Below are 56,961 nucleotides of genomic sequence, written 5' to 3' on the forward strand. Positions count from 1 at the left end.
GGCTTCGGCCCGCTGCCGCCGGAGCTGCGGGGCGGGCCCCGCGGGACCGCGCTGCGGGTGTTGGGCGCGCTCTTGCGGCCGGCCGGGCGGCGGCCCGCGACCCCCGGCGGCTCGCTGGGCCTGCTGCCCGGCGCGCCACTGCCGGACGACCTGGCCTGGGCGGGCGGCGTCCCGCGGCTCGGCGAGGCGTTCGCCAGGGCCGCGGCGGCGATCGAGGAGGGCGGCGCGCGGCGGCTGCCCGTCCCGGTCCGCGAGCTGGTCGCCGAGCGGGTGTCCGGCTGGGACGGCGTCCCGCCCGGCCCCGGCAGCGGCTGGGCCGGTCAGGCCGCCGCCGCGCTGCCGCCCGCGCAACGTCCGGCCGCCCGGCTGGCGCTGCTGACCGCGCTGGCCTCCCACCAGGTGGACGCCCGGACCGTCGGCGAGTTCCGGGCCGCGACGACCGGCTCGGCCGCGCTCGCCGACGTCGCGCTCACCGACGCCGCGCTCGTCGAGGCGGCCTCCTGGGCGGCCATGACCGCCGCCCGCCGGACCGGCGTCTGGTCCGGGCTGCCCGCCACCCCGCTTCCGACCGCATCGACAGCCGACTGAAAGGAACGAGGACGTGACCGAGCTAGAGGTAGTGCTCGACGACCTGGCGGCCGACGGCGACCAGCTCGACGCGCTGGTGTCCGGCCTGGACGCCCAGCAGTGGAAGCTGCCCACCCCCGCGCCGGGCTGGACGATCGCCGACCAGATCGCCCACCTGGCCTTCATCTTCCGCCTGGCCACCGCCGCCGCCACCGACGCGGAGGCGTTCGCGGCCATGACGGCCGGCGCGGAGAAGAACTTCGACGGCGCGGTGAACGCCGCGCTCAAGGCGTTCGAGAACGACTCGCCGGACACGCTGCTGGCCAAGTGGCGGGCTGGACGGTCGGAGGTGCACGCAGGTCTGGCCGCCGTGCCCGCCGGCGAGGTCGTGCCGTGGCTGGTCAACCCGCTGCCGCCGATCGTGCTGGCGTGCGCGGGCATCATGGAGACCTTCGCCCACGGGCAGGACGTCGCCGACGCGCTGGGCGTACGGCTGGAGCGCACCGACCGGCTGCGGCACCTGGTCGTCTTCGCGGTGCTCACCCGGGACTTCGGCTACCTGTCGCGCGGGCTGACCCCGCCGGCGGAGGAGTTCCGTTTCGAGATCACCGGCCCCTCCGGCGAGGTGTGGGCCTACGGCCCCGAGGACGCGACCCAGCGGGTCTCGGGCCCGGCCGAGGACTTCTGCCTGCTGGTGACCAGGCGGCGGCACCGCGCCGACGTGGCGGTCACGGCGACCGGCGCCGAGGCCGACCGCTGGCTGGACATCGCGCAGGCCTACCGCGGGCCGGCGGGCGCCGGCCGGCGTCCCGGCCAGTTCGCCCGCGCCGGCGTCTGAGAAGCGGCCTCTGACAGGCGACGTCCACAGGCGGCGTCTGAGGCAGCCCCTGGCAGGCGGCGTCTGAGAAGCGGCGTCTGAGAAGACTTCCCGAACCGCGGGCGCGCCCGTCCGGAACTCCCCCAGTCCCGGGCGCGCCCGCTTCTCACGTCCCGACCTCCAGCGCGCGGCGGTCCACCTTGCCCGAGGCCGTCTGCGGCAGGCGTTCCACGAACGTGATCCGCCGGGGGAACTTCTGGGCCGCCAGCCGGGCCCGGACGAACGCCTTCAGCTCGGCCGCCTCGACCGCCGCCGAGGTCACCACGTACGCGTGCGGCCGGGTCAGCCCGCGCAGCTGATACCCGACCACCGCGCACTCGACCACGGCCGGGTGCTCGCGCAGGCAGTTCTCGATCTCGGCCGGCGCCACCCAGGACCCGCCGACCTTCAGCAGGTCGTCGGCCCGTCCCCGGTAGCGGAAGTAGCCGTCGGCGTCCCTGGTCACCAGGTCGCCCGAGCGCACGGTCCGCCCGCCCACGAACGTGCTCGCGGTCCGCTCCGGGTCCTGCCAGTACTCCAGCGCGACGGCGTCGCCGGTGACCTCCAGCCGCCCGGTCTCGCCGTCGGGCACCTCCCGTCCCTCGGGGTCCACGACGCGGGCGCGGTAGCCGGGGACGACCTGGCCGAGTGTGCCGGGCCGGACCCGTCCCGGGCGGTTGGACAGGAAGATGTGGTACGCCTCGGAGGAGCCGAGCCCGTCCACCACCTCCACGCCGAAGGTGTCGCTCCAGCGGCGGTGCAGCTCCGGCGGCAGCGCCTCGCCTGCCGACGTGCACAGCCGCAGGCAGCTCAGGTCCTGCCGGCCGGCGTCGGGGTGGGCGAGCATGGCGCTCATCATCGTGGGCACGTTCACCAGGACCGTGGGCCGGTGCTCGGCGATCAGCTCGAAGATCGTCTCGACCCGGCTGCGCTCGGGGAAGATCACGCCGGCCGCGCCGACGCCGAAGGGGAACAGGGCGGTCAGGTCGCGGGCGTAGCCGAAGAACAGCTTGGGCACGGGCAGCACCACGTCGTCCTGGCGCAGGTCCAGCACGCCGCGGGCGTAGGAGTCGAAGCTGACGTGCGGGCTCCTGGCGGGCAGCACGCAGGCGCGCGGCGCGCCGGTGCTGCCGGTGGTGAACTTCCACAGCGCCACGTCCCCGGCGGCGACCGGCACCGGGTCCAGCCGCGCGTCCTGCGCGGCGACCAGGGTGTCGAAGTGGTGCTCGCCGGGGCGCAGCAGGTGGCGCGGCACGCCGGTGACGAGCAGGCCGGTCAGCCCCGCCGCGCGCAGGCTCTCCAGCGCCGACGGCCCCGCCACCACCAGGCGCGGACGGGCGTACCCGGCGAAGTAGCGGTAGTCCTTGGGCCGCAGGAACGTGTACACCTCGGCGGTGACCGCGCCGATCTTCTGGGCGCCGTACCAGGTGGCGACCGACTCCACGCTGTCGTCGGCGGCGATGAGCACCCGGTCGCCGCGGCGTACGCCGAGCTCGCGCAGCGCGTTGCCGGCGCGGTCGGCCAGGGCGCGCAGCGTCGCGTAGTCGACGCGGCCCTGGCGGGTGACGAGCGCGGTCCTGGCGCCGTCGGCGCGGTCGAGGAATCGTGCGGCGATGTTGAAAGAGTCCATGACATGCCTTCTCGCTGCTCTGCTCGCGGGCTGGTTCCGCCTTCCACGGTGCCGGGCGCGGGCCGTCCGCAGGGGGTTGGGAGGCGTCAGCAAGCTGGCGGTCGTGGCAGCTTGCTGACGGGTTTCTCCCGGATTGCGGGATGGCCGCCGCGGCGTTGACGGGCCCGTCGGGCCGCGCGTGTACTGGGGATGCGGCGGCCGCGACGGCCGTCGCGCTGCGGAGGAGAAGCGATGGCATCCACGCCCGCGGGCTCGTGGCCGGTGACGGAGACGACCGGTGAGGCGCCCGGTGACATGACCGGTGAGACGGCGATCGGGACGGCCGCGCCGATGGCCGCGCCGATGGCCGCGCCGATGGCCGACTGCCTCGGCGGCGCCGTCCATCTGGCCTGCGCCGAATCCCCGCAGGACGAGCTCGCCGTCATCGTCGCCGGGTTCGCCGGCTACGAGGCCCAGAGCCGGGCGCGGGCCCAGGCCCGGCTCGCCGCCCTGCGTCGCCTGCGCCGCCTGCCCGGCGACGGCCCCCGGCCCGCGTGGACGGGTACGGAGCTGCGCCTGTCGGACTTCGTCGCCGACCCGCCCGCGAGCCTGCGGCGGCACGTGCCCGGCACCGGCCTGCTCAGCGGGCGGCGCTACCGGCTGCCCGTCGAGGTGGTGTGGACGAGCGGGCACGAATGCCTGGTCGAGCCGGCCACGAGCGGCGTGGTGGACAGCGGCGTGCCGGAGGCGATCGCCGAGGTGGTCGCCCACGACGTGGTGGCGCGCTGGTGGGCCGAGCCGCGCGAGCCGCTGCTGCGGGTCTCCGGCGCGCTGGACCGTCTGCTGCCGCCCGGCGTGACGGCCGCGGCCTCGGGGCTGGGGCTGCGGATGTCGGCGTTCGTGTTGTCGGTGCCCGATCTCCGGGTCGCCCTGGTGACCGTCGGCGGCGAGGGCGCGACGCTGGCCGCGGCGGCCGGCCGTACCGTGAAGTCGGCCGTGTGCGAGGCGTTCCTGCGCGCGATGGCGGCCAGGGCGCAGCCGTGGAGCACGCTGGAGCTGCCCGACTGCCTGCGCCGGTTCGCCGTGTGGCAGCGGGAGGGCGACTACGCCGCCCATCTGGAGCGCCTGGCCGTCGACGCCGATCCGCGGCTGGTGGACGAGGTGAGCGGGCTGCGTCCGTCCGGCTGGCCGGAGATCGCCGCGCGCCGGTTCGGGCACGAGCCGGTCGCCGTGCGGGCCGGCGGCGAGGTCGTCAAGGTGTTGTGCCCGGGGGCCCTGTGCTACCGGGCCGCGTCCGGGGCCACCGTGCTGCCCTGTCCCGTGCCCTGACCTCAGCGGACACCGCAACCTGCGAGGAGCGCCGGCCGTCCGGATTCCGATAATGGAAGTGCAAGCTCCGGCCGCCGAACCCCCGGGAGGTGGGGCGTGGATCTGTCCGTCATTGGAGTCACCCCCGAAGCGGAGGCGGTCTACCGCTATTTCCTGCGCCATCGGGGCGAGAGCGTGGGCTCGGTGCCCGAGGCCCTGGACCTCGATCCCGAGACGGTGGAGTCGGCGGTGGAGACGCTCGACCGGCTCGCCATGCTCGACCTGAACGACCGTCACCGGGTCACCGCGACCGAGCCGCGGATCGCCATCGAGCGCCTGGTCGAGCAGCGCCTGGAGGAGCTGAACGCGGAGATCCGCCGGGTGTTCGGCGCCCGCGACGCCATCTCCAGCTTCCTGGAGGACAAGCGGGAGGGCGACCGCTCCGACGCGGTGCTGGACATCGAGCGGGTGGAGAGCGGCGCGCGGGTCCGCCAGCGCCTGGACGACCTGGCCTTCTTCTCCTACAAGGAGACGCTCTGCCTGCACCCGGGCGGGCCGTTCAACGAGATGATGATCGAGTCGGCGCTGCCGCTCGACACGCGCTCGCTGCGGCGCGGCCTGGCCCTGCGCGAGATCTTCCACCCCAAGGCGCTGGAGGACCAGCGCATGGTGTCGTACCTGCGCGAGCTGGCGCACCTGGGCGCCGAGATCCGCGTCACCGACCAGCCGATGGACCGCATGCTCATGTACGACCGCAGCGTGGCCGTCGTCCCGATCGATCCCAAGGCGCACTCCACGGGCGCGCTGCTGGTCCGTGAGCCGGGCCTGATCTCCCAGCTCGTCATCTACTTCGAGGGCCTCTGGAAGGCGGCCGTGCCGCTGGCCGATCACCTCGACCCGCCCGGCGAGGAGCCGACGCTGTCGAAGATGGAGCAGCGGGTGCTGGCGGTCATGGCCACGGCCGACAAGGACGAGATCGCCGCCCGGGAGCTGGACATCTCGGTGCGCACCTACCGCCGTTACGTCGCCGACCTGATGGCCAGGCTCGGCGCGGTCAACCGTTTCCAGGCCGCGCTGCGCGCTAAGGAGGAGAACTGGATCTGACGCGTTTCTTCCGCTGTTTCTCGCGGACGACATGACGAACCCCCGCGACCCGGTCGCGGGGGTTCTCTCGTGTTCGGCCTTCGTCTATGGGCAGACCTCCTCGGGGAAATTCACGGTCAATTCCTTTCCGGTGTCGGGGCTTTTTACGGCCAGGTGTTGCCCTGCGGGGAGGGCAGCGGGGTGGGCAGCGGCCAGGTGTTGCCGTCAGGGCCGGCCGGCGCGGGCCAGGTGTTGCCGTCCGCCTGCAGCACCACCGTGTCGGCGGCAGCGGCGGCGGCCTGCGCGGCGGTGGCGCCGACGGCCCAGACGAGCATTCCGGAGACAATCGCGATAATCCACTGGGAAATCCGCTTGGCAACAATGCTGTTAGTCATTTCACTGCCTCTTTCTCGGTGGTACGTGTCGCTGTTCCCTTGCACTTCCAACTTTGCGCCGCGGCGCGGGCGCGAACCAGGCTTCGGCGAGGCAGCAAGCTGCAGGGCGTTTCCGTTTCCTGCCACGTCCGGCGCGGTCAAGCACTGGAGGAGGTGACAGGAAACGGCCATCGATCCTTAACTGGACATACCGGGAAGAGTCCGAGGAGGAAACGATGACCATCTCCCCCGAGGTCCTCCAGGAAGCCCCGTCGTCGGCCATGGACCGCCTGCGCGAGGAGCTCGCCGGCGCGCGCGAGGACATCGCGCGCGGCCGCCCGCAGGCCGTGGAGCGGCAGCACGCGCTGGGCAAGCGCACCGCGCGCGAACGGCTCGACCTGCTGCTGGACGAGGGCTCGTTCCTGGAGATCGAGATGTTCCGGCGGCACCGGGCCCAGGGGCTCGGCATGGAGGCCCAGCGGCCGCACACCGACGGGGTCGTGGCCGGATCGGGAACCATCGACGGCCGCCGCGTCTTCGTCTACGCGCAGGACTTCACCGTCTTCGGCGGCTCGCTCGGCGAGGCGCACGCCCAGAAGATCCACAAGGTGATGGACCTGGCGCTGTCCAGCGGGTCGCCGTTCATCGGGCTCAACGACAGCGGCGGGGCCCGCATCCAGGAGGGCGTGCTGTCGCTCAACGGCTACGGCGGCATCTTCCAGCGCAACGTGCAGGCGTCGGGGGTGATCCCGCAGATCGCCGTCGTGCTCGGCCCGTGCGCGGGCGGGGCGGCGTACTCGACGGCGCTGGCCGACTTCACGTTCATGGTGCGCGACACCGCCCAGCTCTACCTGACCGGCCCGGACGTGGTGGAGGCGGTCACCGGCGAGCGCGTCACGCACGCCGAGCTGGGCGGCGCGCAGGTGCACGCCAGCCGGTCCGGGCTGGCCACGTTCGTGCACGACGACGAGGAGAGCTGCCTGGCCGCCGTGCGCGACCTGGTCTCGATGTTGCCGAGCAACAACATGAGCCGCCCGCCGGCGCTGCCCGCGCGGGCCGCGGCCGGCGACGTCCGTCCCCGGCTGGCCGAGATCGTGCCGGTGGAGCCGAACAAGCCGTACGACATGCGCCTGGTCGTCGCCGAGGTGGTGGACGACGGCGACTTCCTCGAACTGCACCAGAGCTGGGCGCCCAACGTGATCTGCGCGCTGGCCCGGATCGACGGCCAGGTGGTCGGCGTGGTGGGCAACCAGCCGACCGTGCTGGCCGGCGTGCTGGACGTGTCGGCCGCGGAGAAGGCGGCCAGGTTCGTCAGGTTCTGCGACGCCTTCTCCATCCCCCTGGTCACGCTCGTGGACGTGCCCGGCTTCCTGCCCGGCAAGGAGCAGGAGCACTCGGGCGTCATCCGGCACGGCGCCAAGCTGCTGTACGCCTACTGCGAGGCGACCGTGCCGCGCGTCCAGGTCATCGTCAGGAAGGCCTACGGCGGGGCGTACATCGTGATGGACTCCCGGTCGATCGGCACCGACCTGTCGTTGGCCTGGCCGACCAACGAGATCGCGGTGATGGGCGCCGAGGGGGCGGTCAACATCATTCACCGCAAGGAGCTGGCCGCCGCGGCCGACCCCGCCGCCCGGCGGGCGGAGCTGCTGGAGCAGTACACCCGCGAGCTGGTCCATCCGGCGTACACGGCCGAGCGCGGCCTGGTCGACGCCGTGATCGACCCGGTGGAGACGAGGTCGGCGGTGGCGCGCGGGCTGGCCATGCTGCGCGACAAGCGCAAGCACGTGGCGCCGCGCAAACACGGCAACCTTCCCCTGTAGGGCTTCCCGTCAGTTCCCCTGGTCGGCGCAGGGGACGGCCGCGGCCGTCCGGACGCGCCGGCCGGGCAGCCTGAGCGCGGCCAGGACGCCCGTCAGCATGACGGCGCCCAGGACGAGGACCGCCGCGCGCATCCCCTGGGCGGAGGCGTCGCGCAACGCCTGCCCGGCCAGCCCTTCGATGCCCTGGTTGGCGACGGCCACCAGGACCGCCAAACCCGCCGCGGTGCCCACCTGCAGCGCGGTGGAGGCCACTCCGGAGGCCAGGCCCTGTTCGTCCGCCGGGACGCCGGTGCCGGCCGCGATCCACATGGCCTCGTACGTGATGCCCATGCCCAGGCCGATGACGACCACTCCCGGCAGGACGGTGAGGAGGGACCCGTCCCCCTGCATGCCGGGGGCAAGGAGCACGGCGCCGGCGGCGTTGACGAGGATGCCGGCGATCAGCGTGCCGCGGGTGCCGAGCCGGTGGACCAGCCGCTCGCTGAGGAAGTTGCCGGCCGTGATCGACAGGGTCGGGGCGAGGAACGCCAGGCCGGTCTCCAGGGCGTTGAAGCCGAGGACGTCCTGGAGGTACAGGGTCAGGAAGTACGGCACGGCCTGCATCGTCAGGCCGAACAGGAGGATGACCACGACCGCGCCGCTGAGCGCGCGGTTGCCGAACAGCCGCAGCGGCATCAGCGGCGTCCGGCCGCGGGCCTGGAGCCGCAGGAACACCGCCACCAGCACCACCGCGAGCACGGCCGCCGCGACCACCTCGGCCCGCGCCCAGCCCGCCTCCGAGCCGTGCGCGACCGCGAAGATCAGCAGCGTGATGCCGGCGGTGCCGGTCAGCGTCCCGGGCACGTCCATGCTGCCCCGGGTGGCGCGGCCGTCGGGCGGCAGCAGGGCGAAGGCGGCGGCCACGCCCACGGCGGTCAGCGGCACGTTGACGTAGAACACCGCCTGCCAGCCCAGGGCCTGGGTGAGCACCCCGCCGGCCAGCGCGCCCGCCGTGAGCCCGCCGGCGCCCGCCATGGCCCAGACGGTCAGCGCGCGGTTGCGCTCCCTGCCCTCGGCGAAGGCGGTGTTGACCAGGGCCAGCACCGCCGGGAACAGCACCGCGCCGGCCAGGCCCTGCACGGCGCGCGCGGCGAGCAGCACCGCCGGCGCCGTGGCCAGACCGCCCAGCACGGAGGCCACGCCGTACAGCGCCATGCCGAGCACGAACATCCGCCGGCGTCCGGCCAGGTCGGACAGGCGCCCGCCGAGCAGCAGGAAGCCTCCGTACAGGACGGCGTACGCGGTGACCACCCATTGCAGGGTGTGCGCGGTGAAGCCGACGTCGGACGCGATGTCCGGCAGGGCCACGTAGATGATGGTGAAGTCGAGACTGATGATCAGATGGCCCAGCGCGAGCAGCGCGAGGCTCCACCCCGGCCGCCGGATGCGGTCCGGGGAGCGGGTGATGGACATGGATGTGCCTTTCGTCCGTACGGGGTCCGGTGGCCTGTCATGGCTGCACCGGAACCGGCGGACACTTGTTGGCACACCCCCTGAGGGCGCTGGGGTGGGCGGCGCCCGGGCTCGGGCCGTCCGGTCCGATCATCGCCCCTCCCCACGTGTTCCGCGCCGTCTCCGGGACGACTATGCCGTCCGCCGCGGCCCAGGGGATCGGCCGTCCGGTCACCGTGATCCAGGACCTTGGACCTAGGACCAGGAGCGGCGGGCCCGGTGACAGCATGCGGCGGCTGCCTGCAGCTTCCTGACGTCCCCATCCCTGGATCGCGCCCTTCCCGGATCCCACAGTGGAGGTACGAGAGACAGACCTCCGGCAGACGAGATGGAGATGAGACCCCATGTTCGCCCCTTCACGCCGCACGGCGACGAGGAAGCCATGCTGATCCAGGTGACGATGCGCCAGGTGCGCGGGATGCCGTTCCTCGGCTCCCCGATCGACGGGATCCGCATCATGGCGCTCCTGCCGGGCCACTGGCACAAGGACCTCACCCAGGCCGGCGGGGACATCGTCATCCGGATGCGCGTGGACGAGCCCCTGACCAGCGCGCAGGTGCGCGCCGAGGTGACGCAGACCCTCGCCAACCCCGAGGTGGACCGGTGGGAGCTGGTGGCCTGCCGCGTCCTGTCCCACAGCAGCACAGCCGCAAGGGAGGAAGATCAGTGATCGCATCTGTGGTGGCGCCAGGAGAGTGCCAGGTCTGGTGGGCCGGCCCGCGTGACCATCCGGAGGGGACCCTGTTGTCGGTGCTCAGCGAGCCCGAGCTCGAACGGGCCGCGCGGTTCCGCCGCGAGCCCGACCGCAGGCGCTTCCTGACCGGCTCGTGGCTGCTGCGCACCGCGAGCGCCGTGCAGCTCGGGGTCCGTCCCGAGGACGTCGTGGTGGACCGGTCGTGCCCCGACTGCACCCGGTACCACGGCAAGCCGCAGGTCCGGGCGCCCGGCTTCCCGCTGCACGTGTCGGTCTCGCACTCCGAGGACCGGGTCGCGGTGGCCGTGACGACCGAGGGGCCGCTCGGGGTGGACGTGGAGGCCGTGCCCGCCGACCCGGTGGACGACCTGGCCCGGTGCGCGCTCACCGAGGCCGAGCTTGCCGTCCTGGAGGCGTTCCCCCAGGAGGACAGGTACGAGGCGTTCGCGAAGGTCTGGGTGCGCAAGGAGGCGGCGCTCAAGGCCACCGGGCACGGCCTGCGGGTGCCTCCGACGGAGGTGGCGGTCAGCGGGCCGGCCGACGACCCGGCCCTGCTGAGCTGGCCGCTGGACATCCCGCCGGAGAGCCTGCGGTTCCGCGTCCTGTCGCCGGGCCGCGGCTACGTCGCCGCGGTCGCGGTGATCACCGGCCGCCCGGTCGAGGCGGTGGAGTTCCACCTGCCCGCCGCGCGGGCAGACTTCGCACGGGGCCCCCTGCCGGGGCCGCTGGCCGGCGTCGCGTGACGAGGAGGACGATCCAGATGCGAAGGACCTTCCTCCTCCTGCCGGGCTCCTGGTCGGGCGCGTGGATCTGGGAGCCCGTCGTCCGGCGGCTGCGCCTGCTGGGGCACGACGCCCGCGCCGTCACCCTGCGCGGCCTGTCCGGGCCGCGCGACGACGTCGCCGGCGTCGGCCTCCAGACGCACGTGGACGAGGTGCTGACCCTGCTGAAGAACGAGGGGCTGCGCGACGTCGTGCTCGTCGGGCACAGCTACTCGGGGCTGGTGGCCGGTCAGGTCGCCGACCGGGCGCCGGGCCGCGTCGCCCACACCGTCTACGTCGAGGCGTTCCTGCCGCACGACGGCCGTTCGATGCTGCACGCCTTCCCCGACCGGCAGCGGGAGCAGGAGCTGCGCCTGATCGAGGCGGGCGGGGGCCGCTGGCCCGCCCCCGACCACACCCTGGTGGCCGAGGGACAGGGTCTCACGGCGGCGCAGGCGCGCTGGCTGGCCGCCCGGTTCGTCGGCCACCCGGGCCGCGCCGTGGCCGAGGCCGCCGTGCTCAGCACGCCGCTGGAGCGGCAGCGGGCCAGCTACGTGGTGTGCGACCTGGACCACTTCCAGGGCAGCCTGTCGCCCGACGTGTCCGCGCTGCGCGCGGCGCCGTCCTGGGACTTCCACACCCTGGACACCGGCTGCTGGCCGATGGTCTCAGCGCCCGGCCCGCTCAGCGCTCTGCTGTCCGACGCCGTCGCCGGCCGCCGTTGAGCGGCCGGCGGCCTCCGGGCCCGGTGCCGGCCCGGGCCGCGAGGACGCGGGCAGCAGCCGCCGCAGCGAACCGGCGTGCAGGAACCACAGCAGGCCCAGCGCCACGGCCAGGAGCAGGGCGCTGAAGACCCACTCGTTCGACCCGCCCGGCCCGTAGACGCGGCCGCCGGAGCCGATGTCCACCGCGCGGACCGGCTGCCCGGCCCGGTGGGTGTAGCGGTCGCTGCCGTACATCTCGACGCCCGTCCGGCCGGTGGCGCCGTCGTCGGAGCGGAAGTCGCCCGTCCAGACGCAGGACTCGTGCCCCGGATGCGTGATGCACGCCAGCGTGCGCGGCACGAACACCCCGGGCACGCCGTCGGCGCGGGCGGCGCGGACGACCGTGCCGAGGTTCGGCACGGTCAGGAACAGCAGGAAGCCCGCCACCAGGCTGAGCGCGAAGGAGAAGGCCGGGGAGACCCCGCGGCGCCCGGAGCGCGCCATCACGCGGGCGACACCGCGCAGGCGCAGCGCATGTCGGCCCGCTCGGCCGGACGGGGGCTGCGGTGCAGGAGCATGGCCACCACCATGGGCACGAAGACCAGCCCGTTGTAGAACAGGTGCAGCTCCATGCGCGGGACGAGGAGCTGGATGATGCTCGTCGGCACCGGACGGCCCATCAGGTTGTTGCCGGTGAGCGCCTGCAGGAGCAGTAGCAGGTGCTCCAGGTGGTGCCAGACCTGGATGCCCAGCGAGATGTTCCACCACGTACGGGACCTGCCGGTGAAGCCGGAGCGCAGCATCAGCAGGCCGACGAGCATCAGCAGCGCGTAGCCGTAGTGCATCCACTCGGAGCTGACCAGCCAGGGGAAGGGCAGGCCGAGGACGCCGCGCGCCTCCTTCAGCGGCCAGCCCAGCACGTAGACCTGGATGGCCTGGGCGACGTGCTCGGCCCAGTGGGCGAGCACGACGACGAGGTAGAGGGTGAGGGCGGGCTTGTGGTAGCGGGTGTTGAGCGCGCTCAACAGGCCGCCGGACGTCGACACCGTGTGGGTGGCCATGCGGGGAACCTCGGCTTCCGGGATCGTCGGTCACGCGTCGTCCCGGCACGGCGAGGTCGCCGGCGAATGGTCTTCGGTCCCCTTCGGTTGCGCCTGCTCCGGGAGATCGCGAGTTCAGTGTCCGCTGCGATCCCGGGCCTGACAACTCACAAATTGCGCGGCAGGCCGGCGAGCAGTTGCTTGGTCGTCAGGGTGACGCCGCAGCGGCCGGCGACGTAGCCGAGCGCCTGCCGGTGGTCGGCGGCGGTGAGGTCGGCGACGGCGTCGGCCACCACGTACGGCTGGATGTCGTGGGTGAAGGCGTCGAGCGCGGTGGTCAGGACGCCGATGTGGGCGTAGACGCCGGCGATGAGGAGCTGGTCGCGTCCCGACTCGCGCAGCCACCACAACAGGGTGGTCTCGTGGAAGGCGCTGTAGCGCCGCCGGGTGAAGATCCAGTCGCCCGGCCCCGGCGCCATCGGCTCGGGAAAGCCGCGCCGGGCGGGCTCCAGCCGGTCGCTGCGCCGCCAGAAGTCCTTGGCCAGCCCCTGCTGCTCGCCGGTCAGCAGGCCCGGCTGGGCCGCGTAGGCGACGGGCACGCCGAGGCGCGCGCACAGCTCGCGCAGCGCCGTCACGTTGCGCACCAGGTCGGTGAGCGGCGCCTCGCCGGGCGGGAAGAGGTCGAGGCAGGCGTGCTGCAGGTCGACCAGCAGCAGGACGGCCCGGCGCGGGTCGGGCGTCCAGGTGACCGCGGCGGGCGGCAGCTCGGCGGCGTCCGGCATCGGGTAGGGCTCGATCTCTGAAACGACCGGCACGGCGACCTCCGAATTTTTCGCAGCTTTTTGAGGCTGATTCCATGATGTGCCGCCACGGCGTCCCGTGAAATGCGGAACGGCGGCAGGAAGCTGACTTCCCGCCGCCGTTTCCAGCCATTTTCTTTTTTCCGATGGTTGCACCGGGCCCGTGGTCAGAGTCCGGCCGCCGCCCGCAGTTCCTCCGTCCGGTTCACCCGCTCCCAGGTGAACTCGTCGCGGCCGAAATGCCCGTAGGCGGAGGTGCCCGCGTAGATGGGACGCAGCAGGTCCAGGTCCCGGATGATCGCGGCCGGGCGCAGGTCGAACACCTCGCGCACGGCGTCGTGGACGCGCTCCCTGGGCACCCGTTCGGTGCCGAAGCACTCCACGAACAGGCCCACCGGCCGCGCCTTGCCGATCGCGTACGCCACCTGCACCTCGCACCGCCCGGCCAGCCCCGCGGCCACCACGTTCTTGGCCACCCAGCGCATGGCGTAGGCGCCCGACCGGTCCACCTTGGAGGGGTCCTTGCCGGAGAACGCGCCGCCGCCGTGCCGGGCCATGCCGCCGTACGTGTCGATGATGATCTTGCGTCCGGTCAGGCCCGCGTCGCCCATCGGGCCGCCGACCTCGAACCGGCCCGTCGGGTTGACCAGCAGCCGGTGGCCGGCGGTGTCGATCCCCGCCTCGGCCAGCACCGGCTCGACGACCTCGCGCGTGACGTCGGGGGTGAGCATGCCGGCCAGGTCGACGTGCGCGGCGTGCTGGGTGGACAGCACGACGGTGTCCAGGCGGACCGGCCGGTCGCCCTCGTACTCGACGGTGACCTGCGTCTTGCCGTCCGGCCGCAGGTACGGCACCGTCCCGGACCTGCGGACCGCCGCCAGCCGCCGGGCCAGCCGGTGGGCCAGCATGATCGGCAACGGCATCAGCTCGGGCGTCTCCTCGCACGCGTAGCCGAACATCAGGCCCTGGTCGCCGGCGCCCTGCCGGTCCAGCTCGTCGGCGGCGGCCGCGCCGCGGTGCTCGTAGGCGTCGTCCACGCCGCGGGCGATGTCGGGCGACTGGGTGCCGATCGACACCGACACGCCGCAGGAGGCGCCGTCGAAGCCCTTCTGGGAGGCGTCGTAGCCGATCTGCAGGATCGTCTCCCTGACCAGGCCGGGGATGTCCACGTACGTCTGCGTGGTGACCTCGCCCGCGACGTGCACCATGCCCGTGGTGATCAGCGTCTCGACCGCGACCCGACTGCCGGGGTCCTTGGCCAGCAGTGCGTCCAGGATGCCGTCGCTGATCCGGTCGGCGATCTTGTCGGGGTGGCCTTCGGTGACCGATTCGGAGGTGAACAACCGACGTGACACCGGGGCCTCCTAGTAGGGCAGCCGGCGCCCGGCGGGCGTGCGCAGGTCGAGTGCGGTCACGGGGGTACGCGGTTTCTTCGGCCTCGGCACGCGAATCACTTTGGGCATGGAATGGCTCCACATCTCGGCGGCGGGAAAACTCGAATTTCCCGGACACAGATCATCCAAGATTTCGCGTCGAGCATTCTTCTCCGATGACCTGCGCGACGAAGGTTCGCTTTCGAGAATAACCACGGCCGGGCGTGGCGGGTTCTTTCCCTGTGCGGCGTCGGGACCGGTCGGGCAATCCAGGAGATGCCCCGGACGCGCCGGCGGGCCACGATGCTCCTGATGCCCGGACGGCTCCTCCCGCCGGGCGGATCACCTACGCCGGGTCCCGGCCGCACCGGCGACGAAAGGCTGATCATGAACGGATTCGGCGCGGAGATCGGGATCATCGGCGGGAGCGGGTTCTCCTCGGTCGCCGACGGAGCCCGGGAGGTCGCGCTCACCACCCCGTACGGCGAGCCGTCGGCGCCGCTCTCGCTGGCCCGGGTGCGCGGCCGCACGGTCGCCTTCCTGCCCCGGCACGGGCGCGACCACCGCCGGCCGCCGCACCGGATCAACTACCGGGCCAACCTGTGGGCGCTGCACGCGGTGGGCGTGCGCCAGATCATCGCGCCGTGCGCGGTCGGCTCGCTCCGGCCCGAGCTGGGGCCCGGCGTGATGGTGGTGCCCGACCAGCTCGTGGACCGGACCTGCGGACGGGTCCGGACGTACTTCGACGACGCGGCGGTGCACGTGCCGTTCGCCGACCCGTACTGCCCGGTGGGCCGCGAGACGGTGCTCGACGCCGCGGCGGCGACCGGCCAGGACTGCGTGGACGGCGGGACGACGGTGGCGGTCGAGGGCCCGCGCCTGTCCAGCCGGGCCGAGGCGCAGTGGTACGCCGCGCAGGGGTGGTCGCTGCTCGACATGACGGCCTGCCCGGAGGCGGCGCTCGCCCGCGAGCTGGCCCTGTGCTACGTGCCGGTCGCGCTGGTGACGGACCTGGACGCCGGGCTCGGCGTGGGCTCGGGCGCGCGGCGGGACGAGCTGTTCACGATCTTCCACGAGGGGCTGGACCGGCTGCGGGCGCTGGTGCTGGCGACCGTGGCCCGGCTGCCGCGCACCCGTACGTGCGACTGCGCGCGGGCCCTGGAGGACGCCGCCCTCCCCGCCGACGCCGACCACCTCGGCCCGCTCCCCGCCTGAACCCTTCTTGGAGCACGCGGAAACCCGGGCCCCCGCGGGAACCCGGGTGTGAGCGCGGAGGCTACACCGCCATCGGCACGTGCGCGTCCAGGGCGACGCGTTCGACCAGCGCCTCCAGGTTCGGGTCCGCGTCGAAGACGTCGCCGACGTCGATGGCGATGCCCAGCTCCTCCTTGATCCGCCCGACCAGCCGCGCCGCGGCCGCGAACTCCCCTTCCAGGTCGGAGAACGTCGCCGCCTCCAGCCCCTCGGGCACGTCGAGCACCTCGTTCCAGATGTCGCCGACCTTCTCGCGAAGCTCGGCGAGGCTGAGTCCGCCGGTCATGGGCCGTCCCTCCTCAAGGTCTGCTGGTGATTGTCGCAACGGCGCCACGGCGGCTACATCTCCGAGGATGCCCTCGCCCTGACCTGGCCGAGCAGCGCGTCGAGCGTCCCGTCGCACAGCAGGACGGCCGGTTCGACGGCCACCCCGAGCCGGTCCTCGATCCGGGCGGCCATCCGCAGCGCGGCGAGCGCCGTGCCGCCGAGCTCGCCGAAGGTGGCGCCGGCCTCGTCCGGGCCGACGCCGAGCACGGTGTTCCAGATGTCGGTGACGTGCCTGTCGACGTCCGCCGGGTCCACGTCGCGCGTCCTCCCGTGAGGCTCCCTTGGGGGGACCATAAGCCGCGGGGGCGGCGGGCGCTTGTCCTCACGTGCGCACTCGGGGCCGTTCGCCCGTGCGGGCCCGTTGGTCGCGCGGCGGGGTCAGGACGCGGCCCGTTCCGTCTCCCGCGTGCGCGACAGCGCCCGGACGATGCGCGCGTGCCCCTCGTTCCCCCTGGCCAGCACCTCGGCCACCGGGCCGTCGTCGGCGGCGCGCAGGGCGGCGGCGACGCGGCTCAGGTCGCGGGTCAGCTCGTCCAGCAGGTCGGCGACCGGGGTCGCGTTGTGCGCCAGGATGTCCCGCCACATGCCCGCGGGGCTGCCGGCCACCCGCGTCACGTCCCGCAACGCCCCGGCGGCCAGCGACAGACCGTCCGCATCCCGGTCCACCCCACAGCCCGGGGCCGTGCCCGGCGCCGTGCCCGGGGCCGGTTCGGCGGGCGCGGCCTGGGCGCCGGTCGCGAACCGGGCGGCGAGCGCGGCCGACAGGACGAGCGGCAGGTGCGACACGGCCGCGGCGGCCCGGTCGTGGGCGTCCGGCGCGAGCAGCCGCACCTCGGCCCCGCACGCGGTCGCGAGCGCCGTCACCGTGCGCAGCGCCCGCGGCGACAGCGCCGGATGGGGGCACAACGCCCACGTCCTGCCCTCGAACAGGCCCGCCCGCGCGGCCCCGGGCCCCGACACCTCCCGCCCGGCCATCGGATGGCCGGGCACGTAGCAGGACAGGTCGCACCCGCCGCGCTCGACCTCGGCGAGGATCCGCGTCTTGGCGCTGGCCACGTCCGTGTAGACCCTCCCCAGCCCGCGGTCCTGCGCCTCCCGCAGGACGGCGGCCACCGACGAGGGCGGCGTGGCGATCACGACGACGTCGGCCGGGCCGGCCCCGGCCCGCAGCGCGGTGCCCGCGCCCATCCGCGCGGCCTGCGCCAGCGCCCACGGATCGTGGTCGGCCAGCTCGACCCGGACGCCCGCCCGCCGCAGCGCGCACGCCACGGACGTGCCGATCAACCCACAGCCGATCACCACGACACGGCGGATTGGGGACATGGCCGAACCTCGCTTCCCTCGGACGTCACTCCCCCATGGTCGCGGCGCGAGGCGCCCGGCGGCGGTACGCGGACCGTCTTCTTGCTGCCGCCCCGCGGCACGTTCCTGCCAGCGCAACCCCAGGTCAAGCCCCTGGACGCGCTCCTACGATCACGACATGTCCTACCAAGACCTGCTGTCCCGACCGGTACGCCCGCCCGACCGCGTGCTCCGCTACGGCGACCGCCACCCCGACCAGGTGATCGACGTCTACGACGGCGCCGGCCGCGCGCCCCTCGTCCTGCTGCACGGCGGCTACTGGATGGCCGAGTACGACCGGCGGCACGCCCGTCCCATGGCCGTCGCCCTGGCCGCGCTCGGCCACCAGGTCTGGCTGCCCGAGTACCGCAGGGTGGGCCAGGAGGGCGGCGGCCACCCGGGCACGTTCGACGACGTGGCCGCCGCGCTCGACCTCGTACGGGCGGAATGCCCGTCCGGGGTGCTGCTGGTGGGCCATTCGGCGGGCGGTCACCTCGCGCTCTGGTCGGCGCTGCGGCACCGGCTGCCGCCCGGCTCCCGCTGGCACGCCGAACCGGCGGTCCGCGGCGTGGTGGGGCTGGCCGCCGTCTGCGACCTGGGCGAGGCGTTCACGGCGGGGCTCGGCGGCGGCGCGGCCCGCGCCCTGCTCCACGACCGCGCCGACCTGCTGGACGAGGTGGACCCGGCGCGCCTGCTGCCCTACGACCGGGGCCCGCTGGTGCTGGTGCACGGGGTCAGGGACCGCGTGCTGCCGGTGTCGATGAGCCGCCGGGCGGCGGCGGCCGAGCCGTCGGCGGTGCTGATCGAACCGTCGGACGCCGGCCACTTCAGCCTGATCGACCCCCTGTCGAGCACCTGGCCCCTGATCACCGCCGCCATAGAGGCCGCGGCGGGACGCCACACGATTCGGGCGTGAGCACGGCGACGCCCGGGGCGAGCAGCGCTGTCAGGACGGCTCGTGGACGAGCGCCCCGACCACCCGGGGGAGCAGCACAGTCAGGACGGCTCGGGCATGAGCGCGCCGACCACCCGGGCGAGCAGGGCGGCCCACTCCTCGTCGCCGACGGCGTGCAGGTCGGGTGTGACCAGGGCGCTGCCCATGGACAGCAGCAGGCAGAAGTGGGCCAGCGCGGCGGGCGACAGCGCCGGGTCCAGCTCACCCCGGTCCTGGGCGAGGCGGGCCAGCGCGGCCATCGACCCGGCGCGCTCGCCGACGTAGTCACGCATGGGCCGGGCGACCTCCTCGTCCCGCCGGGCCGCGACGAGCGCCTCGACGATGAGGTAGCCACGGGCGTCGCGCCGCTGCGGCAGCCAGCGTCCGATCTCCAGCAGCAGGTCGGGCACGGGCCGGTCGGGGTCGGCGGCGAACAGGTCGGCCAGCCCCCGCCGCCCGTGCGCGCGCAGCGCCGCCACCAGCAGCTCGGCCTTGGAGCCGAAGTGCGCGTACAGCGCGCCGTTGCTCACCCCGGCGGCGGCGGCGATGTCGGCGACGCGGGTGCCGTCGTACCCGCGTTCGGCGAACGCCTCCGCGGCGGCGCGCAACAACCGTTCACGAGTCTCGGCGGCGGTGACGCCGGCGATTCGGCCCATGGCAGCATTAAACAGCCCGCCCACCCGGTAGGTGACCATCGACCGGATCCCCCGCCCGCGCCGGTCAGTCGTCGAGGGCCTGGTAGAGCGTGGTCCAGAAGTCGTTGATGAGCCGCATCGAATCCGTGGTGGACATCCCGACCTGGGTGAGCAGGATCCCGGTGAGCCGTCTGGCCGGGTCGGCGTAGGCGGTGGTGCCGGTCCCGCCGTCCCAGCCGAACTGGCCGACGGAGGCGTAGTCGCCGCGGCGGGTGCGCACCGCCATCCCGAAGCCCCAGCCGCCCTGGAGCCCCTGGCCGGCGGACACATGGACGATGTTCCCGTACATGGCGTCCCGGGCGGCCTGTTGCGCCGGGGTGAGGCGGTTGGTGGTCATCAGCTCGACCGCGGGCCTGGACAGGACGCGTTCGCCGTCGTGCACGCCGTGGTTCAGCAGCATCCGGAAGTAGGCGTGGTAGTCGTCCACGGTGGAGACCAGCCCGCCGCCGGCGCCCTGGAACGCCGGGGGCCGGGCGGTTCTGCCGCCCTCCGCCTCGTCCCACACCAGGAACTCCCCGGTCGCCGGGTCGGGCCCGTACAGGGGCGGCAGCCGGTCGATCTTCGCGGCGGGCACGTGGAAGGCGGTGTCCTTCATCCCCAGCGGGTCCAGGACGCGTTCGCGCAGGAACGCCTCCAGGGACCGGCCGGCGACCCGGGCGACGAGCACGCCGACCACCTCGTTGCTGAGGTCGTACTGCCACCGCTCCCCCGGCTGGTACGACAGCGGCAGCTCGCCGAGGCGGCGCATCCACTCGTCCGGGTCCGGCGCCGGCCCGGACGCCACGCTGTAGTCGGTCCGCTCGAAGGTGGCGGCCCTGATCGGGGAGTTCAGCAGCGTGAAGTCGATGCCGAGGCCGAACGTGGAGGTCAGCAGGTCCCGTACGGTGATCGGCCGGCGGGCCGGCACGGTGTCCTCCAGCGGGCCGTCGGGACGCCGCAGCACCCGCCGGTCGGCCAGTTCGGGCAGCCACGGATCGACCGGGTCGTCCAGCCGCAGCCGGCACTCGTCCAGCAGGACCATCGCCGCCGCCATCGTGACCGGCTTGGACGTGGACGCCATCCGGAAGATCGTGTCCCGGCTCATCGGCGCGCCGCCGTCGTGGCGCATGGTCCCGATCGCCTCGACGTGCGTCTCCTGCCCCCGGCTGACCAGGGCGACCAGCCCGGGGATCCGCTTGGACTCCACGTGCCGGGCCAGCACCTCGCGCAGCCGGCGCAGCCCTGCTGCGGAGAAGCCGTTGTCGTTCTCGGCCGTCATGATCCCTCTTTCGATGGTGGTCGTCGTCCGCCACGGCTCGAAGGCGGTGACGGACGGGCCACCGGCTCCTTCGAGGTGGCCGTGCGACGAGCCTGGACCCTGACCCAAGGTCAAGGTCAACCCCGCCATGGCCGTGCGCGCTACTCTCGGGCCTGTGAATGCCCGCACCCCGTACCCGGGCGCGCCGCTCGCCGACCGGCGACCGGCGCGCCTCCGCCCGCCGTCCGCGGATATGCCGAGCCGATGACGGACGGGCTCACGATCGGCCAGACGGCGGCCTTCACCGGCGTCACCGTCAAGACCGTGCGGCACTACCATCGGCTCGGCCTGGTCGCCGAGCCCGAACGCGACGGTTCCGGCTACCGGCGTTACCGGTCGGCCGACCTGGTCCGGCTGGTCCAGGTCCGGACCCTCGCCGCGGCCGGCGTGCCGCTGGCCGAGATCGGCGACCTGCTCGACGCCGACCCCGAGCCGTTCGCCGCCGCCCTCGACGACGTCCGCCGCCGGCTGACCGAACGCATCGAGGACCTGACCGCGCGCCGCGACACGCTGCACCGCCTGGCCCACGGCGACCGGGTCCTGCTGCCCGACCGGGCCTGCGCCGTCCTGGACCGGCTGGCCGCCCTCGGCTTCGACCCCGGCTACGTGTCCACCCAGCGGGAGGCCCTGGTGCTGACCAGGGCGCTGATGCCGGCGATGTTCGACAGCCTCCTGACCCGGCTCGAACACTCACTGGACGACCCCGAGCACGTCGAGCTGACCAGACGCGCCCTGGAGGCGCGTGCCTGGGACCCGGACGACCCGCGCATCGAGGAGCTGGCCTCCGCGCTGGCCGCCAAGCTGCTGGCCGGCCCGGAGATGCGGGCGATGCCGGCCGGGTTCTGGAACCGGTCCGACGCCGCCGCCCGCTACGGCCTGGTCAACCACCACGGCGAGGACCGGGAACCGTCCATCGCCCGCCTGAACGCCCTGGTCGAGGCGGAGCTGCGCGCGTCCGGCATCGACCTCCCCCGCCGGTGACGCCGGCGTGCCGGGTCGGTCAGCCGATGCGCAGGGGCAGGGTCCGGGGGCCCCGTACCTGGCTGGCGGCCCAGGTGACGGCGTCGGGGTCGGCGAGGGTGAAGACGGGGATGCGCTGGAGCCAGACGTCGAGGGCGGTGCGGAGTTCCATGCGGGCCAGGTGGGAGCCGACGCAGCGGTGGATGCCGAGTCCGAAGGCGGCGTGGCGGTTGACCTCGCGGTCGATGCGGATGTCGGCAGGGTGGTCGAAGTGGGCGGGGTCGCGGTTGGCGGCGGGGAAGGAGAGCAGGACCCAGTCGTCGGCTTTCATGTCGACGCCGTTCCAGTGCATGTCGTCTTTGACGAGGCGGGCCATGGTGACGGGGGCGTAGGCGCGCAGGAACTCCTCCATGGCGGTGGGGAGCAGGGCGGGTTCGGCGACCAGGCGTTCGCGGTCCGCGGGGGTCTTGGCCAGGTGCCACAGGGACGCCCCGATCGCACTCCACGTCGTGTCGATCCCGGCGATGAGCAGCAGCGTCATCGTCCCGACGACATGGACGGGGTCCAGCTTCGCGCCGTTGAGCTCGGCGCCGAGCAGGTACGTCGTGAGGTCGTCCCGCGGGTGGGCCAGGTGGTCGTGGATCTGCTCGACCAGGTAGGACGACAGCTCGGCGAAGCGCTCCAGCCGTTTCTCGGTGGGCTCGTTCACGCTTTCCAGCGCGTTCTCCACGAACTGCCGGAACCGGTCGGCGTCCTCGGGCGGGAAGCCCAGCATGTCGGCGATCACCCGCATCGGGATGTCCTGGGCGTACTCGCGGGCCGCGTCCACGACCTCCCGCCCTTCCAGGCCGTCGATCAGCTCGTGGCACAACGCCCTGGTGCTCGCCTCCCGCCTGGCGACCGCCGTCTTGGTGAAGGCCGGCAGCAGTAACTTGCGGGCGTCGTGGTGGAAGGGCGGGTCGGACGAGATCGGCGGGACCCCGCCCACCGGCGCGAGCTCCCGGGGCGGCTTGACGTTGCCGACGACGACGGCCCGGGAGGAGAACCGCTCGGTGTCGTAGGCGATGGCGGCGACGTCCTCGTACCGGGTGGGCAGCCACACCCCGCCGAACCGGTCGGTGTGCGCGATCGGGCAACGCTGCCGCAGGTCGTCCTGGATGGGGTACGGGTCCGCGGCCCACTGGGGGTCGACGTGGGAGAAGTCGGTGGCCCAGTCGGAGACCGGATCGGTGACGATCTCGCTGACGGTGCCGCGCAGCCGGTTTCTGCGCGTCTCTTCCAGCTCCGGGCCGAAGCGGTCGTCCACGGTCATCTCGCAGCTCCATCCCTGACGTCGATGAACCGGTCGGAGTCGATCTGAGGTGAATCGCACCCTCACCCGAATTAAAAAAGCATTCATTTGATACGTCAAGAGAACGCTTCAGTCGGCGGATGGGCTGTCTGACGCGCTTGCAGATATCAGAACGGCACGGGGGATGTCAGCGGACCTGTCGGCAGGCCATCGCAGTTGTCAGTAGACGCGGGTACGGCAGGAGGTCCGGCCCGGGAGATGGTGACGGTCTTGCCCCGGCGGCTGGCGTTGGTGGTGACACCGGCATCCGGCGAGTCGTTCGCGTCGCGGGTGGATCGCATGGCCCTGCGGAACGGATGCCCGCCGTGGACGATCAACGAGGCGTTGGGGCTGGATGCACGCACGTCAGGTGACGTTCGTTCACTGGCGTACGGCGTTGTCACGACGCCGGAGACGTGCAGGGCGATTGAGGCTGCTATAGGCGTGAGCCCCAAGGTCGTGCTTGGGATGCACCTGGAGATGTCCGACGGCTCGGCCGTGGACCTGTCAGGCGTCCACGTGGGCGGCAAGAAGTCAGTCCGCCGGACAGAGAGCCGTGAGTGGGCACAACTCTTCTGCAGCCGGGCACGCCCAAAGAGCCTGACGGCTTCGAACGGAGCTTGGCTGGGTTGGCGGAGCTGAGCTGGTCCGCAGTCTGTCCCGCGCATCGGACGGTGCTGGTGGATCTCTGCCCGAGAAGCTGCGGATCCGTGCGACGGGGCCCGGCCCGCCTGCTCGTCTTTCTCGCTCACGAATGCCGGCTCCGTTGCGATGCGGCGCGCTCCTCGGCGGGGCCGTATGCGATCAAACGATCCCGCAGATCGGCACGGGCGTCGGTGAGTACCGAACTTGCCGATCAGCAACGGCTCATGCTTGAGGTGGCGACGCGCCGCCGGTGCCCGACCTGCCACACTCGGATCAGCGTCGGCGGCACCCCCGCTACCAGCGCGAATAACGGGCCGTTCGCCCCACAGGGGCGCATCGTCGGCGCCCCTGTGGGCAGCAACTCGCCCGGCTCCCCCGCCAGCCGGCCGGAAGCGACAGGTTGCTGCGCATCCAGCAGGAACTCCTGGCTCGGCTGCGCCGCCCACGCGATGGACCCATCGAATGCATCAAGGCGTTCTGGGACCTCTACGAGCTGCTGTTCCGCCTGGCGATCTATCCCGGCACCCCGGTGACGCTCCGACGTCCACCTCTGGTGGACCTTCCACGAGCTCTGCCAGCTGGGCGATCAACTCGCCCTAACCGCCGGACCCAGTGCCCGCGAACGCTGCGGCGACGTGCTCTCCTACCAGCCCGGACCGCTGCTCAGCGCCGCTGCACACTCTGGCACGAATACTGCGCCCACGATCACCCCGCCGCGGTCACCAACCGGATCCTCAACCATCTCAAAGATCAGCAGCTTCGACTGCGTCCTGCTCAAACCGCTCGCTCTTCGGGAACCAGGCGGCCCCCACTACCTGCACCCAGCCGAGACCGTCGACGACCTGGACCTGCCCAAGGCGGCACTGTTCCTGGCCGGCGAAGGCACTCTCCCCTGGCATGCCACCTCAGCCGCCCGGGCATCCCTGAAGCAAGTACGGGCATGACAGTTGATCTTCAGCTACGCACGCCACGACCACGGTTTCAAGATCCAGTAGGTGTCTTGAGTATCTTTACCTGCCGGTCTTACCGTCGTGACCATGCGGCAGATCGACGACGTGGACGTGCTCAGGGTCATGACCAGCCGGTTCCGGATGAAGCTCTTCAGCCTCCTGTTCCGGATCGGCCCGGTCACGGTGAGCGAGCTCGCCAGGCGGATGGAGGCCGACCCTGGCCAGGTGAGCTATCACCTGCGACAAATGCAGCCATATGGGTTGATCGAGGACGTGCCGGAGCTCGCCCGGGACAGCCGGGAACGCTGGGTGCGGGCAGCTTTGAGCGGGTGGGCCTTGGTGAGGGACTTCGAAGCCCCGGAGGCCAGAGCCGCGCTGCAGGCGTGGACTTCACAGTGGGTGATCGACCAGTTCGAGCGGCTGCGTGACTTCGAACGCACTCATATGACGCTCCCCGAGGACTGGCGCCACGCGTCCTTCGGAAGCAGCCGCCACCTACGACTCACCAAGGATGAGCTCACGCAACTCGCCGACCAGCTCAATGCCGTGTTGAAGCCGTGGCGCGAATTGACCCAGGCGCGCGTCGAGTCGAGCGAGCCTCCGCCGGATACTCGCCCGATCTTCATCTTCTACCACGCTTTCCCCGAAGAACCCTGAGGAGCCTTCATGTCTTTCATGCATGAGGAGTGGGGCCGTGCATACCTCACAGAACAGCGAGCCGAGGCGGAACGATTACAAACGATCCCGGCGCGCTCACGTCAGCGTGTCCTTCCACGCCTCCGCGGTCGGTTCGCGGTCACCCTCCGCCGCCTCGCCGATTGCCTCGAACCTGCCTGATAGTCCTGGCGTCGCCGACCGACTGACGCCGAACGCTCCGGCATGCTCGGCCTGGGCAGCCGAGAATCAGGCTTCACCCCTCTCCGTGTGACCTACCGCAAGCACAAACCCGAAGAGTTCCCCATCCGGGAGTGGGCGCAAGCGAATGGCTACCCGGTCAGTAATCGTGGCCGATCGTTGACGCCTTCTTCGCCGCCCATCCCGAGGCATATATACAGGCAGAAAAGATCGAGATGCTCCACGCCACCGCGAGAACTCCCGGCGCGTCGTCGGCAGATTACCGGCGGGGAGCAGGAGGCGGGTTCGGCGACATCTTCACCATCGTCTTCGTCCGCGGGCACGATGAGCACGAGGTGCTTCGCCAGCTCGGGGTGGGGCTGGCGCGGCACGCGACAGGAAACGTTGAGCATCCTGTCGCGCGACGACGGACAGGCCGTGGCGGTGCTGCGGGATGACTATGCCCAGCACCACGTTGCCCTTGCCATCGACGGTCGGCTCATCACCGACATCAACCCGAGGCTTCCCATCGACAGGCAGGACGCAGACCCCGACCGGCTCAATCGTCACCTCCGCGAGCTGGGCGTTTATCCGACTGCCAGCGACAGCATCGACAACCCCATCCCGGCGGCCTTGGCACTCGCCACCGCATCACCAGCGTCATGGTGAGTCCGCAACATTTTCGCCACCCCATCCTTGGCGCCGCCATACCAGGGGCATGGTGATCATCTTGACGGCCCTTCGTGATCTCCACATCATTCCGACATGAGTGTCGGCTTGATCATCGGGATGACTCTCCGCCAGTGGGGACTCATTGACGCATCCATGGACAATGACGCCAGCGTCGAGACGGTGAACGGCAATCGCCAGCGGGCCGATCTTGCGCGCAGCATCCGCAAGGCTGGTTTGGATCAACTCTTCCGCTGGACGTCTGGCGTTCCAGGCCCCGGTTCGTGGCCACTGCCGGACGAGATCGTGAAACCCAAGCTGACGATCGCTCAATGGCTGCTCACGATCGACGTCCTCGAACGCTGGGCCGCCGCCGCCGATCGGACCGGACGCCACGAAGCCGCCGCCCAAGAACGCGAACTCCGAGAACTGATCCTCTCCCGGCTACAAGCGCACGGCGTTCACACTCACTGAAGGTTCCGCCGACAAGGTTCGGCCCGGACAAATTCCGGCTCAGAAGAGACGGGACCTTTGGCCTCGGCGTCGGATCGACCGGAAGTGTCGGCTCATGATCGTAATCTTGGCCCCCATGACCACCACTGAGACCGTGTCGTTCGATCTCCATGTCAGCTACCGGCAGGCCTACCTCATTGACGTCGACACGATGGTTCCAGAAGCCTTCCCCGATGACCATCCGGAGCGTCCCGTGGGGATCCTCCGGGTCAAGGACGACAAGGCCCTCCTGGTTACGGGCCTGCACACGGGTATCGTCGGCTCTACGGTGACGGTGGCCTACCACGACCCGGGAGCGGACACCGACGGATACGAGGACATCGTGGAGATCAGTTTCCGATCCGAGACAGGCCGCCTCTGGCTGTGCGAGTGGGCCGGCGAACGAGTTCACGAGCTGCCGGAATTGCCCTCAGGCCCGGGGTGGTATCGGCTGCGCCATCACGCCGCGAACATGGACGAGGGCGCGGAGGTGAATACTTCGTTGGACGTGGTCGTCGACCGCTATCTGCTGCACATCTGGCCGCAGGCTGCATCCGCACCGAGTGTGGTCAAAAGCACGAGCCAGCAACTTGCCTACTGGCGTAGCGCGGGCTGATGCCTCCTGGCGGAGAGCGTTCTGCCGGCCCCCGGGCCAAAATAGTTTCGATCCCGCCGCCATAGCGTCTGCCCGGTCCAACCCAATGCATGACACGTGATCTTCGACCGGGTACTGCCAACTTCGGTGACACAGACGCCAGTACTTTGATATCCGCCGACATGACAGCGCCCAGGGCCGAGGCAAGTTTCACGGTCATCTTTGTTGCTTCCAGAAATGGGCGTTTGAGGCGAATTCCACGCATACGGACAGCGTGAAGGGTCTACTTCGGGCCGGCTCGATCTGCCGCATTCGCCGGCGGGCAGGATGTCATGCCGTTTGCGTGGTTGACCAAGATCTGCCGTATGTCTGTGCCGCCGAGACGGGTGGGGCACAATGGCCCGCATGTCTGCCACGCCCAAAGATCACGTCGAGACCGCGAACCCCTCCGCACTCAACGACTACGACAGGATGGCTGAGGGTTACGCGGCCGAGAACGCAGCCAGTCTGCTCAACGCGTACTACGAGCGGCCCGCGATGCTGGAGCTCGCCGGGGACGTGGCCGGAAGGCGCATCCTCGACGCCGGCTGCGGCGCGGGTCCCCTGTTCGCCGAGCTGCGCGATCGGGGCGCCGTCGTGACCGGCGTCGACGCGAGCGCCGGAATGCTGGAGCAGGCCCGGCGGCGGCTGGGGGCCGACGCCGATCTGCGGGTCGCCGACCTGGCCGACCCCCTGCCCTTCCCCGACGAGGCGTTCGACGACGTCATCGCGTCGCTGGTGCTGCACTACCTGGAAGACTGGGGCCCGACGCTGGCCGAGCTGAGACGCGTGCTGAAGCCCGGCGGCCGACTCCTCGTCTCGGTCGACCATCCTTTCAGCGTCACCCTCTTTCAGCACATGGCCGGGGAGAAGCCCAGGTACTTCGAGACCCGCAGCCGGACCGACGAATGGACCATGGGCGGGCAGACCGTCCAGATGCGTTTCTGGGACCGGCCCCTGCACGCGATGACCGAAGCCTTCACCGCGGCGGGCTTTCGCATCAGCGTCATCAGCGAGCCGCCGTTCGCGCCGGAAGCCCGCGAACTGTTCGCCGAGGAGCTCAGCGAGTTCGAGCCCACTCGCACGAGGTTCCTGTGCTTCTTGTTCTTCGTCCTCGAAGCCTGCTGAGCGCTCCGTGACGGTACGCTCCCGACGCGGGCCGAGGTGAGCGATCTTCGGCCGGAGCGTCCGGCCTTCGCGCTCGCTGACGGCTCCGGGGGCAGTGTTCGACCGCGGACGAATTCCGGGCCGGGACGGGATGGACCCGTCGTACCCGGCCCCGGTTCTGTCGGTTGGCGATCATCGGAAGGTGTTGTTCGTGACGACCAGAGGGAGGCCGGGTGCCGGTGGGCGGTTCGCGTTCGAGAGTCTTGGCGTTCTTCGGCGTCCTCACGGCTGCGGTCATCGTGATTGCCGCGGTCGTGGCCTTCCGCGGCACCGATGACCAGCGATTCGTCCGCTCGGCGGCAGAGGTGGAGGCGTTCGCACGCACGGTGAGGGAGGGGGACCGGCTCGGCCCCCGCGCCATCGGCGGGATGGAGTTCGAAGAGGTCCGCCGCGAGCACGGCGTGGTCGTCTTCCAGCGAGGCGAGGCCCTGCAGAGCCCCTTCGGCTACGCCTGGAGCCCGCAGGGGGATCCGGCGCCGATCCTTGCGGACGTGGAGTGGTCGGAGGACCACGTCGATCACCGTTTCGCACACCTGGAGGGCGCCTTCTACTCCTGGCAGGGAAGGCGCTGACCCGCGACTGCCCCGGTGAGAGGGCGGCACCCGGCACAGCCGAGCCGGGCGCCGCAGGATTCCACGGCCACGCACCAGGCCAGGTGGTCTTCGGCTCCGCGCGTCACCCGGCCAGGCGGGATCTGACCTGGGCGGCGGAGGGGTGGGCGAGGTCGTCCAGGAGGGTGAGTGCCTGGCGCCAGGTGTCGGCGGCGGCGTCCGGGAGGGCGGCCGCGTGCAGGGTGTCGCCCAGGCGGGTGAGCGTGTCGGCCTGGTGGTAGCGGTCGCCGGCCGCGCGGAACAGCTCGACCGCGCGTCCGTACCAGGAGGCGGCCTCCTCGTGACGGGCCAGGCGGTGGCAGGCGTAGCCGAGGCTGTCGCAGGCGTTGGCCTGGCCGAGGACGTCGCCGAGCCGCCGGTGCAGGTCGAGCGCCTGGCGGCAGTGGTCGAGCGCCTGTTCCTGGTCGCCGAGCTGGGCGTGGAACCAGCCGGCCGCGTTCAGCGCGCGGGCCTGGCCGGTCAGGTGGCCGGCCGCGCGGTACAGGGTGAGCGCCTGGGTGGCGTGGTCCAGGCCGTCCTGGTGGCGGCCCTGACGGCTGTACATCGTGGACAGGTTGCCGTGGACGCGGGCCTGGCCGGTGGGGTCGCCCAGCTCGCCGTACAGGTCGAGGGCGAGCCGGAAGTGGGTGCGGGCGTCCTCGAAGCGGTCGATCGCGGTGCTGGCCCAGCCGAGGTTGCCGTGGACGCACGCCTGCCCGAGCCGGTCGCCGCCGCGCCGCGCGGCGGCCAGCGCGGTGGTCTGGACGGCCAGGTGCTCGTGCCGCATGCCGCGCCGGTCGAGGAAGTCGGCCAGGGTCCAGGCGAGCTGCCAGGCGTGGGTGTCGAAGCCCAGGGCGGCGGCCCGCGCGACCGCGGCGACGAGCACGGCGCACTCGGCGGCGAACCAGTCCAGCGCCCCGCCCGCTGACTCCTCGAAGGCGGCCCCGGCGTCAGGGGGCGGCTCCTCGTACGGGGTGGCGGGGGGCGGGTCGCGGTGGGGGTTGAGGAGAGTGGCGGCGGTGCGGGCGGTGTGCAGGTAGTGGTCGAGGAGCCGGCGCGTCGCGGCACGCCGTTCGGCCTCGGGGGTGAGCTCCTGGACGAGCTCCACGGCGTGGGCCCGCAGCAGGTCGTGGAAGCTGTACCGGCCGGGGACGTGCTGGCTCAGGAGATGGGCGCGGCACAGCTCGCCCAGCAACGGCCGCGCCCGCGCCACCGGCAGGCCCGCCAGCCCGGCCGCGGCCGGCAGGCTGAGGTCGGGCCCCGGATGCAGCCCGAGCAGCCGGAACAGGCGCCCGGCCGCACCGCTGAGCCCCTGGTGGGACCAGGAGAAGACGAGACGGACCTGCGTGCCGGGGCCGTCGGCGTCGAAGGCGTCCAGGCTGGCGTCCAAGTCCCCGTCCTGGCCGGGATGGACGGCGTGGACGGCGGGCAGCTCCCCGGCGATGGCCGCCAGCGGGAAACCCGGGTGGGTGGCCGCGCGGGCGGCGATGACGGCCAGCGCCAGCGGCAGCCGCGCGCACCGGTCGATGATCTCGGCCGTCGCGCCGGGCTCGGCGGCCACCCGTTCGCCGCCCAGCCGCCGGGCCAGCAGCTCCCGCGCCTCGGGCACGGACAGCGGGTCCAGCCGGAGCGGGTGCGCGCCCTCGGCGGCGACCAGGCCCGGGAGCTGGTCGCGGCTGGTCACCAGCACCAGGCAGCCGGGCGCGCCGGGCAGCAGCGGCCGTACCTGCTCGGCGTCGCGGGCGTTGTCCAGCACGATCAGCATCCTGCGCCCGGCCAGCAGGCTGCGGTAGAGCCCGGTCCACGCCTCAGGGGTGGCCGGCACGCGGTTGGCCGGCGCGCCCAGCGCGTCGCCGAAGACGCGCATCGCCTCGACCGGCGTCATCGGCCGCCCGCTCTGGTCGAACCCGCGCAGGTTCACGTAGAGCTGGCCGTCGGGGAACCGGTCGCGGACGCGGTGGGCCCAGTGGACGGCCAGCGCCGTCTTGCCCACGCCCGCGGTGCCCGTCACGGCGGCGACGACCACGGCGGCCGGCTGCTCACCCGCCGCGGCGAGCAGGGCGTCCAGGCGGGCGAGTTCGGCGGCGCGGCCGGCGAAGCCGTACACGCCGGGCGGCAGCATCGCCGCGACGTGCCCGGACGCGGGCGCGGCCAGGACGGTCTGGGACCGCAGCAGCGTGTCGTGCAGGCGCCGCAGCCCGGCGCCGGGGTCGAGCCCCAGCTCGTCGGCCAGCCGCCGCCGTAGCGCCCGGTAGGCGTCGAGGGCGTCGGACAGCCTGCCCGCGCCGTGCAGCGCCCGCATCAGCAGCTCGACCAGGGACTCCCGGTAGGGATGCTGCTCCACCAGCGCCAGCGCCTCGGCGGTGACCTCGTGGTGGCGGCCCAGCGACAGCTCCAGCGCCAGGCATTCCTCCACGGCGGCGAGCCGGCGCTCCTGCCAGATCCGGGCCGCGCCCTCGAAGGCCCGGCCGCGGACGCCGGCCAGGAAGGGCCCGCGCCACAGCGACAGCGCCTCGCGGTACCCGGCGACGGCCCCCGCCGGGTCGGCGCGGGCGCTCTGCCGCGCCGCCGCGGTCAGGCTCTCGAAGGTACGGGCGTCCAGGCCGCGCTCGCCGGGGCGTAACAGGTAGCCGGCGCGCTGGGTGGTGATCAGGCCGGGGGCGGCGCCGGCGTCGGCCAGGGTGCGCCGCAGCCGGGTGACGAGGTCCTGGATCTGCCGGCGGGCGGAGGCGGGCGGCTCCTCCCAGACGACGTCCACGAGCTGGTCGACGGTGACGACCCGGTCGGCGTCGAGCAGCAGCGCGGCGAGCGTCCGCTCCTGCCGTGGCCCGTGCAGCGCGAGGGGGCGTCCGGCCACCCTGACGTCCATCGGTCCGAGCATGCCGAACCAGGCTGTGGCCATCGCGTTCCCCCTTGTTCCCGGCCCCGCCGGCTTGCGGATCGCCGCCGTCCGACGGCGAGGACGCGGCGAGGATGCGACGAGGGTGGATCAAGGATCGGCCGTCCTAGCGTGATGCGCGTGACCACGCCGTGAACCTGCGGCCAACTGACGACGGCCGCGCCGGACCCGACCCCGTCCGGCGCGGCCGAGCCGTGTGACGACCCCACTCCCGACGACCTCCCGCGACGGTACGGCCGTGCCCGCGAAGGGCGCGTGTCCTCCCGGTGAAAGGAAACCACAAGTGATCGACAAGCTGAGGGCCGTCGCGCGGACGGGCGGACCCCCGTCCGGGCGCCGGACCGGGAGGCTCGTCCTGGCCGCGGCGCTGCTGGTGGCGCCGCTCATGACGGCGGCCCCCGCGGCGCTGGCCGGCACCACGCCCGCACCCGCCCCCGCCCCCTCCCCCGAGGCGGCGGCGCTGGCCGAGGCCGGCACGTCCGGCGAGCCGGTCGAGGTGGACGCCGCGCGCACCGAGACCGGCGAGCTGCTGGCGAACCCGGACGGCACCCTGACCCGGCGCGAACACCTGCGCCCGGTGCGTGCCAGGATCGGCGGCTCCTGGCGGCCGGTGGACGACACCCTGCGCCGCAACCCCGACGGCACCGTCTCCCCCCGGGCCACGACCTTCGCGATGACGTTCTCCGGCGGCGGCGCCGGCCCGCTGGCCACCCTGGTCAAGGACGGCAGGAAGCTGGAGCTGAGCTGGCCGTCCCGGCTGCCCGTCCCCGTCCTGGACGGCGACACCGCCACGTACGCCGACGTGCTGCCCGGCGTGGACCTCAAGGTGATCGCCGAGCCCGACAACTTCGTGCACCACCTGATCGTCAAGGACCGGGCCGCCGCGGCCGACCCCCGGGTGCGCACGTTGAAGCTGGGCGTGCGCGGCGAGGGCCTGGACGTGACCGCCACCGCCGAGGGCGGGATCACCGCCGCCGACGGCGGCACGCCGGTCTTCTCCGCCCCGGTGCCGCGCATGTGGGACTCCTCCCACACCGCCGCCGCCAAGGGCCTGGCCGCGGCCGGGCCGCACGAGGACGGCCCGGTCCGCAACGCGCCGATGAAGGCCACCGTGGAGCCCGGCGCGGGCGGCGGCACGCTGCGGATCGTGCCCGACAGGACCCTGCTGGACGACCCGGCCACCGTCTACCCGGTGGTCATCGACCCGATCTTCAGCGGCGGCTACCGCAACCACTGGGCCAACGCGGTGAAGAAGGCGGGCAACTCCGGCGTCGCCAACACCGTCTACTACGACGGCGGCAACAAGGTGGGCAGCGAGAACCCGCCGGTCGCCCGGGCCGGCCACGAGAACGATACCGGCCTGACTGCCCGCGCCTACTTCGAGATGAACATCAACGGCCTGCAGGGGGCCCGGATCCTCGCGGCCACCTTCAACGTCTTCAACGTCTCCTCCTGGAGCTGCTCGGCCCGTCCGGTGGACCTGGGCTGGACCGGCGGCATCGGCAACTGGGTGACCTGGAACAACCAGCCCGGCTGGATCCGCACCCTGCAAACCAAGTCCTTCGCCCACGGCTGGGGCTCGTGCGGGTCGGCCGGTGAGGACTTCGCCGACGGGGCGGTGGCCGGCGCGGTGCAGGAGGCGGCGAACAACGGCCAGAGCAACATCACCTTCGGGCTGCGCGCCGCCGACGAGAGCGACACCTACGGCTGGAAGAAGTTCAAGGTGGACGGCACCAACCCGGTGCTCCAGGTCACCTACAACCGCGCTCCGCGCCTGGTCGCCAAGACCGCCTACCAGGGGCCGTGGAACAGCAACTCCTCCGACCGGCCGATCCCGTGCAGCGCCACGAACCCCACCTGGGAGGTGGTCGGCAACACCGACGTCACGCTGACCGCGACGGGCGGCGACCCCGACGGCGGCAACCTCGACGTGGGCTTCGGCCTGTGGTTCCACGACGGCCCGGCCGTGCGGTCGGACACCCGGACGGTGGCGAGCGGGTCGACCGCCACCGTGACCGTGCCCGCCGACCAGCTCCAGGACGGCGGCCACTACTGGTGGCACGCCAGCGTCTCCGACGGCGTGGACGGCGACTGGTCCACCAACTCCTGCCCGTTCAAGGTGGACAAGACCGCTCCCACCAAGCCGGTCGTCACCTCCGCCGACGGCCGCCGCATCGACGTGGGCGAGGTGCCCGCCCGCTACACCCGCAAGGTCAGGCTGACCTCCAGCGACGCCAACCTGGACGGCTTCTGCTACCGGCTCAACCGCCCGCTGTCGGTCGGCGGGGGCAGGTGCGCGGCCGGCACCTGGGTCAAGGCCGGTCCCGACGGCTCGGCGACCGTCGAGATCTATCCGCACCGCTGGCCCAACAACCGGCTGCACGTCGCGGCCATCGACGTGGCCGGCAACATCTCGCCGTACGACGCGTCACCCGCGCAGACGGCGACCAACACGACGCTGATCGTCACCGCGCCGCCGGTGTTCGTGGCCGACCCCGACGGGACGGTGTCCGGCGACCGCGACGGCGACCTGACCGGCGACGGCCGGCCCGACATCCTGGCCACCAACAACAGCGGCACGCTGCGCCTGTACGCCGGCCGCGGCGACGGCACCACCGACGGCGGCACCGACGTGGGCGCCTCCGGCTTCGGCGGCGCGCTGCTGGCCCACCGCGGCGACTTCGTCGGCACCGAGGACGGCATGGGCAAGGACGGCTACGAGGACATCTTCGTCCGCTCGGCCTCGGGCAAGTTGTCGCTGTACCCCAACGAGGGCACCGGCTGGCCGAACTTCGAGGGCAGGCGGGAGCTGCGGCACCCCGGCGGCGGCGACTGGTCGGCGGCCACCCGGATCATCGCGCCGGGCAACCTCGACGGGCGGCCGGGCGCCGACCTGATCGTGGTCGAGGGCGGCCGGCTCGACCTCTACACCGGCACCGCGGCCGGGATGCTCGCCCTGGCGGCCAACGGGGAGCTGGCCGCGCCGCGCGTCCTCGACGTCCCGTCCGGGGCGGCCGGGTCGGCGCCGCTCGGCCTCGACGGCTACGACGCCTTCGTGCCCGGCGACGTGCTCTCCGACGTCGACGGCGACGGCGCTCCCGACCCGGGCAACGCCGCCGACCTGGTGCTGCGCCGGCGTGACAGCGGCGCGGTGACCCTCTACCCGGGCTCGTTCGACGACGCCGGCACGTACGTGCTCGGCGCGCCGCGCCCCTACGGCGCCGAGCCCTGGCCGGCCGGCAGCCACCCGTGGATCGCCGCGCCCGGCGACCTCCAGGGCCAGGTCGTGGACGTCGAGGGGGTCAAGACCTTCCAGCCGGCCGCCGGCAAGGAGGGCCCCGACTTCTGGGTGGCCGCGCAGACGGCGGCGCTCTCCGACGGCCTGTACCTCTACGCCGGCTCGCCCGCGGGCCGGGAGCCGGCCGTCAACGTCGGCGGTCCCGGCTGGACCGGCTGGATCACCGGAATCTCCTGAAACGGGGCCTGACGATGATGCGAACGACAGTCCTGGCCGTCGTGGCCGCGCTGGCGGCGGGGATGTTACACCCGTCGCCGGCACTGGACGCCCGGCCGGCATTCAAGATCCGTCCGGTGCAGCGGGAGCACTCCGTCACCGGCGGCAAGGTGCGCGGGGACGTCCCGGCGCCGCCGTCCGACTCACAGACCCGCGCGTGGCGGGCCCCGGCCGCCGTGGCCTGGCCCGCGGCGGGCAGGGTGCGGGTGGATCTGCGCGCCGCCGGGCGGCAGGCCGCGCGGGCGGGCGCGGGCGCGCCGGGCTGGAAGGGCGTCCGGGCGGGCGGCCTGCCGGTGACGGTGGCCGCCTCCGCCGCCGACGGGCCGGCCGGCGCCGAGGTCGAGCTCTCCTCCCGCGAGGACGCCGCCAGGGCGGGGGTGGCGGGCCTGCTGCTGGCCGTCCGGCCCGACACGCCGGGCGCGCTGTCGGTCAAGGTGGGGTACGCGGCCGTCCGGGGCGCCTTCGGCGGTGACTGGGCCGCGCGCCTGTCCCTGGTCACGCTGCCCGGGTGCGCGCTGACGACGCCCGACCTGCCGCAGTGCCGTACCAGGACGCCGGTCGCGGCGGTCAACGACACCGCGGCCGGCACGCTCACCGCCGACGTGCCCGACCCCGGCGGGGCGGTGCTCGCGGCGGTCGCCGCGCCGAAGGGGGCGAGCGGCAGCTACGCCGCCACCTCGCTCGCGCCGTCCGGCACGTGGTCGGACGGCGGCAGCTCCGGCGGGTTCGGCTACACCTACGGCATCGAGGTGCCGCAGGTGCCCGGCGGGCTCGTCCCGCCCGTCGAGCTGTCCTACTCCTCCTCCGCCGTGGACGGCCGGGTCGCCTCGACCAACAACCAGCCGTCCTGGCTGGGCGAGGGCTGGGAGTACGAGCCGGGCTTCATCGAGCGCAGCTACCAGGGGTGCGCCGACGACCAGGGCGACGGCGCCAACAACAGCACCAGGACGGGCGACCTGTGCTGGAAGTCCGGCAACGCCACCCTGTCGCTGAACGGAACCACCACCGCGCTCGTCCGCGACGACGCCTCGGGCGTCTGGCGGCCGGCCCGCGACGACGGCTCCAGGGTCGAGCACCTCAACGGCACCGCCGCCGACACCGCCAACGGCGACGACGACAACGAGTACTGGCGGATCACCAGGCCCGACGGCACGCAGTACTGGTTCGGCAGGAACCGGCTGCCCGGCTGGAGCGCCGGAAACCCGGAGACCGGGTCGGCCTACACCGTGCCGGTCTTCGGCAACCACCCCGGCGAGCCCTGCCACGCGGCCGCCTTCGCCGACTCCTCCTGCGCGCAGGGCTGGCGCTGGCAGCTCGACTACGTGGTGGACCCGCACGGCAACGCCATGGCCTACTACTACGACCGGCAGACCAACTCCTACGCCAAGGCCGGCTCCCCCACCGCGAACGCCGACTACGTCCGCGCCGGTCACCTCAACCGCATCGAGTACGGCCTGCGCGCCTCCGACGTCTACGCGACGCCCGCGGCGAAGGTGAGCTTCGGCGTGGCCGAGCGCTGCCTGTCCGGCTGCGACGTCTTCGACGCCGCGCACGCCGCCAACTGGCCGGACACGCCGGTCGACCAGGACTGCGCGCGCGGCGCCAAGTGCGCGACGGCCGGGCCGACGTTCTGGACCCGCAAGCGGCTGACGTCCATCAGCACGCAGGCGGGCGGCAGGGTCGTCGACTCCTGGGCGCTGACGCAGGACTTCCCCGGCACGGGCGACAACACCGGGGCGGGGCTGTGGCTGGCGAGGATCGTCCGGACCGGGTCGGGCGCCGGGGACCCGATCACGCTGCCCGCGACCACGTTCGCCGGGACGCTCATGGAGAACCGGGTGGACTCCGACGAGGGACGCCCGCCGCTGTACAAGTACCGGATCACCCGGATCGGCACCGACACCGGCGCCGACACCCTGGTCGCCTACTCGGCCAAGGACTGCGCCGCCGGCGCCACGCCGGACCCGGCGGCCAACACCCGGCGCTGCTACCCGTCGTGGTGGACGCCCGAGGGCTACGCCGAGCCGGTCCAGGACTGGTTCCACAAGTACGTGGTGACCCAGGTGGTCGAGGACGACAAGGTCGCCGGCTCCGGCTCGGAGTCCGTCGTCACGTCCTACGACTACCTGGACGGCGCGGCCTGGGTGCGGGACGAGAGCGAGTTCACCCTGGACAAGCACCGCACGTACAACCAGTTCCGCGGCTACCGGACCGTGCGCACGAAGGTCGGGGCGTCCGCGCGCAGCCAGAGCGACACCGTCTACCTGCGCGGCCTGGGCGGGACGGTGACCGACTCCGAGGGCAACCAGGTGAGCGACGACCCGGCGCTGGCCGGAACCACGCTGGAGACCCTCACCTACACCGGTGAGGGCGGCGCGCTCGCCTCGGCGGCCGTCTCCGAGCCGTGGTCGTCGCCGGTCACCGCGACCAGGGCGGTGAAGGGCCGGGCGGCGCTCACCGCGCGGCGGACCGGGACGTCCGTGAAGCGCAGCCGCACGTTGATCAGCACGGCGACGGGCACCGCCTGGCGGCGCACCCGCGCCGACTACACCCACGACGACCTGGGCCAGGTGCTGTCGTCCGCGGACCAGGGCGACACGGGGGTCACCGGTGACGAGGAGTGCGTCACCACCGCCTTCACCGCCCGGGACACCGCCGCCTGGCTGGTGTCGTACCCGTCGGTGGTCACTACCACGGGCGGCACCTGCGCCGCGCCCGGCGCGGTGCTCTCCGAGACCCGCACCTTCTACGACGGCCAGGCTCTCGGGGCCGCGCCGAAGCCGGGCCAGGCGCACGCCACCCGGACCGAGACGCTCGACCGCCTCGACGGCGCCACCCCCGTGCACGTGGCCACCACCGCGACCTACGACGCCTACGGCCGGACCACCGGCACGACCGACGAGCTGGGCCGCCTGACCACCACCGCCTACACCCCGGCCACCGGCCTGCCGACCGGGACGACCGTCACCGATCCCAAGGGCTTCACCACCACCACGACCCTGGACGGCGTGCGCGGGCTGCCCTTGTCCTCGGCCGACGCCAACGGCCGCACCACCCTCACCGACCACGACGCGCTGGGCCGGCTGGTCAAGGTGTGGCTGCCGGGCCACGACCGGAGCGCCGCCGCCGACATCGTCTACGGCTACGCCATCTCCGGCGCCGCGCCGACGGCGGTGACGAAGAAGGAGCTGCTCGACGACGGCTCCTACAAGGCGACGACCACCCTGTACGACGGCCTGCTGCGCGAGCGGCAGACCCAGCAGGACGCCCACGGCTGCGGCCGCCTGGTCACCGACACGTTCCTGGACTCCCACGGCCGGCCGTGGAAGACGAACGCCACCTACTGGAACGCCGCCGCGCCGGACACGTCGCTGTTCGGCGCCCCGGACAACGTGGTGCCCGCGCAGACCGTCACCGAGTACGACGGCCAGAGCCGCCAGACGGCCGAGATCTTCAAGTCGCTGAACGTGGAGAAGTGGCGCGGCACCACCTCCTACGGCGGCAACTACACCGCGACCGTCCCGCCGGAGGGCGCCGCCGCGACGCTGACGGTGACCGACGTCCGGGGCCGGACGACCGAGCTGCGGCAGTACCCCGGCCGCGTCGCCGACTTCGCCGACTCCCGGGCCGACGTCACGACCTACGACTACGACCGGGCGGGACGGGTGACCAAGGTGGTCGACCCGGCAGGCAACACCTGGGCCTACACCTACGACCTGCGCGGGCGCAGGACGTCGCTGTCCGACCCGGACGTCGGCCTGACCCGCTGGACCTACGACGCGGCCGGCCGCCGCACCGGCACCACCGACGCCCGCGGCGTCACGCTCACGTACGCCTACGACGAGCTCGGCCGCAAGACGTCGGTCGCGCAGGGGGAAGCCAGGCTCGCCGAGTGGGCCTACGACACCCTGCCCGGCGGCAAGGGCCTGCCCGCCTCCTCCACCCGGTACGACGAGGGCGGCGCGTACGTCACCGCGGTCAAGGGCTACGACGCCGCGGGCCGCCAGACCGGCACGACGGTGACGATCCCGCCGTCGGAGGGGCTGCTGGCCGGGACGTACACCGTCGGCACGACGTACCGGCCGGTCAGCGGGCTGCCGGCCTCGACCTCCTACCAGGCGGCCGGCGGGCTGCCCGCCGAGACCGTCCGGCCCGGCTACACCCGCCTGGGCGCGCTCGCCTCCCTCGACAACGGCTCCCGCGTGTACGTCGGCGGCACGCAGTACTCGCCCTACGGCGAGGTCCTGCAGACGGTGCTCGGCGACGTGGGCGCCCGGGTCGTGCGCACCCTGGAGTACCAGGACGCCACCCGCCGCCTGGCCCGGTCGGTCGACGACCGGGAGAAGAGCGGGCCGCAGACCATGGACGACGCGGTGTTCAGCTACAACCCGGCGGGCGACGTCACCAGCGTCCGGGACGACCGGGACGACAGGTCCGCGACCGACACCCAGTGCTACGCCTACGACCACCGGCGCCGGCTGACCGAGGCGTGGACCGCCACGGACGACTGCGCGGCGGCGCCGTCGGCCGCGACGGTCGGCGGGCCGGCCCCCTACTGGCAGTCGTTCGCCTTCGACGTGGTGGGCAACCGGACCAAGGAGGTCCAGCATGGCGGGGCGGGCGACGTCACCCGGGTCTACACCTATCCCGCCGCCGGCCGGCCGCAGCCGCACACGCTGCAGAAGGTGGACACGACCGGGCCCGGCGCGCGTACCGACACCTACGAGTACGACGCGACCGGCAACACCAGGCGGCGCGTCACCGCGCTCGGCGACCAGAGCCTGACCTGGAACGCCGAGGGCGACCTGAGCGCCTCCACCGTCGCGGGCAGGACCAGCACCTTCGTCCACGACGCCGACGGCAACCGGATCATCCGCCGCGACCCCGGCTCGGTCACCCTCTACCTCGACGGCCAGGAGCTGACGCTGGCCGGGGGCAAGGTGAGCGGCACCCGCTACTACGAGGGCCCGCAGGCCACGGTGGTGCGCACCGGCGACGGGAAGGTCAACTACCTGCTCGGCGACCGGCACGACACCGAGGAGCTGGTGGTCAACGCCACCACGCTGGCCTACAGCCGCAGGTCCACCACCCCCTACGGCGGGTCCCGGGGCGCCGCGCCGGCGTCCTGGCCGAGCCAGAAGGGGTTCGTCGGCGGCACCGTGGACGACTCGACGGGCCTGACCCACCTGGGCGCGCGCGAGTACGACGTGGCCACCGGCCGGTTCGTCTCGGCCGACCCGGTCATGGACCTGACGGACCCGCAGCAGATCAACGGCTACGCCTACGCGAGCAACAACCCGGTCGCCTGGTCCGACCCGACCGGCCTGCGCGTCTGCGACGGCCAGGAGTGCAAGGACGCCGGCATCCGTCCCGACGGCCGGCCCATCCAGCCGCCGCCCCCGCCCCCGCCGGCACAGGTGCAGCTGGCCTCCGTCGGCGCCGCGCCGTCCCCCGCTCCTTCCAGGGGCGGCGGCACCGGGCGCAGCAGCGGCGGCACCAGCAACCCCGGCGCGTGCACGAGCCAGTCGTGCATGTTGCGGTACACCGATCCGGCCGCGGCCCAGCGCATCGCGGAGCTGATGGCCGAGAACAAGCGCATCAGCGACGCGCTGGCCGAGGAGCAGGCCAAGCTCAGGCAGGCGCAGGAGGCGCTGCAGAAGGAGAAGCAGAAGAAGAAGCGCGGCTGGTGGGACCGCTGGGGCCGGACGGTGGCGGCGGTGGCCGTCGGCGTGGTCGGTGCGGTCGCGGTGGCCGCGTGCGGCGTGACCGTGGTGTGCGGCGTGGCGCTGGGGGCCGCGGTCGGCATGGCGAGCTACTCGGTGCAGAACGCCGGCTCCGACCGGTTCAGCGTGACCGGCCTGGCCTTCGCCGGGCTCACCGGGGCGGCGCTGGGCGGCGCCGGCCGCTATCTGAAGGCGGGCCAGGAACTGGCCAAGGCCCAGGCGGGGGTGAAACTGCCGATGGGCACCGAAGTGCTGAGAGGTGCGAAGAACATGACCACACAACCCAAGGCGACCTGGTCGTTCACCAACTGGTTCAAGTTCCACAAGCCATGAGCCGGCTGACGGAGATCCTGCGCAGGCCGCGTACGTGGGCGGTCGTCGGAATGCTGGCCGTGGTGGACGTGCTGGCGGTGCTCCTGCTGCCCGAGGAGGTGTCGGTGTACGCGGTGACCGCGCTCACGGTGGCCGCCGCGACCTTCCTCGACTGAGCCGTCAGGCCCCTGGACGCCCGGACGGGCTCCAGGGGCCTGACGGCGTGAGGAGGGGGCGAGGCGGACATGTGTTTAGTTGTGCGAATATAATCGTTATATGCCTATAACGAGTAGAGCGCCCCTCTCCCCCGCCCCCGCGCTCAGCCCCCGCCGGCGGATGCTCGTGCTGGCCATCTGCTGCATGAGCCTGTTCATCGTCGGGCTGGACAACACGATCGTGAACATCGCGCTGCCGGCCATCCGCCGCGACCTGAACGCCTCCATGTCCGGCCTCCAGTGGATCATCGACGCCTACACGGTGGTCCTGGCGAGCCTGCTCATGCTGGCCGGCTCGACCGGCGACCGGGTCGGCCGCCGGCGCACGTTCCAGACGGGGCTGGCGCTGTTCACGCTCGGCTCGCTCATGTGCTCGCTCGCGCCCGGCCTCGGCTGGCTGATCGCGGCGCGGGCGTTGCAGGCCGTCGGCGGGTCCATGCTCAACCCGGTCGCCATGTCGATCATCACGAACACCTTCACCGAGCCGCGTGAGCGGGCCCGCGCGATCGGCGTGTGGGGCGGCGTGATCGGCATCAGCATGGCGCTCGGCCCGCTGGTCGGCGGCACACTGGTGGACTCGGTCGGCTGGCAGGCGATCTTCTGGATCAACATCCCGGTGGGCCTGGCCGCGTTCGCGCTGTGCGCGTTGTTCGTGCCCGAGTCGCGCGCGCCGCGCCCGCGCCGGGTGGACCCGGTCGGACAGGCGCTGGTCATCGTGCTGCTGGCCACCCTGACGTACGGCTTCATCGAGGCGCCGGCGGCCGGCTGGACGTCCCCGCGCACGCTGGGCTGCTTCGCGGTCGCGGCGCTGGCGCTGGCCGTCCTCGCGCCGTACGAGCTGCGCCGCACCGACCCGCTGATCGACCTGCGCTTCTTCCGCAGCGCGCCGTTCACCGGGGCCACGGTCATCGCGGTGTGCGGCTTCTCCGCGCTGGCCGGGTTCCTGTTCGTCAACACCCTCTACCTCCAGGACGTGCTGGGCCTGTCCGCACTGCACGCCGGCCTCTACACGCTGCCCATGGCCGGGCTCACCGTGGTCTGCGCGCCGCTGTCGGGCCGGATCGTCGGGACCGCCGGGCCGCGCGTCCCGCTGGTGGTGGCCGGGGTCACCATGGCGGCCAGCGGCCTGATCATGACCGGGCTGGCGGCGGACACGCCGACCTGGCGGCTCATGGCCTCGTACGTGCTGTTCGGGGTGGGGTTCGGCATGCTGAACGCGCCGATCACCAACACCGCCGTGTCCGGCATGCCGCGCGCCCAGGCCGGCGTGGCCGCGGCGGTGGCCTCCACCAGCCGCCAGATCGGCCAGTCGCTCGGCGTCGCGGTCATCGGCTCGCTGGTCACCTCGGCGGTGGCCGGTCCGTTCGCCGCCGGGTTCCCGCGGGCCAGCCACATCGGCTGGTGGATCGTCGCCGGGTGCGGGCTGGCCATCCTGCTGCTCGGTATCCTGACCACGACCGGCTGGGCCCGCCGCAGCGCCACCCGTACCGCCGAACGGCTCGCCCACGCTCCCGACAGAACGGCGGACGCCTCATGACCGACACCTCCGGCAGTCCCGGCAACTCCGGCAGTGCCGGGCACGACGCCGTGGCCCGCGTCTGGGCGGCGATGTACGACCTCGTCCTGCGGCAGGAGGACCGCCGCAAGGAGGTGGCCGAGACGCTCGGCATGAGCTTCTTCCGGGTCAAGGCGCTGCGCCGCCTGCTGGCCGGGCCGATGACCATGCGGGAGCTGACCGCCGAGCTGTCCACCGACAAGCCGTACACCACCCTGATGGTCGACGACCTGGAGCGGCGCGGCCACGTGACCCGCAGCGTCTCCCCCGACGACCGCCGCAGCAAGATCGTCACGCTGACCCCGGCGGGGACGGCCGCCGCCGAGGAGGCCGAGCGCATCCTGGCCCGTCCGCCGCGTTCCCTGCTGGCCCTGGACCCCGGCGACCTGGCCGCGCTCGACCGCATCATGGCCCTCCTGCTCACCCCGGAGGAGCCGGCCCGCCGGCGGTGAGGTCAGCTCTTGAACCGGGACAGCCGGGCGGCGCAGAGGGTCTGCTCGGCGCCGAACTCCTCGAAGGTGGCGACCGGACGGAAGCCCAGGCGGGCGGCCAGTCTCAGCGATCGTCCGTGCGCCGTCCTGGTGACGATCACCACCGGCTGGTCGGGCAGCTCGCCCGCCGCGGCGCGCAGCGCGGCCGTCGCCGCCTCGTGGGCGAACCCGCTGCCCCAGGCCGGGCGGCGCAGCACGTACGACAGCTCCAGCTCCTCGCCGTCGCCGGTGACGTGCCCGGGACGATCGGCCGCGCGGCGGTCGAGCGCCAGCGTCCCGAGGAGCCGGTCGGTGACCAGGTCGGCGATGACGTAGCCGCCCGGCGCGGCCGTCGCGGCGGCGGTCCCGGCGGCGTCGAGGAAACGCTCGACGTCGGCCCGCGGCCGCGGGCCGCCCAGGTGCTCGCGCACCTCGGGGTCGGTCATCAGCTCGACGAGACCGTCCCGGTCGCCGTCGTGGGCCTTGCGCAGCAGCAGGCGTTCGGCGCGGATCTCCGTGGCGGACAGCGTGGGCAACGGGCTCATGGGTCCTTGATCCTAGGGCAGCCCCCGCCGCTCTACGGTGAAGGCGACGGGGTCGGCGACCAGACCCCGGCCGCGGTCCCGTCCCGGACGTGCCGGCGGTAGGCGACGACCTTGCCGTGGATGATCTCCAGGCTCGCCGTCAGGCCGGCGATCCGGTCGCGGACGGCCCGCTCGTGCTCCTCCAGCAGCGCGAGCCGCTCCGGCTCGTTGCCCGGCCCCGAGCGTACGAGGTGGGCGAACCTGCGCAGGGTGGCGATCGGCATGCCGGACTCCCGCAGCCGGTTGCACAGCAGCAGCCACTCCACGTCGGCCTGGTCGTAGGCCCGCTGCCCGCCGGCCGTACGCGGGATCGGGCGCAGGAACAGCTCCTCGCGCTCGAAGAAGCGCAGCGCGTGCACGCCGAGCCCGGTGGCCCGCGCGACGTCCCCGATGGACAGGCGGTCCGCGTCCCTGCTCATGGCACCTCGCCATAGTTTGACCTAGATTGCACTCTAGATTCTACGGTCGGGGACATGGCACGTACCCAACACAAGATCGGCTCGGGTTTCGGCCCGCACAGCACGGCCGACGACGTCCTGGCCGGCATCGACCTGTCCGGCCGGAACGTCCTGATCACCGGCGGCTACTCGGGCCTCGGCCTGGCGGCCACCCGCGCACTGGTACGGGCGGGAGCGCACGTCGTCGTGCCCGCCCGCCGTCCCGGCGTGGCGCGGGACGCGCTGCGCGACCTCCCCCGCACGGAGGTGGCCGAGCTGGACCTGGCCGACCTCGGCAGCGTCCGCGCCTTCGGCGACCGGTTCCTGGAGACCGGCCGCGGCCTCGACGTCGTCATCGGCAACGCGGGCGTCATGGCCCACCCCCACCGGCCGGTCGGCCCCGGCTGGGAGGCGCATCTCGCCATCAACCACCTCGGCCACTTCGCCCTGGTCAACCGGCTGCGCCCGGCGCTCGCCGGGGCCCGGGTGGTGTCGGTCTCCTCCTCGGGGCACTTCCTGTCCGACATCCGCTGGGACGACCCGCACTTCCGCCACGGCTACGACCACTGGGCGGCCTACGGGCAGTCCAAGACGGCCAACGCCCTGTTCGCCGTCCATCTCGACGCCCTCGGCGCGGCCGACGGCCTGCGGGCCTTCGCCGTGCATCCGGGCAGCATCCTCACCCCGCTGCAGCGCCGCATCCCCCGCGAGGAACAGGTCGCCCAGGGCTGGATCACGGCCGACGGACGCCGGGCCGACGGCTTCAAGACCCCGGAACAGGGCGCGGCGACCGCGGTGTGGGCGGCCACGTCACCCCTGCTGGACGCGCACGGCGGCGCCTACTGCCAGGACTGCGACCTGGCCGAGCCGGCGACGGGCGACGACATGCTGATCGGCGGCGTCAAACCCTGGGCCCTCGACCCGGACTCCGCCGCCCGCCTGTGGAAACTCTCTTCCGACCTGACCGGTGAATCCGCCTTCTCCTGACCGCCCTACGGGCGGCGGCCGGGCCTGAGCAGCAGCGCGACCGCCGCCGCCAGCACGGGGAGCGCGACGGTCGCCAGGGCGATCGAGCTCCACGGCGTCTCGAACGGCACCCGCGGCACCGGGTCCCAGTCCACCGAGGTCGTGAAGGGCCAGGCCAGCAGCAGCCCGGCGACACATCCGGCGGCGGCGCCGGGCACCGCGCCGCAGGCCGCCGCCAGGGCCGCCCGGCAGGCGGTGAGGCCGCGCGCCGCGGCCGGAGAACCACCGACCCGGAGCAGGAGGCGGTCCGGACGGCGCGACCTGGCCGTGGCCGCGAGCGCCCCGGCCAGAGCGGCCGGCGCGGCCGCCCCCGGGAAGAGCAGCCAGTTGTACGAGGGCACGAAGCCCTCCTCCAGGTACGCCTGCCCGCTCTCGCCCAGCCGCTCCTGGACGCGGTCCCGGTCGGCCGCCGTGACCCGGTGCAGGGAGGGATCGACGATCAGCGCCTCCAGCTCCAGCTTGACGCCCATGCCGAGCACCAGCCGCGCGGGCAGGAAGACCGCCTCGACGCCTGCGGCGGCCGGGGCGACGAAGGTCGCGGGAACCGTCCTGGAGATTCTCGGTTCGCCCGGCGGGTCCTCGGGGGCGCGGTACTCGATCGTGACGGTGTCGTGCCGGCCCGGCTCGGACGTGACCGCCACGGCCCTGCCCTCGTCGTACGGGAACGACGGGTCCCCCGTGAGGTAGCGCAGCAGCGCCTGGTCGCCGATGTAGTCGCGAAAGGACGTCGCGGAGCCGGCCGTCGACACGGTGAGGCCGAACGGGTGGACCGGCGTCAGGCCCTGGGCGACGTCCGTTCCGGGCAGCTCCTGCCGGACGGCGGCGATGCCGGGAGCCGGTCGTGCGGGATCGAGCCGTACGACGAGCGTCCCCGGCCGCGCCTGCGGGAGGTACTGCGCCCTGGACTGCGCGGTCCCGGCCGCCGCCACGGTCGCCACCGCGACGGCGAAGGCCGTGGCGATCATGGTCGCGGCCACCGCGGGGGCCGTCCGCGCGCGCCGGTCGGCCAGGTGCCGGGCCGAGAGCCGCAGGGCCGCCGGAAGCCGGACGCCGCCCCGCCCGAGCACGCCCAGCAGCCAGGGGACGAAGGGGCCGAGCCCGAGCACGAACGTCGTGGCGCCCACGATGGCCGCCAGCAGGGTGATCTCGGACCCGAAGTCGTCATAGTGCACGTCCTCGTGCGTCGACCAGGCCATCAGCGCCATCAGCGTGAGCCCGGCCGCCGCCACCCACGCGCCGGCGACCAGATGGCCGGAGCGCATCCGGCCGTGCCGCCCGAGCGGGGCGGTCTCCGCGGCGAAGATCGTCGCGCCGCAGGCCAGCATCACGAGCACGCCGATCAGCACCAGGAGGAAGATCAGGGAGACGACGTCCGGCATGAAGGGAGCGTACGGGCGCAACGATCAACGCGACACCCCCCGGGCCGGGAACGGCGACGGCCGGCCGCCGCGGGGTTCGCGGGGCCGGCCGGAGGGTTCGAAGGTCAGCCGTGGGAGTCGGTGGTCGCGGCGCGCTTGATGCTCAGCTCGTCGCCGCCGATGGAGCAGGAGGGGCCGTTCGGGCCGCCGAAACGGACGGAGTCGAAGAAGTCGCGGAAGGTGATGTAGAAGTTGCCCTTGCCGCGCGGGCCGGTGACGGCCGAGCAGCCGCCGTAGTCGGCCTCGGAGTAGAGATGGATGAGCGTGTCGGTGCGGTTCCAGTCGGACTTGGCGCGGTCGCCCATGCCCAGGGCCGCCAGGTTGGCCGTGCTCGCCTGGAGCTGGACGATGTCGCCGGTGCCGTCGAGACCGGAGAACAGGCAGTAGTTGCCTTCCTGGCAGCGGTCGTATCCCGTCGCCGCCTGCGCGGGGGACGCCACTGCGGCCAGAGCGGCCACGGCGATCGGTAACGCCAGAACGTGAAACTTCTTGCCCACCATGCCTCCATGGACGAAACTTTCCTTCGGTCCGAACATACATAGTGAGATCAACTTGCGCTAGACCGTCAGGGTGGACGTTCTTCAGCGGATAATCCGCTACGGGATGAGTTGGTAGCCTCGACCACATGACTTCGATGGCGCCCTCGCGTACCGAGCACGACCTGTCGTTCCTGCTCGACCACACCAGTCACGTGCTGCGCACCCGGATGGCGGCGGCGCTGGCCGAGCTGGGGCTGACCGCGCGCATGCACTGCGTGCTCGTGCACGCCCTGGAGGAGGAGCGCACGCAGATCCAGCTCGCCGAGATCGGCGACATGGACAAGACCACGATGGTGGTCACCGTCGACGCCCTGGAGAAGGCCGGGCTGGCCGAGCGGCGGCCGTCGAGCACCGACCGGCGGGCCCGGATCATCGCCGTGACCGAGAAGGGCGCGCAGGTGGCGCGGCGCAGCCAGGAGATCGTGGACGGCGTGCACGCCGCGGCCCTCGGCTCGATCCCGGACGACGAGCGGGAGGTGCTGGTACGCGCCCTGAAGCGGCTGGTCACCGGCCACCTGGAGACCCCGGCCGAGGCGCCGCAGCCGGTCCGGCGGGCCAGGGAACGCGGCTAAGTAGTTCCGTGGCATATCGTCTGTAACGGAACTATCTGCTACGGTCTCTCCTGTTGCACCCCTTGAACAGGAGACGACCATGTCCCTCACCTCCCGGCGCACCGCCCTGGCCGTGTTGTCGACGTCCGCCTTGATGACCATCCTCGACGGCAGCATCGTCACCGTGGCCATGCCCGCCATCCAGCGCGACCTGGGGTTCTCCCCCGCCGGGCTGAGCTGGGTCGTCAACGCGTACCTGCTCGCGTTCGGCGGATTGCTGCTGCTGGCCGGACGGCTCGGCGACCTCGTGGGCCGCCGGACGATGTTCCTGGCCGGGAACGCGGTGTTCACCGGCGCGTCCCTGCTGGCCGGCGTGGCGGGCAGCGAGGGCCTGCTCATCGCCGCCCGGTTCCTCCAGGGTGTCGGCAGCGCGATGGCCTCGGCCGTCGTGCTCGGCATCCTGGTGACGCTGTTCACCGAGCCGCGCGAGCGGGGGCGGGCGATCGCGGTCTTCAGCTTCACCGGCGCGGCCGGCGCGTCGATCGGGCAGGTGCTCGGCGGCGTGCTCACCGATGCGCTGAGCTGGCACTGGATCTTCTTCATCAACCTGCCGATCGGGCTGGCGACGATCGTGCTGGCGCTGCCCGCGCTGCCCGCCGACCGGGGCCTCGGCCTCGCGCGGGGCGCCGACGTGACCGGCGCGCTGCTGGTCACCTCGGGCCTGATGCTGGGCATCTACACCGTGGTCAAGGTCGAGGAGCACGGCTGGCTCGCCGTGCACACCCTGGCGTTCGGCGCGGTGTCGCTGGCCCTGCTCGCCGGCTTCTTCCTGCGCCAGGCCACCGCGCGCACGCCGCTGATGCCGCTGCGGGTGCTGCGCTCCCGCAACGTGGCCGGGGCCAACGTCGTGCAGATGCTGGCGCTGTCGGCGATGTTCGCCTTCCAGATCATCGTCGCGCTCTACATGCAGAAGGTGCTCGGGTACGGCGCCCTCGCCACCGGGCTGGCCATGCTCCCGGCGGCCGTGGCGATCGGCGGCGTGTCGCTGTTCGTGTCGGCGCGGCTGAGCGCCCGCTTCGGCGCGCCGGCCGTGCTGCTGGCCGGGCTGGTGCTGCTGCTGGCCGCGATGGCCTGGCTCACGCGGGTGCCGGTGGACGCCGGCTACGTCACCGACCTGCTGCCGGTCATGGTGCTGATCGCGGGTGGCGGGCTGGCGCTGCCGGCGCTGACCACGCTCGGCATGTCGGCCGCCCGCCCGGACGACGCCGGCCTCGCCTCGGGGGTGTTCAACACCACCCAGCAGATCGGCATGGCGCTGGGCGTGGCCGTCCTGACCACGCTGGCCGCCTCCCGTACGCAGGAGCTGCGCGCCGGCGGGGCGGCCGAGGCGGCGGCGCTGACCGGCGGCTACCACCTGGCCTTCGCCACCTCGGCCGGGCTGCTCGCGGCGGCCGTCGTGGTCGCCCTGGCCGTCCTGCGCCGGCCCCGGGCCGCCGCGTCCGCCGAGGCGTCGCGGGCCGACCAGCCCGCCGCCCTCTGAACCCCCTCTCGCACCACGAAACGGGACTGATCACCATGACCGAGCCCGCGTACGGCCCTGGACAGGGCCCCGGCGCCCGCCCCCTCACCGAGGACGAGCTCCTGCGGATCATCGCCCGCCAGCCCTTCGGCGTGCTGGCGACGCTCAAGCGCGACGGCCGCCCGCACCTGGCCTCGATGGCCCTGCGCTGGGACGCCGCCGGACGCGTCCTGCGCATCTCCTCCGCCGAGGGCCGCGTCAAGGTGCGCCACCTGCTCGCCGACCCGCGGGCGACGGTGCACCTGCAGGGCGAGAACGTCCTGTCGTACGCCGTCGCCGAAGGACGGGCGGAGGTCTCCGAGCCGTCGCTCACCCCGGGCGACGCCACCGGACGCGAGCTGCTGGAGATGGCCGGCGGCTTCCCCGACCCGGCGGACGAGGCCGCCTTCCTGGCGGAGATGGCCAGGGGCCGCCGCGTGGTCATCAGGATCCGGGTGGACCACCTGTACGGCATCGCCCTCGACGCCCCCTGACCGGCGGCCCCGGTTGCCGGGAGCCGGGCCCCGGTGCCGGCTCACGGGCGACCGCCTCGTCGACCCCGCCACCGGAGACCTGTTCATCAAGGCCGTCGAGGGCTGAGGGGGGCCGGGCGGGAGGCCGATTGTGGGCCCTGTACACCAAACCAAGCGCTTGCTACGCTCCGCCCATGACGTCCACCGTGGTGTGGGGTACCGGCAACGTCGGCCGCGCCGCCATCAGGGCCGTGGAGGCCCATCCCGACCTCAGTCTCGCCGCCGTCGTCGTGCACTCCCCGGACAAGGCCGGCCGCGACGCCGGGGAGCTCGCCGGACTCGGCCGCGACCTCGGCGTCACCGCCACGGACGACGCCGCCGCCGTCCTGGCCGCCCGCCCGAGGGCCGTCGTGTACGCCGCCTCCGGCGACCTGCGTCCCGACGACGCCCTGGCCGACGTCCTGCGGGCCGTCCGGGCCGGCGCCGTCGTCGTCACGCCCTCCCTGTACGCCCTCTACGACCACCGCGGCGCGCCGCCCGAGCTGCGGGACCAGGTGCTGGCCGCCGTCGCGGAGGGCGGCGGCTCGCTGTTCGCCTCCGGCATCGACCCCGGCTGGGGCAACGACCTGCTGCCCCTGCTGCTCAGCGGCCTCGGCTCGGTCGTGGACGCCATCCGCTGCCAGGAGATCTTCGACTACTCCGGCTACGACCGCCCGGACGCGGTCCGGTACATGGTCGGCATGGGCCAGCCCATGGACTACGAGCCGCCGATGATCGCGCCGACCGTCCCGTCCATGGTGTGGGGCGGGCAGGTACGGCTGATGGCGCGGGCCCTCGGCGTCACGCTGGAGGAGATCCGCGAGGTCGTCGAGCGGCGTGCGCTCGACCGCACGGTCACCACCGCCGGCATGGGCGACTTCGAGGCCGGCACCCAGGGCGCGGTGCGGTTCGAGGTGCAGGGCATCGTCGAGGGCGAGCCGCGCATCGTGATCGAGCACGTCACCCGCATCCACCCCGCCTGCGCCCCCGACTGGCCGCTCCCCCCGGACGGCGGCGACGGCGCCCACCGGGTCATCGTCGAGGGCCGCCCGCGCATCGAGGTCACGATCGAGGCCACCGACGAGGGCGGCAGCCGTTCGGCGGGCGGGAACGCCACCGCGGCGGGCCGGCTGGTGAACGCCATCGACTGGCTCGCCACCGCCCCGCCCGGCCTGTACGACGCGCTCGACGTCCCGCTGCGCCCCGCGTCCGGCCGGCTCGGAAGGAAGAACGCATGATCGTCGACGTTCCCGGCGGCAAGGACCCGATCGCGTACGTCTGGGGCGAGCTGGTCCCCGGCATCGGGACCGCCGCCTCGAAGTTCTCCATGGCCGTCTACGCCCACACCACGCTGGGCCTGCGCGAGTTCGAGGCGGCCCGGCTGCGGATCGCGCAGATCAACGGCTGCGTCTTCTGCCTCGACTGGCGCACCGAGCGCGACGGCGTCAAGGTCGAGGACGGCTTCGCCGACGCGGTCGCGGACTGGCGCACCACGGACGCCTTCGACGCGCGCACCCGGCTCGCCGCCGAGTACGCCGAGCGCTACGCCCTGGACCACCACGGGCTCGACGAGGAGTTCTGGTCCCGGATGACCGAGCACTACAGCCAGAACGAGATCGTGGAACTGAGCATGAGCATCGGTTCCTGGTGGGCCTTCGGCCGGCTCAACCACGTGCTGGGCCTCGACACGGCCTGCATGCTGACCGGCGGCCCGGCACCCTCCGTCAGACCGACCGAGTCCGCGTCAGACCGACCGAGCGAGGGCACGTGACATGAACACCAGCCGCCGCACCTTCATCGCCGGAACCGCCTCCCTCCTGGGCGCCGCCGCACTGCCCGGCCGCGCCGCCGCCGCCACCGCCGCCACTGCCGCCGTCGCCGACGGGCCGATCGCCGACGGCGCCCGCGTGCCCGTCCTGGTGATCGGCACCGGGTACGGCGGCTCGGTGGCCGCCCTGCGCCTGGCCCAGGCGGGCGTCGAGGTGCACATGATCGAGATGGGCATGGCCTGGGACACGCCCGGCCCGGACGGCAAGATCTTCTGCAACACGCGCGAGCCCGACTATCGCTCGTACTGGCTGCGCACCAGGACCAAGGCGCCGCTCAACTACTTCCTCGGCTTCCCCATCGACCGGGACATCCCCCGCTACACCGGCATCCTGGACGCCGAGGAGTTCGCCGGCATCACGGTCTACCAGGGCCGCGGGGTCGGCGGCGGCTCGCTGGTCAACGGCGGCATGGCCGTCACGCCCAAGCGGGAGAACTTCGCCGCCGTGCTCCCGTCGGTCGACGCCGACGAGATGTACGGCGTCTACTACCCGCGCGCCAACTCCGGCCTCGGCGTCGGCCTGGTGGACCCGGCCTGGTTCGACACCACCGCGTGCTACCAGTACGCCCGCGTGGGCCGCAAGCACGCCCAGCGCTCCGGCTTCCCGTTCACCTTCGTCCCGGACGTCTACGACTGGGACTACATGAAGCAGGAGGCGGCCGGCACGGCCACCCAGTCGGCGCTGGCCGGCGAGATCCTGTACGGCAACAACCACGGCAAGAAGTCCCTGCAGAAGACCTACCTGGCGCGGGCCCGCGCGACCGGCAGGGTGACGATCTCGCCGCTGCACCAGGTCACCTCGGTCGCCCCGGCGGCGGGCGGCGGCTACACCGTCCGGATCGACCAGCTCGCCACCGACGGCTCGGTCACCGCCGCCAAGACCGTCACGGCCGCCCGGGTGTTCTTCGCCGCGGGCAGCGTCGGCACGAGCAAGCTGCTGGTCAGGCTGAAGGCCACCGGCGCGCTGCCCGGCCTGGACGACGAGGTCGGCAAGGGCTGGGGCGACAACGGCAACGTCATGTGCGGCCGGGCCAACCACCTGTGGGACCCGACCGGCAAGCTGCAGTCGGCCATCCCGTGCGCGGGCATCGACAACTGGACGGCCGGGGGCGCGTTCGCCGAGGTGGCGCCGCTGCCGACCGGGATCGAGACGTACGCCTCGTTCTACCTGTCGATCACCAACACCCCGCACCGGGCGCAGTTCTCCTGGAACGCCGCGACCGGCAAGGTGGACCTGAGCTGGCAGACCGCCTGGAAGCAGACGTCCATCGACATGGCGAAAACGATCTTCGACAAGATCAACGCCAAGGAGGGGACGATCTACCGCACCGACCTGTTCGGCGTGTACAAGATCTGGGGCGACCACCTCACGTACCACCCGCTCGGCGGCGCGGTGCTGAACAAGGCCACCGACAACCACGGCCGCCTGAACGGCTACCCCGGCCTGTACGTCATCGACGGCTCGCTGATCCCCGGCAACACCACGGTGAACCCGTTCGTCACCATCACGGCGCTGGCCGAGCGGAACATCGAGAAGATCATCGCCACCGACCTTTAGCGCAGGGTTTGCCGAAACGGCAACGGAGTTGGCGGGCCGCGGCACGGGCCGCGCATGATCCTGGTGACAGGCCAGGACTCATGTGCGTGGAGGAACGATGTCGCAGCTCACCCCGGTCGCCGAGGGCGTCCACCGTCTGGTGCCCTCCCCCGCCGGCCGCGTCCATCTCGTGGAGGCGGGGCAGGGGCCGCTGGTGCTGCTGGTGCACGGCTTCCCCGAGTCGTGGTACTCCTGGCGGCACCAGCTCCCGGCGCTGGCCGCCGCCGGGTACCGGGCGGTGGCGGTGGACGTGCGCGGCTACGGCCGCTCGTCCAAGCCGGCGGACGTGGCCGCGTACCGGATGACCGAGCTGGTCGAGGACGCCGTGGCGGTGGTGCGGGCGCTGGGCGAGCGGACCGCGGTGATCGCCGGCCACGACTGGGGCTCCTCGATCGCCGCCCACAGCGCCCTGCTCAGGCCGGACGTCTTCCGCGCGGTCGCCATGCTCAGCGTGCCGTACACGCCGCGCGGCGGGCCGCGTCCCACCGAGACGTTCGCCGCCATGGGCGGGACGGACGAGTTCTACGTCAGCTACTTCCAGACGCCCGGCCGCGCCGAGGCCGAGATCGAGCCGGACGTCCGGGGCTGGCTGGCGGGCACGTACGCGGCCCTGTCCGCCGACACCAAGCCGGGCCCGGACGCGCCCCACCCGCTGTTCGTGGCCCCGGGCGGCAGGATGCGCGACCGGTTCCCGGCCGGCGGCACGCTGCCCGGCTGGCTGAGCGAGGCCGACCTCGACTTCTACGCCGCCGAGTTCGAGCGCACCGGCCTGACCGGCGCGCTGAACCGCTACCGCAACATGGACCGCGACTGGGAAGACCTCGCGCCGCACGACGGCGCGCCGATCGTCCAGCCCTCGCTGTTCGTCGGCGGCGCCGAGGACGACACGACCCGGTGGCTGTCCGGCGCGATCGACGCCTTCCCCACCACCCTGCCCGGCCTGGTCTCCTCCCGGCTCCTGGACGACTGCGGCCACTGGATCCAGCAGGAACGCCCGGCCGAGGTCAACGCCATCCTCCTGGACTGGCTCGCCCGGCTCTGACCCCGCGACGCCGCGGGCCCGCTTGCGCGAGGCGGGCCCGCGGCGCCGGTCACAACACGGCTCCCGAGCCCTCGCGGGGCCGCCGGGCGGCCTTGGGCGCGGGCGGCTGGGGGGCCGGACGGCGGTCGTACCGGGCCAGGCCGATGGCCGCGGGACCGGCCACGAACGACGACGTCAGCGTGCCCACGACGATGCCGGTGACCAGCGCGATCGCGAAGTCGCGCAACGAGTCGCCGCCGAAGAGGGCCAGCGCGACCAGCACGAACAGCGCGCCGAGCCCGGTGTTGACGGTCCGCGGCACGGTCTGCAGGATCGCCGTGTTCACCGCCTCGGCCAGCGGCGCGGTGCGGCGGGCGGCCCACAGCTCGCGCACCCGGTCGAACACCACCACCTTGTCGTTGACCGAGTAGCCGACCACGGTCAGCATCGCGGCGAGGAACACGCCGTCCACCGGCTTGCCGAGCCAGGCGAACAGCCCGATCACCACGGCCAGGTCCACCAGCAGCGCCAGCACGGTCGCCGTGCCGAACGTCCACCGGAAGCGCACCGCCAGGTAGAGCAGCTGCGCCGCCACGGCCACGCCGAGCGCGATGACGGCGTTGCGGCGCAGCTCCTCGCCCAGCGTGGGGCCGATGAACTCGTCGCGCACCTTGCTCACCGCGCCGCCCCGCCCCTCCAGCGCGGCCTGGACCTTGGCCGGGTCGAGCTGCCCCGCCCGCACGGTCACGCCGTCGGCGGCGGCCTGCACGACCGCGCCCGGATAGCCCGCCTCGCTCACGAGCCGCCGGGCCGTGTCGGCGTCGACCGTCCTGGACGTGCCGAACTCCACGAGCCGGCCGCCGGTGAACTCGACCCCGAAGTCCAGGCCCCGGGTGAACAGCCCGGCCAGCGCCGCGATGACCAGGCCGCCCGCGACCGCCAGCCACAGCTTCCTGGCCTTCATGAGCTGGGGGTTGCGGCGGGCCAGCCACGTCCGGACCGCGCCCGGCGAGGCCAGGCCCGACAGGCGCGGCCCGATCCGGCCGATGACCGCCTGGGTGAGCACGCGGGTGATCAGCATGGCCGACACCAGCGAGGCCAGCACGCCGATCGCCAGCGTCACGCCGAACCCCTTGACCGGCCCGGAGGCCAGCCCGAACAGCAGCGCGGCGGCGATGAGCGTGGTGACGTTGGAGTCGGCGATGGCGCTCCAGGCGTTCCTGAACCCCCGGTTCAGCGCCGGGGCGAGCCCGCGGGCCGGGGCCAGGCCGTACTCCTCCCTGGCGCGTTCGAAGACGAGCACGTTGGCGTCGACCGCCATGCCGATGGCCAGCACGAACCCGGCCAGGCCGGGCAGCGTGAACGTCGCGCCCATCGCGACCAGCGCGGCGTAGGAGATCAGGCCGTAGCAGGTGAGCGCGATGGCGGCGAGCAGGCCGGACAGCCGGTAGATCACGATGATGAACAGGGCGGTCAGCACCAGCCCGGCGATCGCGGCCTTGACGCTGGCCTCGATGGCGTCGGCGCCCAGCGTGGGGCCGACCGTCCGCTGCTCGACCAGGTCGAGCGGCACGGGCAGCGCGCCGCCCTTGATCAGCACGGCCAGGTCGCGGGCCTCCTCGTGGGTGAAGGACCCGGTGATCTCGGTGTTGCCGCCCGGGATGCCGGCGCCGCACGGCACGGACGGGTCGAGCTGCGGCGACGAGATGATCTTCTTGTCGAGCACGATGGCGACGCGCCGCTTCGGGTCGCCCGCGGGCTGGCAGGCGGCCGCGCCGGTCATCCGCTGCCAGGCGTCGGCGTCGCGGAAGTCGACCGTGACCGACCAGCCGGGCCCGCGCTGCGGGTCGCTGCGCTCGGTGGCGTCGCTGACGCCGTCGCCGCTGATCGCCGCCGGGCCGAGCGCGAGCGGGCTGCCGCTCTCGTCGGGCAGCGCGGTGGCGTCCCCGGCCTTGCCCGGGCCGGTGACCGGGTGGAAGGCGAGCTGGGCGGTGCGGCCGATGACCTCGGCCGCCTTGCTCGGGTCGAGCACGCCGGGCAGCTCGACGATGATCCGCTTCTCGCCGGAGCGGGCCAGGGTGGGATCGACGACCCCCAGCGCGTCCGCCCGGCGGCGGAGCACGTCGAGGGCGCGGTCGGTGGCCGAGGAGTCGGCCGTGACCGTCGGGGAGTCTCTGGCCTCGAAGACGAGCTGGGTACCGCCGCGCAGGTCGAGGCCGAGGCGTGGCGTGGCGGTGAGGGACAGGATGATCGAGGTCGCGATGACGGCGAACGCCGCCAGCGCGCGCCACATGGGCGCACGTGACATGAGGCCTCCACAGGCTCAGGTGTGCGGAAGAAGGATCTTCAGAGCACCGTGGAGGGAGGCGCGCGGGCCGCCGCCGCGCCTCCGGGCCGGTCGGCGGCGGCACGGGCGGCGGGCCGCCGTACGACGGCCGACCAGACGTGGAGCAGCCGGGCCGGGGCCGCGGCGGGCAGCGCCTGCCCGCCGGGCCCGGCCTGGTCGTGCCCCGCCTGCCTGACCTGCGCGAGCGGAGGCGGCGGCGGCGTGGAGCCGAGCCGGGCGACGGCGAGCGGGTCGGCCGCCGCCTGGATCGCCG

The 56,961-nt window shown here is 73.1% G+C and carries 49 protein-coding genes and 1 pseudogene (1 of these 50 only partly in view); 30 read left to right on the top strand and 20 right to left on the bottom strand.

What is annotated here, in order from left to right; translation table 11 throughout:
* Both ABT158_RS18700 and ABT158_RS18705 read left to right on the top strand, forming a co-directional pair.
* Positions 1-588, top strand: a pseudogene (locus ABT158_RS18700) (carboxymuconolactone decarboxylase family protein); the annotation flags it as partial.
* 13 nt (positions 589-601) lie between these two features.
* Positions 602-1,405, top strand: coding sequence for a TIGR03084 family metal-binding protein (locus tag ABT158_RS18705; protein WP_352354815.1), 804 nt, complete (start codon positions 602-604; stop codon positions 1,403-1,405).
* A 145-nt stretch (positions 1,406-1,550) separates the two neighbouring features.
* On the opposite strand, the gene ABT158_RS18710 is transcribed toward ABT158_RS18705, so the two are convergent.
* Positions 1,551-3,053, bottom strand: coding sequence for a benzoate-CoA ligase family protein (locus ABT158_RS18710; RefSeq protein WP_352354817.1), 1,503 nt, complete (start codon positions 3,051-3,053; stop codon positions 1,551-1,553).
* Positions 3,054-3,284: 231 nt separating this feature from the next.
* On the opposite strand from ABT158_RS18710, the gene ABT158_RS18715 reads away from it, so the two are divergent.
* Positions 3,285-4,361 (top strand): hypothetical protein, encoded by a 1,077-nt coding sequence (locus ABT158_RS18715; protein ID WP_352354819.1) that lies wholly within the window; start codon positions 3,285-3,287, stop codon positions 4,359-4,361.
* A gap of 96 nt (positions 4,362-4,457) precedes the next feature.
* Positions 4,458-5,444: a LuxR C-terminal-related transcriptional regulator gene (locus ABT158_RS18720; protein ID WP_352354821.1), complete on the top strand. Its 987-nt coding sequence runs from the start codon at positions 4,458-4,460 to the stop codon at positions 5,442-5,444.
* 143 nt (positions 5,445-5,587) lie between these two features.
* On the opposite strand, the gene ABT158_RS18725 is transcribed toward ABT158_RS18720, so the two are convergent.
* Positions 5,588-5,758 carry a hypothetical protein gene (locus ABT158_RS18725; RefSeq protein ID WP_352354823.1) on the bottom strand — a complete coding sequence of 57 codons (171 nt, stop codon included), beginning with the start codon at positions 5,756-5,758 and terminating at the stop codon, positions 5,588-5,590.
* Positions 5,759-6,033: 275 nt separating this feature from the next.
* On the opposite strand from ABT158_RS18725, the gene ABT158_RS18730 reads away from it, so the two are divergent.
* Complete coding sequence (locus tag ABT158_RS18730) at positions 6,034-7,620, top strand: acyl-CoA carboxylase subunit beta (protein ID WP_352354825.1); 1,587 nt, start codon at positions 6,034-6,036, stop codon at positions 7,618-7,620.
* 9 nt (positions 7,621-7,629) lie between these two features.
* Here the strand turns inward: ABT158_RS18730 and ABT158_RS18735 are convergent, their stop codons facing one another.
* The gene (locus ABT158_RS18735) at positions 7,630-9,072 is read right to left on the bottom strand and encodes an MFS transporter (protein WP_352354827.1); all 1,443 of its coding nucleotides are present in this window, start codon (positions 9,070-9,072) and stop codon (positions 7,630-7,632) included.
* Positions 9,073-9,445: 373 nt separating this feature from the next.
* On the opposite strand from ABT158_RS18735, the gene ABT158_RS18740 reads away from it, so the two are divergent.
* From ABT158_RS18740 to ABT158_RS18750, 3 genes are read left to right on the top strand one after another with little or no spacing between them, the layout of a single operon-like run.
* On the top strand, positions 9,446-9,781 hold the full coding sequence (locus ABT158_RS18740) for a hypothetical protein (RefSeq protein ID WP_352329776.1): 336 nt from the start codon (positions 9,446-9,448) through the stop codon (positions 9,779-9,781).
* The gene (locus tag ABT158_RS18745; protein ID WP_352354829.1) at positions 9,778-10,548 is read left to right on the top strand and encodes a 4'-phosphopantetheinyl transferase family protein; all 771 of its coding nucleotides are present in this window, start codon (positions 9,778-9,780) and stop codon (positions 10,546-10,548) included. The genes ABT158_RS18740 and ABT158_RS18745 overlap by 4 nt, the downstream gene beginning before the upstream one ends.
* A 17-nt stretch (positions 10,549-10,565) precedes the next feature.
* On the top strand, positions 10,566-11,291 hold the full coding sequence (locus ABT158_RS18750; protein WP_352354831.1) for an alpha/beta fold hydrolase: 726 nt from the start codon (positions 10,566-10,568) through the stop codon (positions 11,289-11,291).
* On the opposite strand, the gene ABT158_RS18755 is transcribed toward ABT158_RS18750, so the two are convergent.
* The 4 genes from ABT158_RS18755 to metK form a co-directional block, all read right to left on the bottom strand.
* Positions 11,235-11,777, bottom strand: a complete 543-nt coding sequence (locus ABT158_RS18755; protein ID WP_352354833.1) for a hypothetical protein — start codon at positions 11,775-11,777, stop codon at positions 11,235-11,237. The two genes, ABT158_RS18750 and ABT158_RS18755, sit on opposite strands and share 57 nt — an antisense overlap.
* On the bottom strand, positions 11,774-12,331 hold the full coding sequence (locus ABT158_RS18760) for a hypothetical protein (RefSeq protein ID WP_352354835.1): 558 nt from the start codon (positions 12,329-12,331) through the stop codon (positions 11,774-11,776). Before ABT158_RS18760 ends, ABT158_RS18755 begins: the two co-directional genes overlap by 4 nt.
* Positions 12,332-12,477: 146 nt before the next feature.
* On the bottom strand, positions 12,478-13,125 hold the full coding sequence (locus ABT158_RS18765; RefSeq protein ID WP_352354837.1) for an isochorismatase family protein: 648 nt from the start codon (positions 13,123-13,125) through the stop codon (positions 12,478-12,480).
* Between the two features lie 152 nt (positions 13,126-13,277).
* The gene (gene metK, locus ABT158_RS18770; RefSeq protein ID WP_352354839.1) at positions 13,278-14,465 is read right to left on the bottom strand and encodes a methionine adenosyltransferase; all 1,188 of its coding nucleotides are present in this window, start codon (positions 14,463-14,465) and stop codon (positions 13,278-13,280) included.
* Positions 14,466-14,795: 330 nt separating this feature from the next.
* Between metK and ABT158_RS18775 the strand changes: the two genes are divergently transcribed.
* Entirely contained in the window at positions 14,796-15,698 is a 903-nt protein-coding gene (locus tag ABT158_RS18775) for an S-methyl-5'-thioadenosine phosphorylase (protein ID WP_352354841.1), read from the top strand.
* Between the two features lie 61 nt (positions 15,699-15,759).
* On the opposite strand, the gene ABT158_RS18780 is transcribed toward ABT158_RS18775, so the two are convergent.
* The 3 genes from ABT158_RS18780 to ABT158_RS18790 form a co-directional block, all read right to left on the bottom strand.
* Entirely contained in the window at positions 15,760-16,023 is a 264-nt protein-coding gene (locus ABT158_RS18780) for an acyl carrier protein (protein WP_352354843.1), read from the bottom strand.
* Between the two features lie 53 nt (positions 16,024-16,076).
* Positions 16,077-16,319 carry a phosphopantetheine-binding protein gene (locus ABT158_RS18785; protein WP_352354845.1) on the bottom strand — a complete coding sequence of 81 codons (243 nt, stop codon included), beginning with the start codon at positions 16,317-16,319 and terminating at the stop codon, positions 16,077-16,079.
* 123 nt (positions 16,320-16,442) lie between these two features.
* Positions 16,443-17,387, bottom strand: a complete 945-nt coding sequence (locus ABT158_RS18790) for a prephenate dehydrogenase/arogenate dehydrogenase family protein (protein ID WP_352354847.1) — start codon at positions 17,385-17,387, stop codon at positions 16,443-16,445.
* A gap of 157 nt (positions 17,388-17,544) precedes the next feature.
* Between ABT158_RS18790 and ABT158_RS18795 the strand changes: the two genes are divergently transcribed.
* A complete protein-coding gene (locus ABT158_RS18795; protein ID WP_352354849.1) occupies positions 17,545-18,321 on the top strand; it encodes an alpha/beta hydrolase family protein in 777 nt (258 codons plus the stop codon).
* Positions 18,322-18,401: 80 nt separating this feature from the next.
* Here ABT158_RS18795 and ABT158_RS18800 read toward each other — a convergent pair whose 3' ends face one another.
* Both ABT158_RS18800 and ABT158_RS18805 read right to left on the bottom strand, forming a co-directional pair.
* A complete protein-coding gene (locus tag ABT158_RS18800) occupies positions 18,402-18,995 on the bottom strand; it encodes a TetR/AcrR family transcriptional regulator (protein WP_352354851.1) in 594 nt (197 codons plus the stop codon).
* Positions 18,996-19,059: 64 nt separating this feature from the next.
* A complete protein-coding gene (locus ABT158_RS18805; RefSeq protein WP_352354853.1) occupies positions 19,060-20,292 on the bottom strand; it encodes a serine hydrolase domain-containing protein in 1,233 nt (410 codons plus the stop codon).
* A 243-nt stretch (positions 20,293-20,535) separates the two neighbouring features.
* Between ABT158_RS18805 and ABT158_RS18810 the strand changes: the two genes are divergently transcribed.
* Entirely contained in the window at positions 20,536-21,312 is a 777-nt protein-coding gene (locus ABT158_RS18810; protein WP_352354855.1) for a MerR family transcriptional regulator, read from the top strand.
* A 19-nt stretch (positions 21,313-21,331) separates the two neighbouring features.
* Here ABT158_RS18810 and ABT158_RS18815 read toward each other — a convergent pair whose 3' ends face one another.
* Complete coding sequence (locus ABT158_RS18815; RefSeq protein WP_352354857.1) at positions 21,332-22,603, bottom strand: cytochrome P450; 1,272 nt, start codon at positions 22,601-22,603, stop codon at positions 21,332-21,334.
* A gap of 1,700 nt (positions 22,604-24,303) precedes the next feature.
* Between ABT158_RS18815 and ABT158_RS18820 the strand changes: the two genes are divergently transcribed.
* The 6 genes from ABT158_RS18820 to ABT158_RS18845 all read left to right on the top strand — a co-directional run bounded on the left by ABT158_RS18820 (position 24,304) and on the right by ABT158_RS18845 (position 28,584).
* Positions 24,304-24,873 (top strand): ArsR/SmtB family transcription factor, encoded by a 570-nt coding sequence (locus tag ABT158_RS18820; protein WP_352354859.1) that lies wholly within the window; start codon positions 24,304-24,306, stop codon positions 24,871-24,873.
* Positions 24,874-25,095: 222 nt separating this feature from the next.
* On the top strand, positions 25,096-25,719 hold the full coding sequence (locus tag ABT158_RS51295) for a DUF6461 domain-containing protein (RefSeq protein WP_502911554.1): 624 nt from the start codon (positions 25,096-25,098) through the stop codon (positions 25,717-25,719).
* 96 nt (positions 25,720-25,815) lie between these two features.
* Positions 25,816-26,193: a hypothetical protein gene (locus ABT158_RS18830; RefSeq protein ID WP_352354863.1), complete on the top strand. Its 378-nt coding sequence runs from the start codon at positions 25,816-25,818 to the stop codon at positions 26,191-26,193.
* Between the two features lie 115 nt (positions 26,194-26,308).
* Positions 26,309-26,827: a hypothetical protein gene (locus ABT158_RS18835; protein WP_352354865.1), complete on the top strand. Its 519-nt coding sequence runs from the start codon at positions 26,309-26,311 to the stop codon at positions 26,825-26,827.
* 375 nt (positions 26,828-27,202) lie between these two features.
* Positions 27,203-27,973: a class I SAM-dependent methyltransferase gene (locus tag ABT158_RS18840; RefSeq protein ID WP_352354867.1), complete on the top strand. Its 771-nt coding sequence runs from the start codon at positions 27,203-27,205 to the stop codon at positions 27,971-27,973.
* A 242-nt stretch (positions 27,974-28,215) separates the two neighbouring features.
* Positions 28,216-28,584, top strand: a complete 369-nt coding sequence (locus ABT158_RS18845) for a hypothetical protein (protein WP_352354869.1) — start codon at positions 28,216-28,218, stop codon at positions 28,582-28,584.
* Between the two features lie 103 nt (positions 28,585-28,687).
* Here ABT158_RS18845 and ABT158_RS18850 read toward each other — a convergent pair whose 3' ends face one another.
* On the bottom strand, positions 28,688-31,504 hold the full coding sequence (locus ABT158_RS18850; protein ID WP_352354871.1) for an AfsR/SARP family transcriptional regulator: 2,817 nt from the start codon (positions 31,502-31,504) through the stop codon (positions 28,688-28,690).
* A 280-nt stretch (positions 31,505-31,784) separates the two neighbouring features.
* On the opposite strand from ABT158_RS18850, the gene ABT158_RS18855 reads away from it, so the two are divergent.
* The 5 genes from ABT158_RS18855 (at position 31,785) to ABT158_RS18875 (ending at position 43,272) form a co-directional block, all read left to right on the top strand.
* Positions 31,785-34,976, top strand: a complete 3,192-nt coding sequence (locus tag ABT158_RS18855; RefSeq protein ID WP_352354873.1) for a DNRLRE domain-containing protein — start codon at positions 31,785-31,787, stop codon at positions 34,974-34,976.
* A 14-nt stretch (positions 34,977-34,990) separates the two neighbouring features.
* Entirely contained in the window at positions 34,991-41,071 is a 6,081-nt protein-coding gene (locus tag ABT158_RS18860) for an RHS repeat domain-containing protein (protein ID WP_352354875.1), read from the top strand.
* Positions 41,068-41,226, top strand: coding sequence for a hypothetical protein (locus tag ABT158_RS18865; protein ID WP_352354877.1), 159 nt, complete (start codon positions 41,068-41,070; stop codon positions 41,224-41,226). Before ABT158_RS18860 ends, ABT158_RS18865 begins: the two co-directional genes overlap by 4 nt.
* A gap of 100 nt (positions 41,227-41,326) precedes the next feature.
* Positions 41,327-42,802, top strand: coding sequence for an MFS transporter (locus tag ABT158_RS18870; protein WP_352354879.1), 1,476 nt, complete (start codon positions 41,327-41,329; stop codon positions 42,800-42,802).
* Positions 42,799-43,272 (top strand): MarR family winged helix-turn-helix transcriptional regulator, encoded by a 474-nt coding sequence (locus tag ABT158_RS18875; protein WP_352354881.1) that lies wholly within the window; start codon positions 42,799-42,801, stop codon positions 43,270-43,272. The genes ABT158_RS18870 and ABT158_RS18875 overlap by 4 nt, the downstream gene beginning before the upstream one ends.
* A gap of 2 nt (positions 43,273-43,274) precedes the next feature.
* Here the strand turns inward: ABT158_RS18875 and ABT158_RS18880 are convergent, their stop codons facing one another.
* Positions 43,275-43,835 carry a GNAT family N-acetyltransferase gene (locus ABT158_RS18880; protein ID WP_352354883.1) on the bottom strand — a complete coding sequence of 187 codons (561 nt, stop codon included), beginning with the start codon at positions 43,833-43,835 and terminating at the stop codon, positions 43,275-43,277.
* A 32-nt stretch (positions 43,836-43,867) separates the two neighbouring features.
* Positions 43,868-44,293: a MerR family transcriptional regulator gene (locus ABT158_RS18885; protein WP_352354885.1), complete on the bottom strand. Its 426-nt coding sequence runs from the start codon at positions 44,291-44,293 to the stop codon at positions 43,868-43,870.
* A gap of 54 nt (positions 44,294-44,347) precedes the next feature.
* On the opposite strand from ABT158_RS18885, the gene ABT158_RS18890 reads away from it, so the two are divergent.
* Positions 44,348-45,298, top strand: a complete 951-nt coding sequence (locus tag ABT158_RS18890) for an SDR family NAD(P)-dependent oxidoreductase (protein WP_352354886.1) — start codon at positions 44,348-44,350, stop codon at positions 45,296-45,298.
* A 5-nt stretch (positions 45,299-45,303) separates the two neighbouring features.
* On the opposite strand, the gene ABT158_RS18895 is transcribed toward ABT158_RS18890, so the two are convergent.
* Both ABT158_RS18895 and ABT158_RS18900 read right to left on the bottom strand, forming a co-directional pair.
* Complete coding sequence (locus ABT158_RS18895; protein WP_352354887.1) at positions 45,304-46,716, bottom strand: hypothetical protein; 1,413 nt, start codon at positions 46,714-46,716, stop codon at positions 45,304-45,306.
* Positions 46,717-46,820: 104 nt separating this feature from the next.
* A complete protein-coding gene (locus tag ABT158_RS18900; protein ID WP_352325303.1) occupies positions 46,821-47,255 on the bottom strand; it encodes a peptidase inhibitor family I36 protein in 435 nt (144 codons plus the stop codon).
* Between the two features lie 125 nt (positions 47,256-47,380).
* Here ABT158_RS18900 and ABT158_RS18905 point away from each other — a divergent pair, with 125 nt between their 5' ends.
* The 7 genes from ABT158_RS18905 (at position 47,381) to ABT158_RS18935 (ending at position 54,382) form a co-directional block, all read left to right on the top strand.
* Positions 47,381-47,866 (top strand): MarR family winged helix-turn-helix transcriptional regulator, encoded by a 486-nt coding sequence (locus ABT158_RS18905; RefSeq protein ID WP_352354889.1) that lies wholly within the window; start codon positions 47,381-47,383, stop codon positions 47,864-47,866.
* 79 nt (positions 47,867-47,945) lie between these two features.
* A complete protein-coding gene (locus ABT158_RS18910; RefSeq protein ID WP_352354891.1) occupies positions 47,946-49,385 on the top strand; it encodes an MFS transporter in 1,440 nt (479 codons plus the stop codon).
* A 35-nt stretch (positions 49,386-49,420) separates the two neighbouring features.
* Positions 49,421-49,897, top strand: coding sequence for a pyridoxamine 5'-phosphate oxidase family protein (locus tag ABT158_RS18915; protein WP_352354893.1), 477 nt, complete (start codon positions 49,421-49,423; stop codon positions 49,895-49,897).
* A gap of 173 nt (positions 49,898-50,070) precedes the next feature.
* Positions 50,071-51,153 carry an NAD(P)H-dependent amine dehydrogenase family protein gene (locus ABT158_RS18920; protein WP_352354895.1) on the top strand — a complete coding sequence of 361 codons (1,083 nt, stop codon included), beginning with the start codon at positions 50,071-50,073 and terminating at the stop codon, positions 51,151-51,153.
* On the top strand, positions 51,150-51,686 hold the full coding sequence (locus ABT158_RS18925; protein ID WP_352354897.1) for a carboxymuconolactone decarboxylase family protein: 537 nt from the start codon (positions 51,150-51,152) through the stop codon (positions 51,684-51,686). The genes ABT158_RS18920 and ABT158_RS18925 overlap by 4 nt, the downstream gene beginning before the upstream one ends.
* Position 51,687: 1 nt before the next feature.
* A complete protein-coding gene (locus ABT158_RS18930; protein ID WP_352354899.1) occupies positions 51,688-53,301 on the top strand; it encodes a GMC oxidoreductase in 1,614 nt (537 codons plus the stop codon).
* Positions 53,302-53,398: 97 nt separating this feature from the next.
* Positions 53,399-54,382 (top strand): alpha/beta fold hydrolase, encoded by a 984-nt coding sequence (locus tag ABT158_RS18935; protein ID WP_352354901.1) that lies wholly within the window; start codon positions 53,399-53,401, stop codon positions 54,380-54,382.
* Between the two features lie 49 nt (positions 54,383-54,431).
* Here the strand turns inward: ABT158_RS18935 and secD are convergent, their stop codons facing one another.
* Both secD and ABT158_RS18945 read right to left on the bottom strand, forming a co-directional pair.
* A complete protein-coding gene (secD, locus tag ABT158_RS18940) occupies positions 54,432-56,669 on the bottom strand; it encodes a protein translocase subunit SecD (RefSeq protein WP_352354903.1) in 2,238 nt (745 codons plus the stop codon).
* 38 nt (positions 56,670-56,707) lie between these two features.
* Positions 56,708-56,961 carry the 3' portion of a hypothetical protein gene (locus ABT158_RS18945; protein WP_352354905.1) on the bottom strand. It continues 136 nt past the right edge of the window, so the window shows 254 of its 390 coding nt (coding positions 137-390); the start codon falls outside the window, past its right edge; the stop codon is at positions 56,708-56,710.

It is taken from the genome of Nonomuraea sp. NPDC001636 (assembly GCF_040298265.1).
Taxonomy (GTDB): domain Bacteria; phylum Actinomycetota; class Actinomycetes; order Streptosporangiales; family Streptosporangiaceae; genus Nonomuraea.

Bases quoted from the DNA above. Each gene is read 5' to 3' on its own strand.
- ABT158_RS18885 (WP_352354885.1), bottom strand. From the start codon at position 44,293: ATGAGCAGGGACGCGGACCGCCTGTCCATCGGGGACGTCGCGCGGGCC.
- ABT158_RS18780 (WP_352354843.1), bottom strand. From the start codon at position 16,023: ATGACCGGCGGACTCAGCCTCGCCGAGCTTCGCGAGAAGGTCGGCGAC.
- ABT158_RS18905 (WP_352354889.1), top strand. From the start codon at position 47,381: ATGACTTCGATGGCGCCCTCGCGTACCGAGCACGACCTGTCGTTCCTG.
- ABT158_RS18895 (WP_352354887.1), bottom strand. From the start codon at position 46,716: ATGCCGGACGTCGTCTCCCTGATCTTCCTCCTGGTGCTGATCGGCGTG.
- ABT158_RS18715 (WP_352354819.1), top strand. From the start codon at position 3,285: ATGGCATCCACGCCCGCGGGCTCGTGGCCGGTGACGGAGACGACCGGT.
- ABT158_RS18875 (WP_352354881.1), top strand. From the start codon at position 42,799: ATGACCGACACCTCCGGCAGTCCCGGCAACTCCGGCAGTGCCGGGCAC.
- ABT158_RS18790 (WP_352354847.1), bottom strand. From the start codon at position 17,387: ATGTCCCCAATCCGCCGTGTCGTGGTGATCGGCTGTGGGTTGATCGGC.
- ABT158_RS18920 (WP_352354895.1), top strand. From the start codon at position 50,071: ATGACGTCCACCGTGGTGTGGGGTACCGGCAACGTCGGCCGCGCCGCC.
- ABT158_RS18710 (WP_352354817.1), bottom strand. From the start codon at position 3,053: ATGGACTCTTTCAACATCGCCGCACGATTCCTCGACCGCGCCGACGGC.
- ABT158_RS18850 (WP_352354871.1), bottom strand. From the start codon at position 31,504: ATGGCCACAGCCTGGTTCGGCATGCTCGGACCGATGGACGTCAGGGTG.
- ABT158_RS18935 (WP_352354901.1), top strand. From the start codon at position 53,399: ATGTCGCAGCTCACCCCGGTCGCCGAGGGCGTCCACCGTCTGGTGCCC.
- ABT158_RS18760 (WP_352354835.1), bottom strand. From the start codon at position 12,331: ATGGCCACCCACACGGTGTCGACGTCCGGCGGCCTGTTGAGCGCGCTC.
- ABT158_RS18810 (WP_352354855.1), top strand. From the start codon at position 20,536: ATGACGGACGGGCTCACGATCGGCCAGACGGCGGCCTTCACCGGCGTC.
- ABT158_RS18925 (WP_352354897.1), top strand. From the start codon at position 51,150: ATGATCGTCGACGTTCCCGGCGGCAAGGACCCGATCGCGTACGTCTGG.
- ABT158_RS18835 (WP_352354865.1), top strand. From the start codon at position 26,309: ATGACCACCACTGAGACCGTGTCGTTCGATCTCCATGTCAGCTACCGG.
- ABT158_RS18775 (WP_352354841.1), top strand. From the start codon at position 14,796: ATGCCCGGACGGCTCCTCCCGCCGGGCGGATCACCTACGCCGGGTCCC.
- ABT158_RS18915 (WP_352354893.1), top strand. From the start codon at position 49,421: ATGACCGAGCCCGCGTACGGCCCTGGACAGGGCCCCGGCGCCCGCCCC.
- ABT158_RS18750 (WP_352354831.1), top strand. From the start codon at position 10,566: ATGCGAAGGACCTTCCTCCTCCTGCCGGGCTCCTGGTCGGGCGCGTGG.
- ABT158_RS18725 (WP_352354823.1), bottom strand. From the start codon at position 5,758: ATGCTCGTCTGGGCCGTCGGCGCCACCGCCGCGCAGGCCGCCGCCGCT.
- ABT158_RS18805 (WP_352354853.1), bottom strand. From the start codon at position 20,292: ATGACGGCCGAGAACGACAACGGCTTCTCCGCAGCAGGGCTGCGCCGG.
- ABT158_RS18930 (WP_352354899.1), top strand. From the start codon at position 51,688: ATGAACACCAGCCGCCGCACCTTCATCGCCGGAACCGCCTCCCTCCTG.
- ABT158_RS51295 (WP_502911554.1), top strand. From the start codon at position 25,096: ATGCTCGGCCTGGGCAGCCGAGAATCAGGCTTCACCCCTCTCCGTGTG.
- ABT158_RS18840 (WP_352354867.1), top strand. From the start codon at position 27,203: ATGGCCCGCATGTCTGCCACGCCCAAAGATCACGTCGAGACCGCGAAC.
- ABT158_RS18830 (WP_352354863.1), top strand. From the start codon at position 25,816: ATGAGTGTCGGCTTGATCATCGGGATGACTCTCCGCCAGTGGGGACTC.
- ABT158_RS18890 (WP_352354886.1), top strand. From the start codon at position 44,348: ATGGCACGTACCCAACACAAGATCGGCTCGGGTTTCGGCCCGCACAGC.
- ABT158_RS18730 (WP_352354825.1), top strand. From the start codon at position 6,034: ATGACCATCTCCCCCGAGGTCCTCCAGGAAGCCCCGTCGTCGGCCATG.
- secD (WP_352354903.1), bottom strand. From the start codon at position 56,669: ATGTCACGTGCGCCCATGTGGCGCGCGCTGGCGGCGTTCGCCGTCATC.
- ABT158_RS18820 (WP_352354859.1), top strand. From the start codon at position 24,304: ATGCGGCAGATCGACGACGTGGACGTGCTCAGGGTCATGACCAGCCGG.
- ABT158_RS18910 (WP_352354891.1), top strand. From the start codon at position 47,946: ATGTCCCTCACCTCCCGGCGCACCGCCCTGGCCGTGTTGTCGACGTCC.
- ABT158_RS18860 (WP_352354875.1), top strand. From the start codon at position 34,991: ATGATGCGAACGACAGTCCTGGCCGTCGTGGCCGCGCTGGCGGCGGGG.
- ABT158_RS18815 (WP_352354857.1), bottom strand. From the start codon at position 22,603: ATGACCGTGGACGACCGCTTCGGCCCGGAGCTGGAAGAGACGCGCAGA.
- ABT158_RS18740 (WP_352329776.1), top strand. From the start codon at position 9,446: ATGAGACCCCATGTTCGCCCCTTCACGCCGCACGGCGACGAGGAAGCC.
- ABT158_RS18800 (WP_352354851.1), bottom strand. From the start codon at position 18,995: ATGGGCCGAATCGCCGGCGTCACCGCCGCCGAGACTCGTGAACGGTTG.
- ABT158_RS18900 (WP_352325303.1), bottom strand. From the start codon at position 47,255: ATGGTGGGCAAGAAGTTTCACGTTCTGGCGTTACCGATCGCCGTGGCC.
- ABT158_RS18795 (WP_352354849.1), top strand. From the start codon at position 17,545: ATGTCCTACCAAGACCTGCTGTCCCGACCGGTACGCCCGCCCGACCGC.
- ABT158_RS18865 (WP_352354877.1), top strand. From the start codon at position 41,068: ATGAGCCGGCTGACGGAGATCCTGCGCAGGCCGCGTACGTGGGCGGTC.
- ABT158_RS18735 (WP_352354827.1), bottom strand. From the start codon at position 9,072: ATGTCCATCACCCGCTCCCCGGACCGCATCCGGCGGCCGGGGTGGAGC.
- ABT158_RS18870 (WP_352354879.1), top strand. From the start codon at position 41,327: ATGCCTATAACGAGTAGAGCGCCCCTCTCCCCCGCCCCCGCGCTCAGC.
- ABT158_RS18880 (WP_352354883.1), bottom strand. From the start codon at position 43,835: ATGAGCCCGTTGCCCACGCTGTCCGCCACGGAGATCCGCGCCGAACGC.